Here is a 44408-nt window from a genome sequence, read left to right as displayed (position 1 = left end):
GGGCTGCTGCTTTATGACAAGTACATCTACCTGGTCCAGGCCGCCGGCCTGCCCCATGTGATCGCCGCCCGCGCCGCCGAAGGCATGGCCGAAAGCCTGAAGGCCGGCGTCGCCGCCCTGCCCTTGGACAAGGCGATCATGTTGCTGCTGGCCGACCTGCCCGAGATCACCGCCGAAGACCTGCGCCAGATGGCGCGCGCCCATGCGGGGGACCGCCGGGCCATCCTGCGCGGCACGGCGCAGGATAGTCGGCCGGGCCATCCGGTGCTGTTCCCGGCCGATCTGCGGGCCGAATTGCTGGCGCTGAACGGCGATGAAGGCGCGCGCAGCCTGCTTGCGCGCCATCGCGACCGGCTGCGCCCGGTGCCCCTGCCCGGCGCCCATGCGACAACCGATCTGGACACGCCCGAGGATTGGGCGGACTGGCGCGCCAGCCGCCCCTAGGCGGCCAGCAGCACCCGCGCCTCATGCGCCTTCAGCGTCAGCCGGGCCGCGGGAAAGGCCATATCGCGCGCGGCCAGATCGGGGAACAGGGTCAGGATCTCGTCCCGCGGGCCCTGATCCATCGCGCCCAGCATCCGCTGCGCGGGCTGGAAGCTTTCCGACCAGGTGCCGTCGGAACAGACGATCTCATGCCGGTCGAACATCACATGCACATAGCTGACCGCGCAGGGCCCGTCCTGGGTGATGCCCGGCTGGCCGATCAGATGCAGCGCGGCCACCAGAACCTCGGCCTCGCCGAACAGAAGTTCGGCCCGCGGCCCCTCGATCAGCATGCGATGCTGCGGCGAGACCAGCATGTCGCGCACAGGCAAGCCCGCGCCCAGCGCGCCTGCGGCGATCCGCACCGGGCGCAGCGCCGGATTGACCAGCAGATCCACCACCGACAGGTCGCGCCGCCCGACCCAGCTCAGCGGCCGCAAGCCGCCATCGCGGGTCACCACCAGATCGCCCGCGCGCAGCGTTTCAACCGCCACCTCGCCGCGGGCGGTCTGGATCAGCGTGCCCGGAGTGAAACAGGGGATGATCGATTCGATATCGGTGAAGTTCAGCGTGCCAATGACATTGCCGTACTGGTCCAGGAACTCGACCGTGCCATTCTCGGGATTGCTGGGATCCTTGTAGATATTGGTCAGCGCCTTGCCCCAGGCCGACAGGTCCAGCACGTCGAAATCGTCGCCGCCGCTGCCGCCGAACACCTGGTCGCCGATGCCGCCGATGATCGTATCGCGATCGTCGCCGCCATACAGGTAATCCGCGACCGTATCGGCGCCGCCGTCGATCAGGTCATTGCCCGCGCCGCCCGTGATCGTGTCGGTTCCGGCCCCGCCATACAGAAGGTCATTGCCATCGCCGCCCGACAGACTGTCATTGCCATCGCCGCCATAAAGCCGGTCATGGCCGGCGCCGCCGTCCAGGCTGTCATTCCCCGCGCCGCCGGACAGCGTGTCATTGCCATCGCCACCCTCCAGCCGGTCCTGGCCATCGCCGCCGTCCAGATTGTCATCGCCCGCCCCGCCATACAGCGTGTCGGCGCCGTCGCCCCCGTCCAGCGTGTCATGGCCGACGCCGCCATCCAGACGGTCATCCCCCAGGCCGCCCAGCAGCGAATCCGCGCCATCGCCGCCGTAAAGCGAGTCATTCCCGGCATCGCCCTGCAGCGTGTCATTGCCCTCGTCGCCCTGCAGCAGGTCATTGCCCGCCCCGCCCGACAGGCTGTCATCGCCCGTGCCGCCATAAAGCGAGTCATTGCCGGCATCGGCCGTGACCGTGTCATTGCCCGCCCCGGCATAGACCAGGTCGTCATCGACCGGCGTCGCCTGGAACTGGATGTCCGAGACATAGATCAGCTGGCCGCTGGAATAGGCGTTGTTATAGTCGATCACGAAATAGGCGACCGGCCCGGGAATGGTGACCAGGACCGAGCCCGCCGCCGAAGTCGCGGAATCCGATGTTGGACCCGCGCTGATGACATTGCCGTTGACGCTGTCATTGCCCGAGGGGGTGATCGTCACCGTCACTGCATTGCCGTTGGCATCGAAGGCGGTGATGGTGATGATGTCCTGCCAGCTGTTCGACTGCATGTCGACATCGTTCAGCCGGAAGGCGACGTTGGTCACCTCGCCGGCAAAGCCGCTGCCGGGGGCGGCCGAAAAGTCGATCCGCGTCGTCGAGGTATCGCCCGCGCCGGTGCCACCCAGATACAGGTTCGAATTCGGATTGAAGGTCTCGCCCGGGGCGACATAGACCGGGCTGTTGCTTTCGATCGAAGCCTCGGTCCCGGCGCCGTCGTCGGAATAGCTCATCCGGACGATGATGCCGCCGGTATCCTGGCTGACCCCGCCCGAGACATCGGCCTCGTCGGCGCCGGCCTGGTTCCAGTTCATGTCCAGCGAGACGGGGCCGGTCGAGGTGGTGCCGGCGCTGATCGAATCCGCGCCGTCGCCGCCATAGATCGTGTCATTGCCGGCGCCCGCGGTGATCGTATCCGCGCCGCCGCCACCGTCGATCAGGTTGCTGTCGGCGCTGCCGGTGATGTTGTCGGCATAGGCGGTGCCGGTGACGTTCTCGATCCCGGACAGCGTGTCGACATCGGTGCCGCCGATGCTGGCCGTTCCGGTGGTGAGATTGGCGGTCAGCCCGGCGCCGCCATAGCTGTAATCGGCCGTATCCACCCCGGCGCCGCCGATCAGCGTGTCATTCCCGGCGCCGCCGGTCAGCAGATCGTTGCCGGTCCCGCCATCCAGACTGTCATTGCCATCGCCGCCATCCAGCGTGTCATTGCCGTCGCCGCCGAACAGCCGGTCATTCCCGGCCTCGCCCAACAGGGAATCGTCGCCGGCCTGGCCCGACAGGCTGTCATTGCCCGTCCCGCCATAGACCGTGTCATTGCCCGCCCCGGCATTGACGGTGTCCTGCCCGCCATTGGCGTTGATCAGGTCATCGCCCGAGGTGCCGTTCAGCGTGTTGCTGTTGTTGTTGCCAGAGATCGTGGCCATGACCGGGGACCATTCAAGTTAAACTCAAGCTTGAATTAACCGTGACCGGACGGCAGCAAGACGGCAGCTTTGGGGTTTGTTTCGGCAAAGGAAACGGCCCGCCGCCTCAATCCAGGCGACGGGCCGCACAAATCCGGCGGGATTGTGGCAGGATCAGGTCCGCAGCAGCGCCGCAACCTCGTGTTTCTTCAGGCTCAGCCGCGCGGCGGGGAACAGAAGATTCAGTTTCAACTCGGGAAACAGTGCCAGAAGCTCGTCGCGCTGGTCGTCTTCCATGCCCTTCAGCGTCAGTTCGCCCGGCTGGTAGCTTTCGCTCCAGCAGCCATTCGCCCGCAGGATCTCGTGCCGGTCGAACAGCAGGTGAATATAGGTCACCTCGGTCGCCGTATCGCGGGTGATGCCGCCCTGCCCGACCATATGGGTGGCCGCGACCAGAACCTCATGCTCGCCGAACAGCAGTTCCGCCCGGCTGCCCAGCATCAGCATCCGGTGCTGGGGCGAGACCACAAGGTCGCGGTCGGGCAGATCCAGACCCAGGCTGCCGCGCGCGATCCGGACCGGCTGGAAGCGCGGCTCGGCCGCAAGTTCGGCGGAAGACAGGCTGCGGCTGCCGATCCAGCGGATCGGCTGATAGCCGTGGTCGCGGGTCAGCACCAGGTCGCCTTCGCGCAGCGCCTCGACCCGCATCTCGCCCCGCGCCGTCGCGATGCGCGCGCCGGGGGTGAAACAGGGCAGGACGACATTCTCGATGTTCTCGAAGGTCAGCGTGCCGACGACCGCACCCTCGCCATCCAGGAATTCGACCGTGCCATTTTCCGGGTTGGCCGCATCGTAAAGGACATGCACCCCGCCGCCGGTATAGCCGCGCAGATCCAGCGTGTCGTGATCGTCGCCGCCCTCGCCACCATCGATGCTGTCGCCGATGCCGCCCAGGAAGGTGTCGCGATCGTCGCCGCCGGTCAGCGTGTCATTGCCGGCGCCGCCGTCAAGCAGATCGTCGCCCGTGCCGCCATCGGCCTGGTCGTCGCCATCGCCGCCATAAAGCGCGTCATTGTCTTCGCCGCCCCAGAGAACATCGTTGCCCTCTTCGCCCAGCAGCGTGTCGGCGCCGGTCTGGCCCTTCAGCGTGTCATTGCCGGTGCCGCCATAGGCCAGATCGTCGCCCGCCCCGGCAAGCACCCAGTCATTGCCGGCGCCGGCCTGGATCACATCGTCATCGGCGCCCGCCCCCGGCGCGGTCGCATCGCCGCCATCGACCAGATCGCCGCCCGGATCGCCGGTATAGGAACCGTCGATCAGGTCATCGCCCGCCGTCCCCGAGACCACGCCATCCGACTCTCCGATCAGGGCGCCGTCCACATAGACATGCTCGATGTTGTAGAAGTTCAGCGTGCCGCCATCGTTGAAATGCACGATGCCGTTTTCGCGGTTCAGATCGTCGAAGTCGATCCAGTCGACATCGGTCAGATACAGGCGGTCGTCATCCGTGCCGGTGGTGACGGATTCGTAGCCGTCGACATAATCGCCCGAGCCGGCATAGATCGAATCCGCGTCTTCCTCGCCCAGGATCGTGTCGGCGCCCGGCCCGCCATAAAGCGTGTCGGCGCCGTCCGAGCCATGGATGAAATCATTGCCGTCGCCGCCATAGACGATGTCATTGCCGCCCGAGCCGGTGATCGTGTCGTCGCCATCGCCGCCATAGACGGTGTCGGTGTCATAGCCGCCATAGATTTCGTCATTGCCGGCGCCGCCGAAGACCATGTCATTGCCGGCCCCGCCATAGACGGAATCATTGCCATCGCCGCCATAGACGAAGTCATTGCCGGCATCGCCGCGCAGGAAATCGTCACCCTCGCCGGCCTCGACCGTGTCATTGCCGGCATCGCCCTGCATGTAATCGTTGCCGGTGCCGCCCTGCAGGCTGTCATCGCCGTCGCCGCCATAAAGGTAATCGGTATCGGCGCCGCCATAGACCGTGTCATTGCCCGCCCCGGCAAAGACCTCATCCACGCCGCCGCCGGTGTCGATCAGATCGTCATTGTCGGTGCCCATGACGAAATCATTCGTGCCGCTGCCGCCCGAGCCGGTATCCGGCCCATCCGGCGGGTCGACCCGCACGCCATCCACATAGACATGCTCGATATTGTAGAACACCAGCGAGCCGCCATCGGTGAAATGGACCGTGCCGTTTTCGGAATTGGCGCTGTCCCAGTCGATGCGGTCGACATCGACCAGATACAGACTGTCATCGTCGGTGCCGGTGGTGACGCTTTCATAGCCGTCGACGTAATCGCCCGAACCGGCATGGAAGGTGTCGGCATCCTCTTCGCCCAGCATCGTATCGGCGCCGGCGCCGCCATAGATCGTGTCGGCGCCGTTCGAGCCATGGATCAGATCGTTGCCGGCATCGCCATAGACAATGTCATTGCCGCCCGATCCGGTGATCGTGTCGTCGCCATCGCCGCCATAGACCGTGTCGGTGTCATAGCCGCCATAGATTTCATCATTTCCGGCGCCACCGAAGACCATATCGTCGCCGGCCCCGCCATAGACGGAATCATTGCCGTCGCCGCCATAGACAAAGTCATTGCCGGCATCGCCACGCAGGAAATCGTCGCCCTCGCCGGCCTCGACCGTGTCATTGCCGGCATCGCCCTGCATATAGTCATTGCCGGTGCCGCCCTGCAGGCTGTCATCGCCGTCGCCGCCATAAAGGTAATCGGTATCGGCGCCGCCATAGACCGTGTCATTGCCCGCCCCGGCATAGACCTCGTCCACACCGGCGCCCGCGTCGATCCGATCGGCCCCGGCGCTGCCGGTGATGAAATCATTGCCGCCCAGGGTCTGAAGGTCGATGCCTTCGCTTGCGGCCGAGGCATTGACGAAATCGCCGTTCTCGGTGGCGACCACTGCCTCGATCCCGGTGAAATTGCCGCTGCCCGAGCCGGCCATGAAGCCGAAACTGCCAGCGCCATCGCCGGTATAGTTCAGGTTCACCCCGCCCGCGCCGACATCGACCAGGGTCAGGACATCGCGGTCGCCGGGATCGGATCCGCCATCGACCTGCAGGAAACCGGCATCGCTGTAGACGCTGATCGTGTCATTGCCGCTGCCGCCGAACAGGCTGTCATTGGCCGGGCCGCCCGGGCCGCCCGCGACCAGACTGTCATCGCCCGCACCGCCATAGACCAGATCGTCGCCCGCGCCGCCGTACAGCGTATCGGCCCCATCCTCGCCCGACAGCGTATCATTGCCGCCGGCGCCGCTGATCAGATCGGCTTCGGCGCCGCCGGTCAGGCTGTCATTGTCATCGCCACCTGTCGAGATCATGCCGCAGCCCCCCGCCGCATCGGGCCAGGATCGGAATGCAGCCCCGCCCCCGGCCCTTGCCGGACCGTACCGCCCTTGGCGCGTTCGCAGGCACCCATCATGCCAAGCCCCCTACCCGGCCGCAGCCGATCCAATCCTCAAACCAAGACCTCCGGTCCGCGTCGAAATGCGACGGCGAGCCGAGCGAATGATGCCGGTCTAGCCCGCCAATGCGGCGGAACGGCGGGGGATTTGTGGCGCGGGAAAGGTAAATGGGGGTCATGACCTGCTGTGCCAGCCGATGAACGGTCTTGCAATTCCGGCCGCACACCCCCGCTGCGTCCGGTGAAAAGATCCGGGAAAGAGGCCGCTTGCAGCCTCTTTCCCGGGGGTGCGGCCCGCCCACCCGAAGGGGCCGGCCGCGCTGCTAAGGCTTACTTCGCCAGGATCTTGGCCTCGTGCCGCTTCAGCGTGCGCCGGGCGGCCTGATAGCCGTCCAGACCCGCTTCCGTCTTCAGCTCGGGGAACAGTTCCATGATCTCGTTGCGCTGCGCATTGCCCAAGCCCTTCAGCGAGTAATCGCCGGGCTGGAAGCTTTCGGTCCAGGCGCCATTCGACAGAACCACCTCATGCCGGTCGCAGAGGAAGTGGATATAGGTCACCCCGATCGAGGCCACGGCATGCACGCCCGGCAGGCCGACCAGATGCTTGGCGGCGACCAGAACCTCATGTTCGTCGAAATACAGCTGGGTGCGGTCATTGGCGACCAGCACGCGGTGGTTCGGCGACAGCAGCATGTCCTGTTCCGGCAGGCCATTGCCCAGGCTGTGGGCCTTGACCAGAACCGGGTTCAGATGCGCATGGCGGCGCAGGTCCTGGCCCGAGACGGTCTTGGCGCCGGTCCAGCGGATCTCCTGGATGCCGTTGTCGCGCGTCACCACCTTGTCGCCGGGCCGCAGCGATTCCACCGGAACCTCGCCCCGCGGCGTCGCGATCAGCGTGCCGGGGGTGAAGCAGATCGGCGGAATGACATTCTCGATGTTGATGAAGTTCAGCGTGCCGGTGGGATTGCCATCGGGATCGAAGAACGTGACCACGCCGTTTTCGGGATTGTCCTGATCATAGTCGATGGTCAGCGGGCCGGCTTCCGACAGGTCGAGCGTGTCGTAATCGTCGCCCTCTTCGCCGCCATCGATGAAATCGCCGATCCCGTCGGTGCCATTGGCGATCACGAACACGTCGCGATCGGCCCCGCCATACATGCTGTCGGCGCCATGATCGCCATGCAGCGTGTCATTGCCGGCATCGCCATGGATCTCGTCGTCATCGACCCCGCCATAGAGCAGGTCATTGCCGGCGCCGCCATACAGCGTGTCGTCATCGTCGCGACCATAGATCGTGTCATTGCCCGCCCCGCCATAAAGCAGGTCGGTATTGTTGTTCGGAACCAGGTCGCCGTTGTCATCGGGAATGTCCAGCGCATCGCCGATGACGTCGTTCAGCCCGCCATAGATCAGGTCGTCGCCGTCGCCGCCATAGATCGTGTCCGCGCCCTCGCCGCCGACGATCGTGTCGTCGCCCGCGTCGCCATGCACCAGATCGGCGTCGATGCCCGCGTCGATCAGGTCATTGCCGGTGCCGCCATAGATCGTGTCGGCATCGTCGCCGGTCCGGATCGTGTCATTGCCCGCCCCGCCATAGACCAGATCAAGATCGTTGTTCGGGTCGGAATCCGCCGGGTACAGGCCCGGATAGCCGATATCGGGCAGCGGGATGGTGTCGGGATGGGTGACGATCAGATCATCGCCATCGCCGCCATAGACCGTATCGTTGCCCGCGCCGGAATAGACCGTATCGTTGCCGCCACCCGCGACAACGCGGTCGTCATTCGGGCCGTCGCCCGGGATCAGCGCGTCATTCGCGTCGATCCGGTCGCCGTCATAGGGGTCGACATAAGAGGTGTCGATCAGATCGCCATCCTCGGTTCCGCGCACGATGCCATCGGGCCCGGTATAGGGCGGATTGTCGACCGTGTCCGACAGCGAGAAGAAATCGACCGTGCCCTGGAAATAGCCGTCCAGGTTGTTCAGCATGCCCGGATCGCTGCCGGCCTGGCCGGTGCCGATCATCCAGGGCTGGCTTTGGTCGGCCATGTCCATGGTCAGCGCGTTCGGCACGGCCGCCGCATAGCTGCCGCCGGTCGCGGCATTCTCGATCTGCAGCGCCCCGCCGGTGCCGCCTTCGTCCCAGGAATAGGTGACGTTGATCTCGTCGCCGGGGCTGTAGAAGCCCGGGCCGGTGGTGAAGACGGTGCTTGCGCCTTCGCTTTCATGGGTGATCTGCACCGAGCCGTCGGGATAGACCTGGATCTGGTAGCTGCCCTGGTTCTCACCGGCCGAGTCGCGCGACAGAACCGTCTGCGGTTCGGTCAGATCGGTGCCCGTGGGGGTGAAATTGATCTCCAGCGTGCCCTGCGGCATCTGGAACTGGCTGGCCGGGTAGATCTTGACGAAAGCGCTTTGCCCGTCCAGCAGCAGATTGCCATTCTCGGCCGTCGCACCGTTCAGGTAGATGCCGTTCTGCACCCCATTGATCGGCGCATCGTCGACAACGGTCGAAGCGTCGTTGAAATTGTACAGCGCGAAAACCGGCATGACCTATCCCCGTACATGGCGCCGGCGCAAACCGGCTGCGTTCCATTTCGTCGGTCCGGTAGAGCCGGACCTCCCCTCCACGCAACGGGCATAGACCTGCGCCGTGCGCCGCACGGGCCGGACGGATGAGGTGATGGGATGAGGGATTTGCCCGGTCCAGCACGGACCGGCCGCAGAAAAGCGGCGTTTGTCCCGGATCGGCCGGGAATGGCAGCACCTTCGTCACCGTTCCACGCCAGATTGCTCTGGCGCGTCACCAACATACGACCGCCCCCACGGCCAATACGTCTAAACTGACCTTTTCTGATTACCTTTCGTTTGCCTTGTCGTGAAGCGGAAAACGGCGGGATTGCGGCGATCCCGGTTTTCAGATGCAGGGTTTTGCGGGCGATTTGCCGCTGGCGCTGTGTCGCGTCGCGGGCGGATTGTTTCCGGTCCGCAGCAAAGTCTTCCGGGCGGTTTCGGCCTGATTTATGGGATTAGCGCCGAAACGCTGACCGGCTTGCCAGAGGATTGTTTCCAAATCCAGCCACAGCCGGGCCGCCTGGGACCGGGCCCGGCGCCGGTTTCGGCAGCGCAGAGAATCTGGGCGAAACTTTGGCACCGCACTAAAAGGTCGTTCGCAATTTCGCATCAATTGTGGAAAAACCGGCGCGCTGATCACGGCTGACCACAGGTCACCCATAACGCCACGTCACTTTCCGCGAATCACCCGGCCATCCGCGCCACTCAGCTGAAAAGATAAAGATCACTGCAATTTGCAAGCGCCGGTTGCAATGCCCCTTCCGGTGGCCGCCCCTTCCCCGCCCGCACCGCCCGAGCCCCGTCAGGCACCCCAGCCCGGATTTCGCTTTACGACTTATTGTTTTTGTCAGAAATAGGGATCGACCATGCCAGCCTTACAAGGCGAGCCGGAGTGATCTGAACGTTTTCGGCGGGACTGGCGGCCCGGCCCTGCGGGGTCGGCACCCATGGCCCGCCCCCCTGGCCGAAGAGGATGCCGATGCCCCGCCTGTCCCTGACCCTGCCCCGCTCGCTGACCGCCGCTCTGGCGCTGTCGACCGCGCTGTCCGCCCCCGTGCTGGCGGCCGAACCGGCCGAGGTGGTGACGACCTATGTCGATATCGCCGCCGCCACCTATGGCGATGCGCTGACCACCGCCCAGGTGCTGAAAGCCGCCGTCGACGCTTTCGTCGCCGCCCCCAGCGCCGAAACCCTGGCCGCCGCGCGCGAGGCCTGGAAGGCTGCCCGCGTGCCCTATCAGCAATCCGAAGCCTTCCGCTTCGGCAATCCGATCGTCGATGATTGGGAAGGCAAGGTGAATGCCTGGCCGCTGGACGAAGGCCTGATCGACTATGTCGAGGCCGGCTCGGCCGAGAATGAAGAAAACGCCCTGGCCGGTCTGGACGTGATCGCCACGCCGAAATTCACCCTGTCGGGCACCGAAATCGACGCGACCGAAATCACCCCGGCGTTGATCGGCGAGACGTTGCACGAGGCCGACGGGATCGAGGCCAATGTCGCCTCGGGCTATCATGCGATCGAATTCCTGCTGTGGGGCCAGGATCTGAACGGCACCGGCCCGGGCGCGGGCGACCGGCCCTGGACCGATTACGTTCAGGGCGACGGCTGCACCCATGGCAATTGCGACCGCCGCGCCGCCTATCTGGTCGCCGCGACCGATCTGCTTGTCAGCGATCTGGACGAAATGGCCAAGCAATGGGCCGAGGGCGGCGATGCCCGCGCGGTCGTGCTGGCCAATCCCGAGGCCGGGCTTCTGGCGATGCTGACCGGCATGGGCAGCCTGTCTTACGGCGAATTGGCGGGCGAGCGGATGAAGCTGGGCCTGATGCTGAACGACCCCGAGGAAGAGCATGACTGCTTCTCGGACAACACCCATAACAGCCATTATTATGATGGGCTTGGCATTCGGAACGTCTATCTGGGCAGCTATACCCGCGTCGATGGCAGCGTCGTGTCGGGCCCATCGCTGTCGGATCTGGTGGCGGCCAAGGATGCGGCGCTGGACACCCAGCTGAAGGGCCAGCTCGATGCCTCGGTCGCGGCCCTGGGCGCGATCAAGGCCGCGGCCGAGGGCGGTTTCGCCTATGACCAGATGCTTGCCCCGGGCGATGCACGCGGCGAAGAGCTGATCATGGGCGGCGTCAATGCGCTGGTGACCCAGACCGCCTCGATCGAGCGCGCCGTGGCGGCCCTGGGCCTGTCGAAGATCGACTTCGAAGGCTCGGACAGCCTCGACAACCCGAACGCCGTCTTCCAGTAAGCCGCTTCAAGCCCCTGCCTGCGGCCGAAATGCCGCAGGCTTCTTTTTCCGATTGAAACGGTCAGGAAAAAGAATATCGAAAGCGGCGAAAGGAGCCCACCGATGCTTCGCCGGCTTTCCCTGACCTCGTTTCTTGCCCTCGCGGCCACCCTGCCCAGCCCCGGCCTTCGTGCCGAAACCGCCCTTCCCGACCTGGGCAATCCCCATCTGAACATGATCCCGCGCACCAAGGCCGAAACGGCCCGGATCGCCGGTGTTCTGGCCGCGCCCGCGGATTTCTCGAAGCCCGAACCCTTCGAGGCCAAGCCGGGCGGCGCGGCCACGGTGCGGCGGATCGCGACGGCCGATGCCTTTTCGCAATTCTCGGCCAATACCTCGCCCGAGGGCGAGATGATGTTCAAGTTGGGCAATGCGCTGTTTCGCAAGACCTGGGTCGCGGCGCCGTCTTCCACCAAGGCCTCGGACGGGCTGGGCCCCTATTACAATGCCCGCGCCTGCCAGGATTGCCATGTGAAGGACGGCCGTGGCCATCCGCCCGAAGGCCCCGAGGACGGCCGGGTCTCGATGTTCCTGCGCCTGTCCGTGCCGGGCGGCCCCTCGCCCGAGGGGATCGCCGAGTGGCTGGCGACCCAGCCCGACCCGACCTATGGCGGGCAGTTGCAGGATCTGGCCGTGCCGGGCCAGCCGGCCGAGGGGCGGATGGACATCGCCTATCAGGATCTGCCGGTGACCTTCCCGGATGGCACGGTGGTGACGCTGCGCAAGCCCACCTATGCCTTCACCGACCCCGCCCATGGCGCGCCGGCGCCGGATCTGATGCTGTCGCCGCGGGTGGCGCCGCAGATGATCGGCCTGGGGCTTCTGGAGGCCATTCCCGCCGCCGACATCCTGGCGCTGGCCGATCCCGACGATGCCGATGGCGACGGGATTTCGGGCCGGGCGCAGATCGTGCCCTCGGTTGAATTCGGCGTGCCGATGCTGGGGCGTTTCGGGCTGAAGGCCGGGGCGCCCACCATCAAGGAACAATCGGCCGGGGCGTTTTCCGGCGATATGGGCCTGTCGACTTGGCTGCATCCCGATCCCTATGGCGATTGCACCGCCGCGCAGACCGCCTGCCGGGCGGCCGCCGTGGGCCAGGAACCCGACAAGCGCGACGGGCTGGAGGTGGATGGCGAAAGCCTGGATCTGGTGACCTTCTATTCGCGCAACCTTGCCGTGCCAGAACGGGTGGCGCTGGACGATCCCGCGGTGCTGCGTGGCAAAGAGCTGTTCTACGGGCTGAACTGCCAGGGCTGCCATCAGCCGAAATTCGTCACCGCCCGGCTGCAGGACCGGCCCGAGCAAAGCTTTCAGCTGATCTGGCCCTATAGCGACCTTCTGTTGCATGACATGGGCCCCGGCCTGGCCGATGACCGGCCCGAAGGCCGCGCCTCGGGCAGCGAATGGCGCACGGCGCCGCTTTGGGGCATCGGGCTGACCCGGCAGGTTTCCAATCACAGCCAGTTCCTGCATGATGGCCGCGCCCGCGACCTGACCGAAGCGATCCTCTGGCACGGGGGCGAGGCCCAGACCCAGCGCGATGCTTTCATGGCGCTGCCGGCCGGGGACCGCGCCGATCTGATCGCCTTTCTGGAGAGCCTATGACGATCCGCATCCGCCTTGCCGTTCTTGCCTGTTTCCTGGCCGCCGGCGGCGCCCTTGCGCTGGGGGCCGGCCCGGCCCGGGCCGATTATCCCGAAGCGGTAAGGCAGACGCTGCTGCCCGGCTATGCCGATTTCCGTGCCGCCACCGCCGATCTGGCGGCCAAAGCGGCCGAGACCTGCGATCCCGCCGCGCTTGCCGCACCCTTCAACGCCGCCTGGGATGCCTGGCTTGAGGTGCAATGGCTGCGCCTGGGCCCGGCCGAGGATCAGGGCCGCGCGCTGGCGATCGCCTTCTGGCCCGACCCCAAGGGCATGGGCGCCAAGGCGCAGAAGGCGCTGATCGGGGCCGACCCGGCCCTGCTTGCACCCGAGGCCTTCGCCCAGCAATCGGTCGCGGCGCGGGGCTTTTTCAGCCTGGAGCGGCTTCTCTATCCCGCCACGCCCCTTGCCGCCGACACCTGCCCGCTGATCCGCGCCACGGCCGATGATCTCGCGCGCATGGCGGCGGCGATCGAGACCGACTGGACCGGGTCTTATGCCGATGTGATGCTGACCGCCGGCGCGCCCGGCAATGCGACCTTCCTGACCGAATCCGAAGTGCGCCAGGCGCTGTTCACCCAGATCGCGACCGGGCTGGAATTCATCAAGGACCAGCGGATCGGCCGCCCGCTGGGCACATTCGACAAGCCGCGCCCCGAATTGGCCGAGGCCCGCGCCTCGGGGCGCAGCCTGCGCAATGTTCTGGTCTCGCTGCAGGCGCTGCGGGCGATGACCGAAACGCTCAGCCCCAACGCGCCGCAGACGCTGGCGGCCTTCGATCATGCGATCCAGTTGGCCCAGGCGCTGGACGACCCGGATTTCTCGGGCATCGCCGATCCGTCGGGCTGGCTGAAGCTGCAGATCCTGCAGCAGGCGGTGGATGCGACGCGGCAGAAGGCGCTGTCGGAGCTGGCCCGCGATCTGGGCGTGGATCTGGGCTTCAACGCGGCGGATGGGGATTGAGATGGCAACGCGACGTGGGTTTCTGGCCGGTCTGGCCGCGCTGAGCCTGCCGGTGCCCAGCTGGGCCGATGCGGGCAGCCCGGAATATCTTGCCGCCGGAAAGATCGGCGATGATTTCGTCCTGCACGGGCTGGACGGCAGCGGGGCCACGCTGTTCACCCTGCCCCTGCCCGCGCGCGGCCATGCCGCGGCGGCGCATCCGACCCGGCCGCTGGCCGTGGCCTTCGCCCGCCGCCCGGGCGTCTTCGCGCTGGTGCTGGACTGCCGCACCGGCGAGATCGCGCATCGGCTGACCCCGCCCGAGGGCCGGCAATTCAACGGCCATGGCGCCTTTTCCGAAGATGGCAGCCTGCTGATGACCTCGGAAGTGGTGGCCGAAGGATCGGCGGGCCGGGTCGGCCTGTGGGAAACGGCGGGCTTTACCCGGATCGGCGAATGGGACAGCCATGGTCTGGGCCCGCATGAGCTGCGCCGCCTGCCCGGCGGGCGCATCGTGGTGGCCAATGGCGGGATCGAGACCGATCCGACCGACCGCACCCTGCTGAACCTCGATACGATGCGGCCCAATCTGGCGCTGTTCTCGGCCGAGGGCGCGCTGCTGGACCTGGCCGAACTGCCCGAAGAGCTGCGGCAGAACTCGATCCGGCATCTGGCCCTGACCGCAACCGGCGTGGCCTTCGCGATGCAATGGCAGGGCGACCCGGCCGAACCTGTGCCGCTGCTGGGGCTGTGGACCCCGGGCGCGGCGCCGGTGCTGTGCCCCGCGGCCGAGGCCGAGATGTTCACCCTGCAGGGCTATGCCGGCTCGATCGCCTGCGCGGGCGGCCGGGTCGCGCTGACCTCGCCCCGGGGCGGCGCGGTGATGATCTTCTCGGAAACCGGCGCGCCGCTTGCCACCCATCGCCGCGCCGATCTGTGCGGCGTGGCGCCGCTGGGCACCGCGTTCATCGCCACCGATGGCGCGGGCGGCCTGTGGCGGGCGACGCCCGAGGCGCTGGAGCCGCTGAGCCGGGCCGACGTGGCCTGGGACAACCACCTTGTGCCGGTGGGGCTGACAGCCTGAGCGGCGCGCCTTCGGGCCGGTCGCCGGGGGTTTTGCACCCCCGGACCCCCGCAGGATATTTGCGCAGAGAGGAAGGCCAAAGCGCGGGCGGATGCCCGGTGCCTAGACCTCGACCGCGATCCGGCCCAGCGGGCGCGAACAACAGGCCAGGATATAGCCCGCGGCGATGTCGTCGTCGCTGATCCCGCCATTATGGACCATATGCACCTCGCCCTCGGTCTTCTTGACCTTGCAGGTGCCGCACAGGCCGAAGGTGCAGCCCGAGGGGATGTTCAGCCCCGAGGCCTTGGCCACCGCCAGCACGGTGTCGGTTTCATCGCAGCGCGCGGTGACGCCCGAGGCGGTGAAGGCGATCTCGGCCCGTGCCCCCTCGACCGGGGCGACATCGTCGATCACCGGGGCTTCGGCTTCGGTCGCGACCGGGGCGCCGAAGCTTTCCTGGTGGTAACGCTCCATGTCATAGCCGATCGACACCAGCATCTCGCGCACGGATTGCATGAAGGGCTCGGGGCCGCAGCAGAAGACTTCGCGGTCGAGGTAATCGGGCGCCATCAGCCCCAGCATGATCTGGTTCAGCCGACCCAGATAGCCGGGCCAGGCGCGGAACGGATCGGGTTCCTCGACCGTGAAGCGCAGTTTCAGCCCCGGCACGCGATTGGCAAATTGCTCCAGCCTTTCGCGGAAGATGATCTCGGAGGGGCGGCGGGCGGCATGCACGAAGGTGATGTCGGGCATTTCGCCCGAATCCCAGGCCCAGGTCGTCATCGACATCATCGGCGTGATGCCCGAGCCGGCCGAGATGAACAGGTATTTCTGCGCCGGATGGCGGTGGAACGAGAAGATGCCCGAGGGCCCGAAGGCGCGGATCTGCATGCCGGGCTTCAGATGGTCCAGCATCCAGCGCGTGCCCTGGCTGGTCGACTGCGCCTTGACGGTGATCGAGATCGACAGGGGCCGCGAGGGCGAGGAGGAGATCGTATAGGTGCGCTGGATATTGCCCTTGGCGCCTTTCTTCGGATCGACCGGCAGATCCAGGGTGATGAACTGGCCGGGCTGATAGTCGAACCAGGCGCCCGAGGGCGACCGGAAGGTGAAGGTTGCGGTGTCGCCGGTTTCCGGCACGACCATGGCGCATTCCAGCGGCTCGGCGTCGCTCCAGGGTTCGGCCGACCAGTTCATCCTTTGCCTGGCCATCGGATCACTCCGCCGCCAGCGCAGGACGCGGCGCCAGGCGGCCCGCCATCAGCGCGCAATACCAGTCGACGAACTGGATCACGCCCTCTTCTTGCAGCGGCGAATAGGGGCCGGGTTCGTAGGCGGGCGACAGGATGCCCTTCTGGTTTTCCTCGACCACCTGGCGGTCTTCGTCATTGGTGGCGATCCAGACCTCGGTCAGGGTCTTCAGATCGTAATCCACGCCCTCGACCGCATCCTTGTGCACCAGCCAGCTGGTGGTGACTTCGGTTTCCGTCGGGCTGATCGGCAGCACGCGGAAGGTGATGGCGTGATCGCCGAGGAAATGGTTCCAGCTGTTCGGGTAGTGGAAGAACAAGAGGCTGCCGGCATCGTTGAAGGGCATGGTACCCATGCGTTTCGCCACGGCGGCCTTGGTCGACATCGTATAGCTTTCGGCGTGGTTCAGCAGCGGAATCCGCGCCAGCCGCCATTGATGGCTGGGATGCATCAGGAAGCGCGACGGCAGGCCCGCGGCTTCGCAGCGCTGCCAATGCGCCAGGATCTCGGCGCTGGCGCTGTCGGGCCCGTCCATCGCCGTCATCCGCGGATTGTCGGAATAGGTCCGGCACAGCGAGGGGTGCGAGCCGCCGCAATGATAGCATTCGCGGTTGTTTTCCAGCACCAGCTTCCAGTTGCCGTTCTCGACGATGGTCGAGGAGAAGGCGACCTTGGCATCCTTCAGGCCCGAAGGCGCGGTATAGGCCATCAGGTTCTTGGCCAGATCGGCCACCGGCGGCGGCACCTCGGCCAGGCAGAGGAAGACCATCCCGCCCAGATCGGCGCAATGCACCTTCTTCAGACCGAAGGCGGCGGGGTCGAAATCCTCGCCCATGTCGCGGGCATATTGCAGTTTGCCGTCAAGGTCATAGGTCCATTGGTGATAGGGGCAGACCAGTTTCGGCGTCGTGCCCGTGGTCTTGGAACACAGGCGCTGGCCGCGATGGCGGCAGACATTGTGAAAGGCGCGGATCATGTTGTCGGTGCCGCGCACCACCACCACCGGATAGGCGCCGATCTGCAGCGTCGCATAAGCGCCCGGCTTGTCCAGCTGGCAGGCCGGCAGCGCAAACAGCCATTCGCGATACCAGATCTGCTCAAGATCGGCGGCGAATGTGCCCTCGTCGCAGTAAAGCGGGCGGGAAAGCGAGAAGCCGGCCTTGCGGGCGGCAAGTTCGGCCGCGATGTCGGTCGGGCTGAGCATGTGGCACCTGTCTGAGATCCGTGCCGTGGCACGGGGAGGGATCGGGTCATGCGGACGGCACTGGGGCGCGGGCGGGCCGCGCCGAGGGGAGGCAGCCCGAATCCTCGCCCACACCACCACCCGCGGCTTGGCGTTCGATGCGAAGGCTGGTTTCCGGGCTGGGGGATGGGCCTTTCGGCCCCGATCATGGCGCCTTCCCGGGGCTCCCTCTCCCCAGTGGCCGTGCCATGCTCTGATCCCGTCACCGTTGCGGGGGCAGCGCCGGTCCTGCACCGGCTTCCCAATTCTCCGCTGTCGCCAGCGGCACCTTGCAAGGCTGAAGATAAGCCCGGGGCGCAAATTTCGCCGATCAGCGGCGACGCTCAGAGGTCGCTTTCCGACAGGGCGGAACCGGAGGGGCCTAGGGGGCGGAGATCTGCATCGACGCCTGCATCGGCGCCCGCATCGAAGCACCCGGCCAGGCCCACCCGGGGGGCAGGCCCGGCGGGCGGTGAAAACGTCTGGACAGCAGGCTTAGCGCAGGAAGACCAGCGCCAGCGCGCCGAACCAGATCAGAACGAAAACGGCCAGCCCCGCGTAATCGGAGGGGCCAGGACGGCGGTTGCGGAACAGGCGGTTCATCATCGGCCTCGGGTTGCGGGCGCGGCAGAAGCGCCCCGACAAAAGGCCCGCCCGGCAGCAGGCGGACCCCCTTCTCGCAGTGGCGGTCGCATCGACTCGCCTGACATTCATCTACCAAGTCTATAGATATTTTGCACGGAAAATCGCCCTGCCGCCGCCGCGTCGCGTCGCCGCGGCACCTCAGGCAGCGCCTCAGGTAGCACCTGGACCGGCCCCGGGCGCGCCAGGGCGACCGGGGCCGGCGGGCCTAGATCGCGCGCCAGGCCGCCTGGGGCACGGCCAGGAACGGCGCACGGGCACTGCGCAGGATCAGCGCATCGCGCAGCACCTTGCCCTCGGGCCAGGGACCGAAGCCCGAGGCCCGGTTGATATGCCCCGCCTCGCCCAGATCGACCAGCCGCGCGCCCCAGGCCGAGGCCAGCTGGCTGGCGCGGCCAAGGCTCATCCAGGGGTCGTTGCGGCTGGCGACCACGGTGGACGGCACCGGCAGCAGCCGCTCGGGGATCGGGCCGAACTGGCCGATCCGGTCGCTGCCCCGCGTCTCGGCGGGCGCGACCAGCAGCGCCGCGCGCACCGGAAGATCGGGATAGCGCGTCAAGAGCCGCGCGATCAGCACCGCGCCCAGCGAATGGCCGACCAGGATGCTGTCGGGCGCAGCCACAATCGCCTGCGCCAATTCATATTCCCACACGGCCGGCACCGGCCGGCTGGGATCGGACAGGTCCACCATCTGGGCATCTGCTTCGGTCACCGACCACCAATGCTGCCAATGCGGCGCAGGCGATCCGTCAAGGCCGGGAACGATCAGCGTCTGGGTCATCGGAAACCTCCTTACGGGCCATCCTTGCATGGGATTAATCTAGCAAAGAAGTCGTGATTTAACATTCCAAAGCTGGTCCGCTGCAGAGAACGGCGCGGTCCCGGTCCGGCGCGGCGCAGCAAGGACTTTCTCCCGCCCCCAGCCCGCCCTGCCCCTGCCCCGCCCGGCGCCTAGCGATTGCGGGTATCGACCGGGAAGGCGGTGGTGAACTTGATCCGCTCCATCGCGAAATGCGAGGTCAGGTTGCGGATCGGCACGGCATCGGTCAGCCGCTTGTACAGCTGGTCATACGAGGCCATGTCGGCGACCGCGACCTGCAGCAGATAGTCCATCTCGCCGGCCATCCGCCACACGGCCATGATTTCGGGAATGGCCGCGATCGCGGTGGCAAAGGCTTCGCGCCATTCGGCGCCGTGATCGGGCGCCTCGATGCCGACAAACACCATCAGCCCGAAGCCCAGCCGCGCCGGATCGGCCAGAGCCACCCGTCCGGTCAGCACGCCCGTCGCCTCCAGCTTCTGGATCCGCTTCCAGCAGGGGGTCTGCGACAGGCCCACCTTATCGGCGATCTGCGCGATCGGCAGCGTGGCGTCGCGCATCAATTCGGCCACGATCTTGCGGTCAATCAGGTCAAGGGCGTCCATCCGCGCCTCCTTCTTCAGGGTCTTGAGTCGCAGGATGACGAAAATATTCTAATTGTCTACCTTTATTATCGTGTATATGCTCCGAAGCCGCCGCCCGACGAAACGGCGGCATTGCGGACTGGCCAGAGGCGGCCGAACGGCCTAAGTCCCGACGTTGATTCCCGAGGTTCGCGCCCCTAGGCTTGGTTCATGATCACGCAGAAGATGAAATACGCGCTGAAGGCGCTTCTGGTCCTGGCTGACGAGGCCGCGAAAGACCAACCCGAGCCGCTGACGATCGAACAGATCGCCAAACGCTCGGGCACGCCCAAGCGCTTTCTGGAGCATATTCTGCTGGAAGTGCGCAATGCCGGGGTGATCGCCTCGATCCGCGGCCGCTCGGGCGGCTACAGCCTGATCAAGAAGCCGGCGCAGATCTCGCTGTCAGAACTGTTGCGCACCATCGACGGGCCGATCGCCCCCCTGCCCTGCCTGTCGCGCCGCGCCTATCAGCGCTGCGAGGATTGCACCGACGAGGCGACCTGCCGGATCCGCAAGGTCTTTGCCGAAGTGTTCTGGTCCTATCTGGTGATCATCGAATCGCTGACGCTGGAAGACATGCTGCGCCAGGGGCCGGAAGCCGCGCAGGTGACGGCGCAGATTCTGGGCGAATAGCGCCTGGGCGGGCGGCCGCACCCACCGCAGCAGGCGCTTTCGGGCGCGGCAGATCGGCTTTTCCGGGGAAAGCTGTGGTGCGGGTGGTCGGACTCGAACCGACACTCCTTGCGGAAACAGAGTTTGAGTCTGTCGCGTCTACCATTCCGCCACACCCGCACAGCGCCCCCCGCCTGGTAGGACCGGCGCAAAGCGCAGCGGCCGCGGGGGCGCCCCCTCTCTACAGGGGGCAGGCCGCGCTGTTCAAGCCCCTCCGTCAGGCCCGATGTCGCCCGGGCGCGCCGGATGCGACCGAAGCCATCACAGATCCGGCGCCGAATACGTGTCGCATTGTGCGATCTGCCCGCTGCGCAGGCCTTGGGTAAACCAATACGCCCGCTGCTGCGATGTGCCATGGGTGAAGGTTTCCGGCTGGACGCGGCGGCCGGCGGCCTCTTGCAGCCGGTCATCGCCGATCTGTTGCGCCGCATGCACCGCCTCGTCGAAATCCCCGGCCTCGATCGTGCCCAGGCTGGCCTTGGCCCAATGCGCCCAGACGCCCGACAGGCAATCGGCCTGCAGCTCGATCATGACCGAGATCCGATTCGACTCGGCTTCGCTGACCTGCCCCCGCACCTGATTGGCCTTGCCCAGGATGCCGATCTCGTCCTGCACATGATGGGCGATCTCATGCGCCACCACATAGGCGGCGGCGAAATCGCCCTCGGCGCCCAGCTGGTCGCGCATCATGCCGAAGAACCCGGTGTCCAGATAGACCTTGCGGTCCTGCGGGCAATAGAAGGGCCCCGTCGCCTGCGAGGCCTGGCCGCAGGGCGACGAGGTTGAATTCTTGAACAGAACCAGCACCGCCGGATCATAGACCGCGTTCAGCTGATCGGCGAAAAGCCGGGTCCAGATCTGTTCGGTATCGGCCAGGGTGACCGAGACGAACTCGGCCGCCGCCTGTTCCGAAGGCGTCAGATCGGCCGGGGTGCCGCCGTGATCCTGCTCCATGCCGGTTGCTTCCAGCAATTGCCGCGGGTCGACGCCCAGAAGCAGCGACACGACCACCACCGCCACCAGCCCAAGGCCGCCGATCGCCCCGGTGCTGCCGCGCATCATCCGCCGATCCTCGACATTGCGGCTTTGCCGCCGGCCCTTCCATTCCATCGCATGCTCCCCGCTCACAATACGGTGTAAAGTCTAACGCCGGCCCCCCGGTTCCCGAAAGGGCGTATCGAACGGGCTTTTCCCCGTTGCGGCACGCGCCTATGGTCGCGCCGAATTCAGCGATGAGGCAGGTGATGGAGATCAGCCGCAAGACGGCAATGCTGGTGGCGGGGCTTGGCTCGGCGGCGATGCTGGCCGGGGCCTTCGGATTTCAGCTGATCGGCGGGCTGGAGCCCTGCCATCTGTGCCTGTTGCAGCGCTGGCCGCATGCGGCGGCGGTGCTGATCCTGGCGCTGGCGCTGGTCACCAACTGGCGGATCTGGCCCTGGCTGGGCGCGCTGGCGGCGGCGACGACCGCGGGGATCGGCCTTTTCCATGCCGGGGTGGAACTGGGCTGGTGGGAATATATCTCGACCTGCACCCAGGGCTCGATCGCCGGGCTTTCCGCCGCCGATCTGCTGGACCCGTCGAAGACCCTGCCCACCGCGCCGCGCTGCGACCAGATCCCCTGGTCTTTCGCCGGGATCTCGATGGCGGGCTGGAATGCGATCGTCTCGGCCGGGCTGGCGCTGGTCTGGCTGTTCGCCGCGACCCGCCGCGCCTGACGGCCGGCCCCAGGGGCGCCCGAATTTTCGACGAAAATTCGGGTTCCCGCCGCGTCAGCCCAGATCGACCCCGCCGCAAAGCCGCTGATGTTCCTGAATGGCGAAACGGTCGGTCATGCCGGCCACGTAATCGGCGATCACCCGCGCCAGCGCCTGCTGATCGGCCGCCGCCGCCACATCATCCTGCCATTCCTCGGGCAGAAGCGCGGGCTCGGCCAAGAACAGCGGGAAAAGATCATCCACCACCCGCGTCACCTTGGCCCGCACCGCCATGACCGAGGGCGCGCGATACATCCGGTGGAACAGGAAGCTGCGCACCGCCTTCAATTCCTGGAACAAGGGCTTGGAAAAGCGGATCACCGTCGTGCCCATATGGCGGATCTCGTCCACCGATTTGGGCTGCGCCGCCGCAAGCCGGTTCTGCGCGACCGCGATCACATCCTCGACCATCCGCCCGAACACCCGCCGCAAGGCCTCGTGCCGGCGCCGCATCCGGTCCAGCCCGGGATAAAGCGCGTCCACTTCGGCGAAAGCCGGGCCGGTGACCGGCAATTCCATCAGATCGGCCTCGTCGAACAGGCCCGAGCGCAACCCGTCATGCAGGTCGTGATGCGAATAGGCCACGTCATCGGCAATCGCCGCCACCTGCGCCTCGGCGCTGGCATGGGTGTCCAGTTCCAGATCCCAGGCGGCATTCACCTCGGCCAGCGCATAGGGCAAGGGGCTGCCGTCTTCGGACGCGGCATGCTTCTTGTCGGCATTCGGACCCGTGACCGGCCCATTGTGCTTGGCGATGCCTTCCAGCGTCTCCCAGGTCAGGTTCAGCCCGTCGAAATCGGCATAATGCCGTTCCAGCCGGGTGACGATCCGCAGGGCCTGGGCATTGTGGTCAAAGCCGCCGTAAGGCGCCATCAGCCGCTCCATCGCATCTTCGCCGGTATGGCCGAAGGGCGTATGGCCCAGATCATGCGCCAGCGCGATCGCCTCGGCCAGATCGGTGTTCAGCCCCAACACGCCCGAAATCGTCCGCGCCACCTGCGCCACTTCGATCGAATGCGTCAGCCGGGTGCGGTAATAATCGCCCTCATGTTCCACGAAGACCTGGGTCTTGTGCTTCAGCCTCCGGAAGGCCGAAGAATGGATGATCCGGTCCCGGTCGCGCTGGAACGGGCTGCGGAAGGAAGACATCCGCTCGGGGTACAGCCGCCCGCGCGAGGCTTCGGGCAGGCAGGCGAAAGGCGCATAGGTGACAGTCAGAGCGGGCCTCGGCGGTTGGGTCGTCTTGTCGGAGTGGTCCGCCCCCCCTATATTCGAGCCTGTCGCTTAAGGATACCGGAACAGCCATGGAACTGACCCTTCCGCCCAAGGTCACCGACCGCGCCTTTGCGCGCCTGGCCGAAATCGCCGATCTGACCGGAGAGACCAAGCCGCTGCGCGTCGGCGTCTCGGGCGGCGGCTGTTCGGGCTTTCAATACGACATCAAGCTGGACGATCCGGCCGCCGACGATCTGATCCTGGAAAAGAACGGCCAGCGGGTGCTGGTCGATCCGGTCTCGCTGCCCTTCCTGCAAAATGCAGTGATCGACTTCACCGATGAATTGATCGGCGCGCGCTTCGTGATCGAAAATCCCAACGCCTCGTCCTCCTGCGGCTGTGGAACCTCCTTCTCGGTGTGATCCCGCCGATGCGGTGGTTTTCGCTGCACTGCAGCAAGATTCGTGCTATGCATTGTCCCGGGACTGCCCCTGCGGCTTGCAACACGGGAGAGCGCCATGATCGTCCTCCTTCTGGGCTCCGGCCTGCCGGCCCTGCGGGCCGCCGCCTGGCCGCGGCACCGCTTTGACCGGATCGTCGCGATCAACAATGCCTGGCGGGTGCGGCCCGACTGGGACCATCTGATCCACCCCTGGGATTTCCCCGCCGATCGCCTGCCCGACTGCCGCCCCGGCCAGCAGCTGGTGACCGAGGCCGATTTCGTGCCGGCGCAGAACGCCTGGGGCGGCTTCGTCTATGCCGGCGCGACCATGGCCTTCACCGCGGCCTATTGGGCGCTGCAGGTGCTGAAGCCGCGGGTCCTGGCGCTGATGGGCTGCGACATGCATTACCCGGCCACCGGCCCCACGCATTTCTACGGCACCGGCACCGCCGATCCGCTGCGGCAGGATATCACCCTGCGCTCGCTTGAGGCGAAAAGCGCGCGGCTGCGGGTGCTGGCGGCGCGGCAGGGCGTGGCGGTGGTGAACCTGTCGACCGGCCCCACCCGGCTGGCCCTGCCCCGGTCCACCCCCGCGGCGCTGGCGCAATGCCGGCCGCTGCCGGTCTGGAACATGATCGCCACCCAGGCCATCGCGCGCGAGGCCGAGCTGGGCTATGTCACCGCCTCGGGGCGCTACTGGGAAGAGCTGCACCGCTTCGATCCGGCCGAGATCGACCGGCTGGACGGGCTTTGGCTGGCCGCGGGGCAGATCCCGGCCGCACGCCGCCAGCGCTAGGCCGGTTGCCGCCCCGGCCGGTCCCGGATAGACTGCGGCCAAAGCAAGCCGCAGGATCCGCAGATGAAAATCGCCACGTTCAACATCAACGGCATCAAGGCCCGGATCGAGGCGCTGCCGCGCTGGCTGACCGAGGCGCAGCCCGACCTGGTCTGCCTGCAAGAGATCAAAAGCCAGGACGAAAGCTTCCCGCGCGAGATCTTTGAAGACATGGGCTATCGGGTCGAAACCCATGGCCAGAAAAGCTTCAACGGCGTGGCGATCCTGTCGAAACTGCCGCTCGAGGATGTGACCCGCGGCCTGCCCGGCGACGAGGCCGACGAACAGGCGCGCTGGATCGAGGCAACCGTGATCGGGCCTGCGCGCGCGGTGCGGGTCTGTGGCCTGTACCTGCCGAACGGCAACCCGGCGCCGGGGCCGAAATACGACTACAAGCTCGGCTGGATGGCGCGGATGGAGGCGCGGGTGCGCGCGCTGCTGGCCGAGGAAATGCCGACGGTGTTTCTGGGCGATTACAATGTGATCCCCCAGCCCGAGGACGCCGCCAAGCCCGAGGCCTGGCTTGAGGACGCGCTGTTCCTGCCCCAAAGCCGCGCCGCCTTGCGCCGGCTGCACTGGCTGGGCCTGACCGATGCGATCCGCATCCGCGATCCGCGGCCGGGGCTTTACACCTTCTGGGACTATCAGGCCAATGCCTGGGAACGCGGCAATGGCATCCGCATCGACCATCTGCTCTTGTCGCCGCAGGCGGCCGATCTGATGCAGGGCGCGGGCATCGACAAGCAGGTGCGGGCCGGCGACAAGCCCTCCGACCATGTGCCGGCCTGGGTGCAGCTGGCCGCCTGAGCGGCCCGAATTTCTGCGAAATTTCGCCCGAGTTTTCGTCGAAAACCCGGGCCTCAGCCCACCGGCAGCAGCGCCACCGCGATGCGCCGGCCTTCGGACAGAAGCACGTTATAGGTGCGGCAGGCCGCGGGCGAATTCATCACCTCGACCCCGATCCCCGCCTCTTCCAGCGCGGTGCGGAAGGCGGCCGGCGGATGGGCGATCTCGGTGCCCATGCCCAGAAGCAGCACGTCGATCCGCCCGGCCAGCGCCAGGGGCGTGGCGCTGTCTTCCAGCCCGCCCCAGGGCCCGGCATCCCAGGGCGTGATCAGGCAGGCGCCGCGCAGCACATGCTCGCCCAGCCGGAAAAAGCCCGGCCCATAGCCCGCAATCGGTTGGGCCGTGCCATAGCTGATCTCGGTCAGGCGCATCTGCTTGCCCCCCGCGCGCTCAGGCGTCGACTTTCGAGAACTCGTCCGGCGTCGCCGATTTCTTAGGCTTGTCGCCGCGATCCACGCCCAGGAACAGCACGATGTTCTTGGCGACATACAGCGTCGAATAGGTGCCGATCACCACGCCGAACAGCATCGCGAACACGAAACCGCGGATCACGTCGCCGCCGAAGATGAACAGCACCAACAGCGACAGGAAGGTCGTCGTCGCGGTCATGATCGTGCGGCTCAGCGTTTCGTTGGTGGTCAGGTTCATCATGTCGCGCAGCGGCATGGTCTTGTACTTGGCGAGGTTCTCGCGCAGCCGGTCGAAGATCACCACCGTGTCATTGACCGAATAGCCCAGGATCGTCAGCAGGGCCGCCACGATCGACAGATCGAATTTCAGTTGCAACAGCGAGAAAAGCCCGACCGTCACCACCACGTCATGCACCAGCGCCGCCACGCACCCCACGGCGAACTGCCATTCGAAGCGCATCCAGACATAGATCAGGATCCCGACCGAGGCCGCGACCACCGACAGGACCGCCTTCCACATCAGCTCGTTCGAGACTTTCGGCCCGACCGATTCCACCGCCGGAAAGGTGATCGCCGGATCGACGCCCTTCAGCGCCGCTTCCAGCACCGCGATGGATTCGGGCGTCACCGCCTCTTCGCCATCGCGCGGCCCGATGCGGATCTGCGCCACATGCTGATCGGCCCGGAAGCTGGGATCGGTCACTTCAGTGATCGTCACATCGTTCAGATCCTGCCCCGCCAACGCCTCGCGCATCGCGCCGACATCGACCGGGGTGGTGCTTTCGGTGCGGATCGTGGTGCCGCCCTTGAAGTCGATGCCCAGGTTCAGACCCATGGTCATGACCAGGACCAGCGACAGGATCACCGCCGCGACCGAGGCGCCGAAGGTGCCGACCTGCCAGCGGAAGAAGTCGATCTTGGTATGGGTGGGGACAAGTTTCAGACGCCAGGCCATAGGTGTTCCCTCCTCAAACCACGATCGTTTTGGGACGGCGCCAGCCGAACCACAGTTCGATGATCAGCCGCGTCACATAGACGGCGGTGAACATCGAGGTGATGATGCCGATGCTGGTGGTGACGGCAAAGCCGCGCACCGTGCCCGAACCGATGAAGAACATGATCACCGCCACCAGAAGCCCGGTGATCTGAGAATCGAAGATTGCCGAGAAGGCGCGCTCGAAGCCCGCATCCAGCGACCGTCCCGGCGACAGGCCCGCCCGCAATTCCTCGCGCACGCGCTCGAAGATCAGCACGTTGGCGTCGACGGCCATCCCCATGGTCAGCACGATCCCCGCGATCCCGGGCAGCGTCAGCGTGGCGCCGATGGCCGACAGGATGGCGATGATCAGCAGCAGGTTCACCGCAAGCGCCATCACCGCAAAGGTGCCGAACATGCCGTAGGAGGCGATCATATAGGCGGCGACCGCCACAAGCCCGATCACCGCGGCGGTCTTGCCGGCCGAGATCGAATCCGCGCCCAGTTCCGGGCCGATGGTGCGTTCTTCCAGGAAATCCATCTTCGCCGGCAGGGCGCCGGCGCGCAGCAGGACCGCAAGCTCGGTGGAATCCTCGACCGTGAAGCTGCCGGTGATGATCCCCGACCCGCCGGCAATATGCGACTGGATCACCGGGGCCGAGATCACCTCGCCATCCAGGACGATGGCGAAGGGCGCGCCGATATTCGCGGCGGTGTAATCGCCGAACTTGCGCGCGCCGGTGCCGTCAAAGCGGAAGGACACGGCGGGGCGGTTGTTCTGATCGAAGGACGGCTGGGCATCGACCAGCTCGTCGCCCGAAACGACGGGCGTTTCCTCGACGATGTAATACAGTCCCTTCTGCTCGCGCGAGGGCAGCAGCAGGTTGCGCGCGCCCGCATTGGCGCCGGCATCGGTGGTGGTGCGCACCACCGGGTGGAAGGTCAGCTTCGCCGTGGTGCCGATCAGCCCCTTCAGCTCCGAGGCCGAGCCGATGCCGGGCACCTGGATCAGGATCCGGTCCTCGCCCTGGCGCTGGATGGTCGGCTCGCGCGTTCCGGCCTCGTCCACCCGGTTGCGGATGATCTCAAGGCTTTGCTGCATCGTGCGGTCGTCGGTCGCGCGCTGCTCGGCTTCGGACAGGGTGATCACCATGTCATTGCCATCGGCGGTGATGTTCAGCGTCGACTGGCCGACGCCGGTCAGGGTGATCACCGGCTGCGACAGCGCCTGCACCGCGGCAATCGCGGCCGACATGCCCGCGGGCTCGGTCAGGGTCACCCGCAGCACCCCGTCGGGCGAGGGCGCGCGGCGGACGGCGCCGACCTGGTCACGGATGTCGCGCAGCGCGTCGCGCACTTCGGGCCAGAGCGAATCCATCCGCGCCTTGTAGACATCGGTCAGTTCCACCCGCGCCAGAAGATGCGCCCCGCCCCGCAGGTCCAGACCCAGGCTCATCAGCGACGAGGGCAGCCAGGACGGCCAAAGCCCCGCCGCGGCCTCTTGTTCGGGGGTTCCGACACCGCCGGCCTGTGAGATCGCCGCGACCGCATCATTATGGGTCTCGACCTGGGTATAGAACAGGTTCGGCAAGGACCCCAGAAGGCCCCACAGACAGACAAGGCCGATCAGGATGCGTTTCCACAGGGGCGCAGAGGTCATGACAGGGTCCGAAGCGAAGGGTTTCGGGTAACGCGCGGTGCGGGCGCCGGCACGGGGCGGCAGGGGCCCGACCGCAGGAAAGACCGGATCGGGGCCCGGGCCGGCCAGCGGGCCGGCGCGGCCGATCCGGTTGCAGGATCAGGCGGCGGGCGTCGGTTCGGTCTTGTTCAGCACCGAAACGATCGTGCTGCGCAGCACCTTGACCTTGACGCCATCGGCGATCTCGACCTCGACCATGCCGTCTTCCTGCACCTTCGAGACCTTGCCCAGGATGCCGCCTTGCGTCACCACCTGGTCGCCCCGGCGCAGCGCTTCGATCATCGCCTTGTGCTGCTTCATCTTCTTCTGCTGCGGGCGGATCATCAGGAAATACATGATCCCGAAGACCAGGACCATCGGGATCAGGAAGGAATTCAGGATCGACGGGGCGCCGGCGGCGGTGCCGGCAGCCTGGGCGAAGGCGGGGGTTGCGAACATGCGGGATCCTCTCTCGGTGTCGCGGTCCATGTAAGGGGTTTTGCGCCGCTATGCCAGAGGGCGCGACATCGACGGCCCGCGGCGATCCTTCGCCGAAGGATCGCGCCCCGCCCCGCCCCGGCCAGTCTCGCCCCGGCCAGTCCTTCGGCCCCTGCGGGGTCAGACCATGCCCTTCAGCACCGGCAGCCGCTTGAAGACCCAGGTTCCCGCCCAGGCCCCGAAGAACGAGATCAGGAAGATCACGGTCTTCGATGCATCGGCACCGAACAGCTTGTAGCCCAAAAGCGCGAAGGCCGGGTGCATCAGATAGATGCCGAAGGCATAGCCCGCCAGCTGCGTGGCCCAGATCCCCAGCTGCGGCGCGCGCCAGACCGCCTCGAAGATCACCGCACACAGGATCAGCTGATAGCTGGCCAGCCCGGGCTCGATCAGCGTCAGGATGACCGAGCCGATCGCGGCCCAGAGAAGCGGGATCCAGCTGGCCTTCAGCCGATGCCCGACCGAGGCCAGCGCCCCCCAGATGTAGAAGGGCAGCGAATAGGCCCATTGCGGCACCGGCTGCGGGATGGTGCCGCCATTGGGGATCAGCCAGCCCTCCAGCCCCGCCCGCGCATGGATCAGCCCCAGCGTCACCGCCATGAAGGCCAGCACGACCGAAGCCGCGCGCAGCTGCGTCACCGTCGCCACATCGCGGGCGATGGTCGGAATGAAGACCAGCGCCAGCATGGCAAAGGGCAGGAACCACAGATGGATCGAGGGACCGATCAGCAGGGTGAAGGGATTGGACAGAAGCTGGAACGGCGCGTCCGAGATCACCTCCCAGATCAACCGGTACACCGCGCACCAGAACAGCCAGGGCACCGCGATGCGCCGCGCGCGGCTGGACCAGAACCGCTCGCCGCCCGACCGCAGATAGCTGCCCACCCCGAAATACGAGGTCAGGATCAGGAACAGCCCAAGCGCGGTATAGCCGACCACCGCCCAGGCCAGCGTGTGATCCAGAACGATCCCCGCCGCCGCCACGAAGCGCAGCAGGTCGATCGCGCGGCGATAATCCTTGGGCTTCTGCGCCGGCGGGGCCGCGGGGGTGCCAGTCTCGGGCAGGCCGCCGTTCGTGCCCAGGCCCGGGCCCGGGCCCGTCGCCTCGTCCGGCGCATCCCCCCTGCCCGGCCGTCCCTGCTGTGCCAGATCCTTCATGCCACGATCCGCCCCAGCCGCAGCCGGTGCAGCGCTGCCGTCGCCGCGAAGGCGCCGAGGAAGGAGAAGATCGCCAGATCCGCCCGGGCCAGATCGGGGCCGAACAGCTTGTAGGCGACCAGGGTGAAGATCGGATGCATCAGATAGATGCCGAAGGCCTGCTGGCCCAGCCAAAGGCAGGCCCGCCCCGCAGCACCCTGCGGCGACAGGCGGCGCAGGATCTCGAAGGCCAGGGCCGACAGCGCCATCTGAACCGAGCCCAGATCCGGCGCCAGCGCCCAGGTCACGCCCGAGGCCAGCACCGCGCCGCACAGGGTGATCCAGCCCGCGCCCCGGCGCAGCGCCAGCGCATGCAGCACGCCCCACAGGTAGATCGGCAGCGCGAAGGCCCATTGCGGGAAGGGCGCGGGCAGCGCGATGCCCTGCAGGGGTCCGGTCGACAGATGCACCATGCCCAGACCCGCCGAGACGACGACCAGCGCCGCCATGGCCCGGATCAACCCGGCGCGGCTTTGGATCTGCTGGGCCAGGGCCGGCACGAAGACCAGCGCCAGCATCGCCGCCGGCAGGAACCACAGATGGATGGCGGGGCCGATCAGCAGGCTGAAGGGTTCGGTCAACAGCCGGAACGGATGGCCGCCCACCCCTTCGTACAGAAGCCGGAAGATCGCGCACCAGATCAGCCAGGGCACCAGAATGCGCCGCGCCCTTGTGGCCCAGAAACCCGGCCCCGGCGCCCGCAGGTAAGATCCGACGGCCAGATAGCCCGACAGGACCAGAAACAGCCCCAATGCGGTATAGCCGGCCTGCGCCCCGGGCGCGCCGGCATGGGCCCAGACGATGCCGAAGGCCGCGATGAACCGGCCCAGGTCCAGACCGGCGACACGCCGGCCTTCGGTCTCGGTTTCCGTCTCGGTCAAATCGGCTTTTGCGCCCAGCACCAGCATACCGCCTAGAATTCCCTCCGCCCCATCGGCGGCCGCGCCAAAAATTGCCGCGCGAGGGATGGGTCCGGGCTCCTCTCCCGGGCACATGTCACGCGGTATGACGCGCCGTCACATCTCCGGTAGCGCGCGGACCGGGTTCGCGCAACGGGCGATCTGCAAACGCAGCGTTTCCGGCTGCGCAACCTTTGCGGGCAAGATCCGCAAGATCCCAGCCGCAAGGCGCGAAGAGCCAAGACTTTCAAGGCCCTTGCCCCGGCCTGCCGCCGGCCGAGAACCACTCTTTCCCCGCCGCCCCCCATCTGGCATAAGGCGGCCGTTCCCAGCCGAAGGCCGCGCCAATGCACGATATCAAAGCAATTCGCGAAAATCCCGCCGCTTTCGACGCGGCGCTGGCCCGCCGGGGCCTGGCCGCCGCCTCGCCCGAGTTGCTGGCGCTGGATGCCGATCGCCGCGCCAAGATCCTGGCCGCCGAAACCGCCACGGCCGAACAGAACCGCGCCTCGAAAGAGGTGGGCGCCGCCAAGGCGCGCGGCGACGAGGCCGAATTCGAACGGCTGCGGGCGCTGGTGGCCGAGAAGAAGGCGCAGATCGCCGGGCTGACCGCCGAGGCCGCCGAAGAAGATGCGCGGCTGCGCGATCTGCTGATGCAGATCCCCAACCTGCCGCTGGACGAGGTGCCGGACGGCGCGGATGAAGACGACAATGTGGAAATCCGCCGCTGGGGCACGCCGCGCAGCTTCGATTTCTCTCCGGTTGAACATTTCGACATCAAGGGCGTGAAGCCCGGGATGGATTTCGAAACCGCCGCCAAACTGTCGGGCAGCCGCTTCGTGGTGCTGAAGGGCGCGGTGATCCGCGTGCATCGGGCGCTGGCGCAGTTCATGCTGGACACCCATGTCGAACAGCACGGCCTGACCGAGACCTGGACCCCGGTCCTGGTCAAGGAAGAGGCGATGTATGGCACCAACCAGTTGCCGAAATTCGCCGAGGACAGCTATCAGACCACCAATGGCTGGTGGCTGATCCCGACCTCGGAAGTCACGCTGACCAATTCCGTGGCGGGCGAGATGCTGGACGCCGCCGCCCTGCCGATCCGCATGACCGCCCATACCCAATGCTTCCGCTCGGAAGCGGGCAGCGCGGGCAAGGACACGACCGGCATGCTGCGCCAGCACCAGTTCGAAAAGGTCGAGATGGTCACGATCTGCACGCCCGAGACGGCGCTTGCGGAACATGACCGGATGACCGGCTGCGCCCAGGCGATCCTGGAGAAGCTGGGCCTGCCCTATCGCACCGTCGTGCTGTGTACCGGCGACATCGGCTTCGGCGCGCAGAAGACCCATGACCTTGAGGTCTGGCTGCCGGGCCAGAACCGCTATCGCGAAATCTCCAGCGTCTCGACCTGCGGCCAGTTCCAGGCGCGGCGGATGAATGCGCGTTTCCGCGCGGCCGGTGGAAAGCCGGATTTCGTGGCCACGCTGAACGGCTCGGGCCTGGCGGTGGGGCGCGCGCTGATCGCGGTTCTGGAAAACGGCCAGCAGGCGGATGGATCTGTCGATCTGCCGGCGGCGCTGCATCCCTATCTGGGCGGCAAGACCCGGATTTCTGCCGAAGGCGCGCTGGTCTAGGCGCAGCCGCGCTTGACCGGGTGGCGCGGCCACGCGCATAGTTTCGGGCAATGATACAACCGGCCGGCAAGGCCGGAGAACAGTGATATGCCGGCGTCGGGCCCCGTCCTTCGGGGCCAGGGCCGCAGGATCGGGGCGCAGGGCGGGTCATGCTGGCTTATGACGAAGTGATCGTTACTTCGGGGATCAAGGTCCCCTTCGTTCCGGCGATCATCACCCCGAAGATCGAACGCCCGATGCGGAAGAACCGCTACGAGGGTGGCGAATGCGCGGCCTTGCGGCGGATCCTGCGCGCCGGCGACCGGGTTCTGGAACTGGGCGCCGGGGTCGGGCTTCTGTCGACCGTCGCGGGGCTGGTGCCGGGGATCGGCAGCATCACCACGGTCGAGGCCAATCCCGACCTGATCCCGCTGATCCGCGAAACCCACCGGCTGAACGGCGTCGCAACGGTTGATCTGCGCAATGGCGTGGCCACGGCCGAACCGGGCGCCGAAATCGACTTCTACCTGCGCGCGGATTTCTGGGCCTCGTCGATGGAGCCTGACAGCCGCGCCTATGTCCGCAAGGTCCGGCTGCGCCGCTATGACCTGCCGGCGCTGATCGCCGAGCTGAACCCGACCGTCATCGTCTCGGATATCGAGGGGGGAGAGCTGGGCCTGTTCGACGGCGCGGATCTGTCGGGCGTGCGCGCGATGGTGGTCGAGTTCCACCCCAAGGTCTATGGCCAGCCGGCACTGGACCGGATCATCGCCATTCTGGCCGCCAAGGGCCTGCCGCTGTCGCCCGACAACAAGGAAGGCTCGTCGGTCCAGTTCTTCGACCGCGCCGCCGGGACGCGGACGGGAACGGGCACCCTGCCCTTCCCCAAGCGCGACTTCCGGCCCTGGCCGCTGCACGAGCCGCGGGTCTTTGCCGCGACCTGCATGAAGGACGAAGGCCCGTTCATTCTGGAGTGGCTGGCCTGGCACAAGGCCATGGGCCTGGGCGAGGTCACGGTCTTCACCAATGACTGTTCCGACGGCACCGACCTGATCCTCGACCGGCTGGCCGAGATGGGCCATGTCCAGCACCTGCCGAACCCGGCCTTCCTGGCCGGATCGACCGCCTTCCAGCCCATGGCGCTGGCCTATGCCCATCAGCTGCCGGCGATGCGGCGGGCCGATGTCTTCGTTTCCATGGATGTGGACGAATTCCTGAACGTCATCCCCGGCGATCACAGCTTTCAGGCGCTGTTCCAGGCGACCGGGCCCTTCGACGTGATCTCGGTTTCCGAAGTCAATCACGGCTCGAACGGGCACGAGCATTTCGAACCGGGCTGGCTGACCGAACAATTCCCGGGCCACCAATCCACCACGCCCGGCCGGTTCAAGGCGCGGCGCGGGGTGAAATCCATCGTGCGCCTGTCGGAGAAGGTCGAGAAGCTGCGCAATCACCGCCCCGATCTGCATGCCGATCGCGGGCCGGTGCGCTGGCTGGACGGATCGGGCCGGGCGACCGGGCATTTCATGGCGGACCGTTCGGAAAACGGCCATGACTGCCGCGGCAGCTTCGATCTGGTGCGGCTGGAACATTTCCCGCTGCGCTCGCTCGACAGCTATCTGGCCAAGATGTATCGCGGCGATGTGGTGGTGACCGGCAAGCAGGTCAGCCGGCTGTACTGGCGCCAGCGCAACAAGATGGAAGAGTTCACAACGGGTTACGCGCCGCAGGTGAAGCGCGCGAAAGCCTGGTATGATCAGCATCTTTCCAGCGACAAGACCCTGATGCAGCTGCAGGATCAGGCCTGCAAGGCCCATGCGGCGCGGATCGCGGCGCTGGTGCAGGATCCGGTCTTCCGCGAACGCCGCGACTGGGCCCTGCGCGAGGCCTGGGGCGACATGTCCGAAACCGACGCGCAGGCGGCCGAGTAGCGCGCGATCCTTCGACGAAGGATCGCCCCCGGCCCGACCCGCCCGCTTAATCCTTGCCGGGCTTCTTCTTGTCGGTGTGCTTGCGCAGCCGCGACGGCGTGTGGAACTTGCGTTCCTTCCACGGATTCTCGTCGCCCTGGCTGCGGAAATACAGCCGGATCGGCGTGCCCGGCAGATCGAAATGGTCGCGCAACCCGTTGACCAGATAACGCTTGTAGCTTTCCGGCAATTCGTCGGGACGCGAGCATTTCACCACGAAACCCGGCGGCCGGGTCTTGGCCTGAGTGATGTAGCGCAGCTTGATCCGGTGCCCGCCCGGCGCCGGCGGCGGATGCGCCTCGGTCATCGCGCCCAGCCAGCTGTTCAGCCGCGCCGTGGTGACGCGGGCATTCCAGGTGGCATGGGCCCGCACGATCGCATCATGCAGCCGGTCCATGCCGCGGCCGGTCTTGGCCGAGATGGTGATCAAGGGCGCCCCGCGCAGCTGCGGCAGCAGACGCTCGAACATCTCTTTCAGATCAGCCAGCTTTTCCTGCTTCTCGTCTTCCAGATCCCATTTGTTCACCGCCACGACCACCGCCCGCCCCTCGGTCTCGGCGAAATCGGCGATGCGCAGGTCCTGGGTCTCGAAGGGGATTTCCACATCCAGCAGCACGACCACCACTTCGGCGAAGCGCACGGCGCGCAATCCATCGGCGACCGACAGCTTTTCCAGCTTCTCGACCACCCGCGCCTTCTTGCGCATGCCGGCCGTGTCCCAGATCCGCACCGGCGTGCCCATCCAGTCGGCCTTGACCGAGATCGCGTCGCGGGTGATGCCCGCTTCCGGGCCGGTCAGCATGCGGTCCTGGCCGAGGATGCGGTTCACCAGCGTCGATTTTCCGGCATTGGGCCGGCCGATCACCGCGATCTGCAGCGGTTTCGCGGCCGAGGGGCGCCAGCTGTCATCGCCTTCGCCTTCGGCCTCGTCCTCGGACAGGTCCACTTCGGTGGCGGGCAGGATCTCGGCCTCGCGCGCCTCGAATTCGGCGCGATAGGGCTGCAGGGCGTGGTAAAGATCGTCCATCCCCTCGCCATGCTCGGCCGACAGCCGCACCGGCTCGCCCAGGCCCAGGGCATAGGCTTCCAGCGCGCCGGAATCGCCCGCCTTGCCCTCGGCCTTGTTCACGCCCAGGATCACCCGCGCGCCCTTCTTGCGCAGGATCTCGGCAAAGGTTTCGTCCGAGGGCGTCACGCCGACGCGACCGTCGATCAGGAACAGGCTGACATCGGCCATCTCGACCGCCCGCTCGGTCAGGCGGCGCATGCGGCCCTGCAGGCTGTCATCGGTGACTTCTTCAAGCCCGGCGGTGTCGATCACGGTGAAGCGCAAGTCGAACAGCCTTGCGTCCCCCTCGCGCAGGTCGCGCGTCACGCCGGGCTGGTCATCGACCAGCGCCAGCTTCCGGCCGACCAGCCGGTTGAACAGGGTCGACTTGCCCACATTGGGCCGCCCGACGATGGCAAGAGTAAAGGACATGGCTGCGCCTGTGGAAAAGGAACCGCCCCCTTACACTGCCCTGCGCCTAGCGGAAAGCCAGAAGTTGGCCGTTCTCGGACACGACATAAAGCGTGCCCCCCGCCACGGCCGGTTGCGCCGAGGCGCCGCCGGGCAGTTCGACCGAGACGGCAAGGCTGCCATCGACCGGCGAGAAGCCCCGCAGCAGCCCGTCGGACGAGGCCACCCACAGCTTGCCGCCGGCCAGCACCGGCCCGTAATGGGCATAGATCGCCTTGCGCCGCACGACCTTCTTCGTCGGCTCGTAATAGGGCATGTCGACGGCCCAGACCGGCTTGCCGCTGGCCTGATCCAGCCGCACCAGCTGCGCCTCGTCGGTCACCACGAAGACCGAGCCGCCCGCCACCGCGACCGGGCCAAGCGCGCCCTCATCGGCCGACCAGATCGTCGTGCCATTGGCGGCGTCAATCGCCACGGTGCGGCCCGCCGCCGTGCCGGCATAAAGAACGCCGCCCACCAGCGCCGCATCGCCCGTCACATCGAAGACCGAGGCATAGGCCCGGCCCAGCCGCTTGCCGGCCAGCGAGGCGCTCCAGATCTTGGTGCCGCCGCCGATGCGCAGCACCGCCATCAGATCGCCGGCATTCGAGGGAAAGATCACCGAACGGTCGGCCACGGTCGGCGCCGCGCTGCCCAGATAGCCCGCCTTGGCGGGGGCGCCGAAGACCTGCCACTGCACCTTGCCATTGGCCGCCTCGATCGCCCAGGCGCTGCCATCGCGACCCGAGACATAGACCACGCCGTCGGCCACGGCCGGGGCGCCGATGGCGGGGGAATCGACCCGCTGGCGCCAGATCACCGCGCCCGAGCCCGCATCCAGCGCCACGACCTCGCCATAGCTGGTGGTGACGTAAAGCCGCCCGCCCTCGGCGGCAAGCCCGCCGCCCGAACTTCCGCCGCCCCGGTCGAAACCGGCGGCCAGATCGGCCTGCCACAGCAACGCGCCGCCGGTCGAGACCGCCGAGACGGTGCTGCCGGCATCCATGGTGAAGACCCGCCCGCCCGCCACGACAGGCGCGGCGGCGATGCGGTTCTTGCGGCTGTCGCCCTGGCCGATTGCCGTGGCCCAGATCAGCTGCGGCTTCGCAGACAGCGCCGCATGCGGCGCGGCATGGCGGGCATTGCCGCCGCGCTGCGCCCAGTCGGCATTGGATTGCATCGCGGGCAGCGCGATCTTCGCGCCCTGCGGCGCCGAGGGCTCTGCCGGCGCGGCGCCCACCGCTTCGCGCAGGGCGACCCGCTCGCCCGGAAGGATCACTTCCTTCGGCGCACACCCGATCAACAGACCCGCCGCCGCGAGCCCTGCCAGCCAAAACCTTGCCGTCTGGACCGTCACCTGTCCGCCCTTCCCTGGGTTCAGCCGCCCGAGGGCGCGGCTTCCGCCGGCGCCTCGGAGGCAGGTGCCGCTTGCGGGGCCGGTGTGCCGCCCAGGGCGGTGATCACCTGCGCCGCGCGGCTTTTCAGCGCCGCGGTCGTGTCGCTGGCCTGCGTCAGCGCCTGCAGCGCCGCAATCGCCTGATCGGGCTTGCCTTCTTCCAGCAGAAGATAGGCCAGCTGCTCGGCCGCAAGTCCGCGATAGGGCCGGCCGGCAACGGCGATGGGCTCCAGCGCGGCGCGGCGATCGGCTAGGGGCTGATCCGTCCCCGCCACCAGCACGCGCCGCAGCACGGCCAGATCGCGATAGACCGGCGCCAGCCCGGCATCGGCCAGGATCCGGTCCAGCGCGGCCAGGCTTTCGGCCTTGTCCTGCGCCGGGTCCGAGGCCTCGATCAGCGCCAGAATCACCTTCTGGTCGCCATCGGCCGGCACCGCGGCCAGCGCCGCGCGCCGTTCCTCGGGCGAGCCCATGTCGAAGGCGTCGATTACCGCATCGCCAAAGGCCTGCGCGCGCGACTCGGCCCGGGTCTTCAGGAATTCGTTGGCGGCGGTGCCGCCGACAATGCCCAGAATAAGCACGCCGCCGATCCAGCCATACCGGCGGAACAGCCCATACAGCCGGTCCCGCCGAACCTCTTCGGTTACTTCGTCGATGAAACTGTCGGGATTGCTCACGCCCAGGCCTCTGATGTCCGTTCATCCCGTCTTACAGGGATTCCGCCGCGATTGCCAAGCCCCGCGCCCCGCCCCGCCCGCCGACCGGCGGCGTGGCCCCAGAGGCGGGCGCCGACCCTTACTTCTGGCCCAAATAGCTGCGATAATTCGTCATCCAGTCCAGATAGCTGTCGTTCGGCAGCCGGCCTTCGGCCTTCAGCTGTTCCAACAGCCCCAGCGCCTCGCTGAAATAACTGGACTTGTCCTCGTAATAGCTGGCCGTGCGATCCAGCGCCGAGACAAGGTCGATCACATTCCAGGGATCGGACGGGTCCTTCTCGGCCACCCAGCGCAGGATGCCAAGCGCCTGTTCCTCGATCGGGCGGCCCTGGTCGAGATTGTTCTCGTAATACCAGCTGTCGGCCAGCTTCTGCATCGAGAAGGCCAGGTTGCGCTGCGCGATCAGCGATTGCGGATCCTGCCCCGCCAGCCATTGCCGCAGCGCGACCGCATTGCTGAATTCGCCGCGCGCCGCCGGATAGCTTTGCAAGGCGATATAGCTGTCGCCCAGCCGCTCCAGCGCCAGGGCGTAATCGGCGGCGACCGACTGGTTGTAGGGATCCTTCGTCATGATCGCATAGCCGCTTTCGGCCATGGCCTGGAAGGCCGCGATCGCGCCCTGCAGATCGCCCGCCCCCTTCATCGCATCGCCCAGCCGATTGGCGGCGACCAGCCGGTCATGGCGGTATTCGGCATTCTCGGGATCGCTGGCCAGCAGCCGCTCGGTCACCGCAAGCGAGGCCTGGCCCACCGGCACCGCCACCGCGTAATCGCCCGCCTGCAACAGAACCGCGACGTAATCGTTCTGCATCAGCGTCAGCTCGCGCATCACCGTCACATCCTGCGGCGTCTCGGCCAGCAGCGCCTCGCGCAGCGCCACGCCCTCGGCCAGAAGCGCGGCCGCCCCGGCCAGATCGCCCTTGCGGCGCAGCGCATCGGCCACATTGCCCAGCGAGAAGCTGGTATCGCGGCGATACATCGCCACGCTGGGATCGGCCGCCGCCATCTGCCGGCGCAGATCCAGCGCCTGCTGATGAGTGGCAAGCGCCTCATCCTCGCGCCCCAGCGCCATCAGCGTCACGCCGATCTTCTCATAGGCCACGCCCAGATCGCGCTGGCGCGGCAGGTTCGACGGGTCAAGCGTCACGATCGCAAGCCGCGTATCCCGCGACCGCTCGTAATAACCGAGCGCGCCTTCATATTCGCCCTCGCCGGAATAAAGATCGCCGATCCGCTCCAGGCTGACCGAAAGATCGCGCGCCCATTGGCTGTTGTTGGGGTCAAGCGTGACCAGCTTTTCGCGCAGATCCAGCGCTTCCTGATGGCTCATCAGCGCCGAGCCGACATCGCCCATCGAGGCATAGATGTCGCCGATCCGTTCATAGGTGACCGAGCTGTCGCGCTGCCGCATCCGGTTGGCCGGATCCAGCGCCATCAGGTCGTCGCGGATCTTCAGCGCCTCCAGATAGGCGGCCAGGGCGGAATCCAGATCCTGCTCGGCGATCATCATGTCGCCAAGCCGTTCATAAGCCACGGAAAGATCGCGGCGGAATCCCTGGTCGGTCGGAAATTCATTGACCAATTGCTGGCTGATGCGCATCGCCACGTCGAAGGCGGCCCTGGCATTTTCCCGGTCGCCCATCGCGACATAGACGTCGCCGATGCGTTCCTGGGTATAGCTGACATCGCGCAGATAGGTGATCCGCGTCGGATCGCTGTCCAGCAGCTTCTGCGCGATCGCCAGCGATTCCTGATAGGCGGTCAGCGCGCCGGGGTAATCGGCCAGCGCGAAGCGCACCTCGCCAAGCTTGTTGCGGATCACCTCGCGGTCGCGCTGCAGATCGGGATCGTCGGGGTTCTGGTCGCTTTGCCACTGGCTGAATTCGAAGGCGTTCATGAACGCCTGTTCGGCTTCCTGCAGATAGCCCTGGGCCTGCAGCACCGTGCCGACCGAATTCAGCGCCCAGATCAGCTCGCGCGTCCAGCCCAGATCCATCGGCTCGGCCTGGGCCTGGACCTGCAGGAATTCGGCCTGGGTCATCGCCGCCCCAAGCGCGCCATAGGTATTGCCGGCGACAAGATACAGATCGCCCAGATCCTGCAGCGCCACCACGTAATCCATCTTGGCTTCGCGCGTGGGCAGCTGGTCCTCGACCTCGGCGAACAGTTCCACCGCCTTGGTCAGGTCGCCGATCGCCAGTTCATAGCGCAGATCGGTGCGCGCGGCCGATGCGTTCAGCAGATGGCTGGAGGCCTGCGACAGGGTCCGCGTGACATAGGAGGCCTTGCGTTCGGCCAGATCCGCCTCGGTCTGCTCGATGCCAAGCTTCATCTCGGCCCGCGCCGCGGCGTCGATCTCGGTTGCCTGGTCGAGCAGCGCCCGCGCGGCGTCGATCGAGCCCAGAACCAGCTGCTCTTCGGCTTGGGCGCGCAACTCGGCCACCCGCGGATCCTCGCTGTCGAACGAGGTCAGCTGCGACTGGAAGCGCGCATAGGCCCGCGCCGCCTCTTCCAGCTGCCGCCGCCGCTCTTCCGGCGACTGCCCGGTCAGGTCGCCCGAGATCAGCGCGGCATAAAGCGGCGCCAGCGGCATGTTGTTGGCCTCGGCCACCGTCTCGACCTCGACCCGCATGTCGTGGGTCACCCCGGCCATCGCCAGCAAAAGCTGGTCGCGTTCCGGCAGATCGCCCTCGCCCGAGATGAACACCAGTTCCGGCAGGCCACTTTCGATATAGGGCAGCTGTTCGCCGCGCGAGCGGTCATAGACATCCTGCTGCACCAGGGTCAGCGCCGATTTCAGCTCGACCCCCTTGGTGCCGAAATGGCGCAGCAGCGCGCTGGTGAAGGGCGAATTCTTGTCGTCGCCATCGCTGGCGGTTTCGTTCGGCGCCGCGGCAAAGGCGAACAGCACCCCGTCCGAGCGCCCGATCCGCCCCAGGCCCGGCGTGGGCTTGGCCGCTTCCGGCGGGTCATCGGCCAGCGCCTTGGCGCCCCGCCCATCGTCCGAGCCGCCGCCAGCCTGCGCGAAAGGATCGTCGCGACAGGCATCCAGCAGCATGATCCCCACCGGCGCCACCTCGTCCAGCACCTTCTGCACCTCTTCCAAGGGCAGGCTGGTCTCGGCCAGACGCGCCGAGGATGTGGCCTCGGCATCGGTCGGCAACAGGTAATTCACCCCGTTCAGCGCGACGCCATGGCCGGCAAAGAACACCAGCGCCACATCGGCGCCCATCGCATCCTCGCGGAAATCCTCCAACGCGCGGCGCATCCGCTTCAGGTCGCGGTCGGTCTCGATCGTGACCTCGAAGCCCAGCCCCTGCAGCAGCGTCTCGACCGAGCGGGCATCGTTGACGGGATTGTCCAGCGGGCGGATGTGTTCATAGTCATTGACGCCGATCACCAGCGCCACCCGCCGCTCGGCCGCGGCGGCGCTGGCCAATCCGAAGACCAGAAATATCGCAATGAAAACGCGGCGCAGCATCGCGTCGACCCCGAAAATCGCCCCCGAAAATCATTGGCCCGATCTTGGCCAAGCCCTCCCGCAGGGTCAAAGGAAAAAACCTGTCACCGGGCGCCGGACCCGGCCCAGGTCAGGAATTCCGCAGGCCCATCGGCGCAAAGCCCATCGGCCTGGCCCACCTCTCGGCACAAATATCCTAGGGGCGCGCGCGCGCGGGCCCGGGGGGCGAAGCGCCCCCAGAGCCTATTGCGCCCTATTGCGCCGCGGCCAGATCCGGCGCCGGGCCGCCACGCTCTTCATCCGATTGGCGCGCCCACATCGCGGCGTAGGTGCCGCCGCGCGCCAGCAGCTCTTCATGCCGGCCGCGTTCGATCACCACGCCCTCTTCCATCACCAGGATCTGGTCGGCATCGGCAATGGTCGACAGCCGGTGCGCGATGACGATCTGGCTGCGGCCCTGCCCCATCTCGGCCAGGCTTTCCTGGATCGAGCCCTCGGTCTGGCTGTCCAGCGCGCTGGTCGCCTCGTCCAGGATCAGGATCGGCGGGTTCTTCAGCAGGGTGCGCGCAATGCCCACCCGCTGCTTTTCGCCGCCCGACAGTTTCAGCCCGCGCTCGCCCACGCGGGTCTCATAGCCCTCGGGCAGGCGCGAGATGAAATCGTGGATCCGCGCCGCCTTGGCGGCTGCCACGATCTCGTCCTCGGTCGCGCCGTCGCGGCCATAGGCGATGTTGTAGTGGATCGTGTCGTTGAACAGCACCGTATCCTGCGGCACGACCCCGATCTGCGCATGCAGGCTGCCCAGCGTGACATCGCGCAGATCCTGCCCGTCGATGCGGATCGCCCCGCCCGTCACATCATAGAAGCGGAACATCAGCCGCGCGATCGTCGACTTGCCCGAGCCGGAATGCCCGACCAGCGCCAATTTCTGGCCCGGCGCCACAGTGAAGCTGACGCCTTTCAGGATCTGCCGTGCCGGCTCGTAGCCGAATTGCACATTGTCGAAACAGATCTCGCCCGCCGAAACCTGCAGCGGCTTGGCATCGGGCGCATCGGTCACCTCGGCCGGCTGGCCCAGAAGCCCGAACATCTCGCCCATATCGACCAGCGCCTGACGGATTTCGCGATAGACCGTGCCCAGGAAACCCAAAGGCATGGTGATCTGGATCATGTAGGCGTTGACCATGACGAAATCGCCCACGGTCAGCACCCCCGATTGCACGCCGCGCGCCGCCATCACCATGACGATCACCAGCCCTGTGGTGATCAGCAGGCTCTGCCCCGCATTCAGCAGCGCCAGCGACTGGCCGGTCTTCACCGCCGCCACCTCATAGCGCTGCATCGCCACGTCATAGCGCGCCGCCTCGCGCGCTTCGGCGTTGAAATACTTGACGGTTTCATAGTTCAGCAGGCTGTCGATCGCCTTCTGGTTGGCATCGGTGTCCTGGTCGTTCATCTCGCGCCGGATCTTCACCCGCCATTCCGTCACCTTGAAGGTGAAGGCGATGTAGACCGTGATCGTCACCACCACGACCGCGGCATATTGCCAGCCGAAGACCAGCGCGAAGATCACCGAGACCAGCGTCAGCTCGATGATCAAGGGCCCGATCGAGAACAGCATGAAGCGCAACAGGAAATCGACGCCCTTCACCCCGCGTTCGATGATCCGGCTCAGGCCGCCGGTCTTGCGGGTGATGTGATAGCGCAGCGACAATTCGTGAATATGGGTAAAGGTCTCCAGCGCGAGCCGGCGCAGCGCACGCTGGCCCACCCGCACGAACACCGCATCGCGCATCTCGCCGAAGGCCACCGCCCCCAGCCGCGCCAGACCGTAAGCCACCGTCAGCCCCACCGCACCCAGCGACAGCATCCAGACCGGATCCTTCGCCGTCTCGCCCGCCAGCGCGTCGACCGCGTATTTGTAGAACCACGGCGTGATGATCGAGACGGTCTTGGCCAGCAGCAGCAGCACCATGGCCAGCGCGACGCGGCGCTTCACCCAAAGCTGCCCCTTGGGCCACAGATAGGGCAGCACGCGCAGGATCGTCTGCCCCCCGCTTGCTGATTGTTCGGGAAGATCGGCGGAAGTGGCGGTCGAGCGACGCATAATCGGTCCTGGAAGGCACGGCACGGTTGCCTTGCGGGACCGGGCGGGCTAATGATATTTCAACGTTTCATGAGTAGTTGAAAGATGGACCGGAGTAAAGCCCTTGCCGCGCTGGCGGCGCTGTCGCATGGCGACCGGCTCGATCTGGTGCGGCTGCTGGTCCGCGCCGGCGAGGACGGCCTGGCCGCGGGCGAGATCGCGCGTCAGCTGGGCCTGTCGGCCTCGCGCCTGTCCTTCCACCTTTCGGCGCTGGAACAGGGCGGGCTGATCGCCTCGCGCCGGGCGGCGCGCAATGTGATCTACACGATCGACACCGGCGGGCTGGGGCGCACCATCGCCTATCTTCTGAACGACTGCTGCATGGACCATCCCGAAGTCGTGGCCTGCTGCCAGCATGGCCGCGTGATCGAGACCCCCTCGCTGCGGCCGGCCTCAGGCGGGCAGGCGGGCGGGAAGGCGGGCGCCGCGCCGGACCTTACGGCGCCGGCGCGGGAATCGTGAAGACCTGACCCGGATAGATCAGATCCGGGTCGCGGATCCGGTCGCGATTGGCCTCATAGACCTCGACATACAGCACCCCTTCGCCCAGGGCGCCGCGGGCGATGGCCCAAAGCGTGTTGCCGGGCTGGACCGTCACCGAGACCGGCCCCGCGGTCTGCGCGGATTCGGGCGCAGGTTCGGGCGCGGCATCGGCGCGCGCGGGTACGGTCGGCGCCGCGTCGGCCA

34 protein-coding genes, 1 tRNA gene and 1 riboswitch are annotated in these 44408 nt (G+C 66.9%); of the genes, 13 read left to right on the top strand and 22 right to left on the bottom strand.

Annotation, left to right across the window (positions count from 1 at the left end; translation table 11 throughout):
- On the top strand, positions 1–444 hold a 444-nt coding region (locus K1Y73_RS10255; protein ID WP_225028198.1), incomplete at its 5' end, for a nucleotidyltransferase family protein.
- On the opposite strand, the gene K1Y73_RS10250 is transcribed toward K1Y73_RS10255, so the two are convergent.
- From K1Y73_RS10250 to K1Y73_RS10235, 3 genes are all read right to left on the bottom strand, one after another.
- A complete protein-coding gene (locus K1Y73_RS10250) occupies positions 441–2999 on the bottom strand; it encodes a Hint domain-containing protein (RefSeq protein ID WP_225028197.1) in 2559 nt (852 codons plus the stop codon). The two genes, K1Y73_RS10255 and K1Y73_RS10250, sit on opposite strands and share 4 nt — an antisense overlap.
- Positions 3000–3152: 153 nt before the next feature.
- Positions 3153–6329, bottom strand: a complete 3177-nt coding sequence (locus K1Y73_RS10245; protein ID WP_318248232.1) for a Hint domain-containing protein — start codon at positions 6327–6329, stop codon at positions 3153–3155.
- 413 nt (positions 6330–6742) lie between these two features.
- Positions 6743–8962, bottom strand: coding sequence for a Hint domain-containing protein (locus K1Y73_RS10235; RefSeq protein WP_225028196.1), 2220 nt, complete (start codon positions 8960–8962; stop codon positions 6743–6745).
- 1003 nt (positions 8963–9965) lie between these two features.
- Between K1Y73_RS10235 and K1Y73_RS10230 the strand changes: the two genes are divergently transcribed.
- The 4 genes from K1Y73_RS10230 (at position 9966) to K1Y73_RS10215 (ending at position 14954) form a co-directional block, all read left to right on the top strand.
- Positions 9966–11246, top strand: a complete 1281-nt coding sequence (locus tag K1Y73_RS10230) for an imelysin family protein (RefSeq protein ID WP_225028195.1) — start codon at positions 9966–9968, stop codon at positions 11244–11246.
- A 213-nt stretch (positions 11247–11459) separates the two neighbouring features.
- Entirely contained in the window at positions 11460–12890 is a 1431-nt protein-coding gene (locus tag K1Y73_RS10225; protein ID WP_225028201.1) for a di-heme oxidoreductase family protein, read from the top strand.
- Positions 12887–13891 carry an imelysin family protein gene (locus K1Y73_RS10220; RefSeq protein ID WP_225028194.1) on the top strand — a complete coding sequence of 335 codons (1005 nt, stop codon included), beginning with the start codon at positions 12887–12889 and terminating at the stop codon, positions 13889–13891. Before K1Y73_RS10225 ends, K1Y73_RS10220 begins: the two co-directional genes overlap by 4 nt.
- 1 nt (position 13892) lies before the next feature.
- Positions 13893–14954, top strand: coding sequence for a DUF1513 domain-containing protein (locus tag K1Y73_RS10215; RefSeq protein WP_225028193.1), 1062 nt, complete (start codon positions 13893–13895; stop codon positions 14952–14954).
- A gap of 102 nt (positions 14955–15056) precedes the next feature.
- On the opposite strand, the gene K1Y73_RS10210 is transcribed toward K1Y73_RS10215, so the two are convergent.
- From K1Y73_RS10210 to K1Y73_RS10195, 4 genes are all read right to left on the bottom strand, one after another.
- Positions 15057–16148, bottom strand: a complete 1092-nt coding sequence (locus tag K1Y73_RS10210; RefSeq protein ID WP_225028192.1) for a hybrid-cluster NAD(P)-dependent oxidoreductase — start codon at positions 16146–16148, stop codon at positions 15057–15059.
- A gap of 4 nt (positions 16149–16152) precedes the next feature.
- Entirely contained in the window at positions 16153–17391 is a 1239-nt protein-coding gene (locus K1Y73_RS10205; protein WP_225028191.1) for an aromatic ring-hydroxylating oxygenase subunit alpha, read from the bottom strand.
- 126 nt (positions 17392–17517) lie between these two features.
- Positions 17518–17717, bottom strand: a riboswitch (cobalamin riboswitch).
- A 542-nt stretch (positions 17718–18259) separates the two neighbouring features.
- Positions 18260–18832, bottom strand: a complete 573-nt coding sequence (locus tag K1Y73_RS10200; RefSeq protein ID WP_225028190.1) for an RBBP9/YdeN family alpha/beta hydrolase — start codon at positions 18830–18832, stop codon at positions 18260–18262.
- Between the two features lie 170 nt (positions 18833–19002).
- Positions 19003–19476 carry an Lrp/AsnC family transcriptional regulator gene (locus tag K1Y73_RS10195; protein WP_225028189.1) on the bottom strand — a complete coding sequence of 158 codons (474 nt, stop codon included), beginning with the start codon at positions 19474–19476 and terminating at the stop codon, positions 19003–19005.
- A gap of 189 nt (positions 19477–19665) precedes the next feature.
- Between K1Y73_RS10195 and K1Y73_RS10190 the strand changes: the two genes are divergently transcribed.
- Positions 19666–20130 carry an RrF2 family transcriptional regulator gene (locus K1Y73_RS10190; protein ID WP_225028188.1) on the top strand — a complete coding sequence of 155 codons (465 nt, stop codon included), beginning with the start codon at positions 19666–19668 and terminating at the stop codon, positions 20128–20130.
- A gap of 75 nt (positions 20131–20205) precedes the next feature.
- On the opposite strand, the gene K1Y73_RS10185 is transcribed toward K1Y73_RS10190, so the two are convergent.
- A tRNA-Leu gene (locus K1Y73_RS10185) sits at positions 20206–20289 on the bottom strand.
- Between the two features lie 141 nt (positions 20290–20430).
- The gene (gene ypfJ, locus K1Y73_RS10180) at positions 20431–21279 is read right to left on the bottom strand and encodes a KPN_02809 family neutral zinc metallopeptidase (protein WP_225028187.1); all 849 of its coding nucleotides are present in this window, start codon (positions 21277–21279) and stop codon (positions 20431–20433) included.
- Positions 21280–21401: 122 nt separating this feature from the next.
- Between ypfJ and K1Y73_RS10175 the strand changes: the two genes are divergently transcribed.
- Positions 21402–21884 carry a disulfide bond formation protein B gene (locus K1Y73_RS10175; protein WP_225028186.1) on the top strand — a complete coding sequence of 161 codons (483 nt, stop codon included), beginning with the start codon at positions 21402–21404 and terminating at the stop codon, positions 21882–21884.
- A 54-nt stretch (positions 21885–21938) separates the two neighbouring features.
- On the opposite strand, the gene K1Y73_RS10170 is transcribed toward K1Y73_RS10175, so the two are convergent.
- The gene (locus K1Y73_RS10170; protein WP_225028200.1) at positions 21939–23141 is read right to left on the bottom strand and encodes a deoxyguanosinetriphosphate triphosphohydrolase; all 1203 of its coding nucleotides are present in this window, start codon (positions 23139–23141) and stop codon (positions 21939–21941) included.
- Between the two features lie 92 nt (positions 23142–23233).
- On the opposite strand from K1Y73_RS10170, the gene K1Y73_RS10165 reads away from it, so the two are divergent.
- The 3 genes from K1Y73_RS10165 (at position 23234) to xth (ending at position 25222) form a co-directional block, all read left to right on the top strand.
- Positions 23234–23560 carry a HesB/IscA family protein gene (locus tag K1Y73_RS10165; RefSeq protein ID WP_225028199.1) on the top strand — a complete coding sequence of 109 codons (327 nt, stop codon included), beginning with the start codon at positions 23234–23236 and terminating at the stop codon, positions 23558–23560.
- A 96-nt stretch (positions 23561–23656) separates the two neighbouring features.
- On the top strand, positions 23657–24376 hold the full coding sequence (locus tag K1Y73_RS10160) for a hypothetical protein (protein WP_225028185.1): 720 nt from the start codon (positions 23657–23659) through the stop codon (positions 24374–24376).
- Between the two features lie 63 nt (positions 24377–24439).
- Positions 24440–25222 carry an exodeoxyribonuclease III gene (gene xth, locus K1Y73_RS10155; protein WP_225028184.1) on the top strand — a complete coding sequence of 261 codons (783 nt, stop codon included), beginning with the start codon at positions 24440–24442 and terminating at the stop codon, positions 25220–25222.
- Positions 25223–25275: 53 nt separating this feature from the next.
- Here xth and K1Y73_RS10150 read toward each other — a convergent pair whose 3' ends face one another.
- The 6 genes from K1Y73_RS10150 to K1Y73_RS10125 form a co-directional block, all read right to left on the bottom strand.
- Complete coding sequence (locus K1Y73_RS10150) at positions 25276–25632, bottom strand: Mth938-like domain-containing protein (protein ID WP_225028183.1); 357 nt, start codon at positions 25630–25632, stop codon at positions 25276–25278.
- A gap of 19 nt (positions 25633–25651) precedes the next feature.
- The gene (gene secF, locus K1Y73_RS10145) at positions 25652–26626 is read right to left on the bottom strand and encodes a protein translocase subunit SecF (protein WP_225028182.1); all 975 of its coding nucleotides are present in this window, start codon (positions 26624–26626) and stop codon (positions 25652–25654) included.
- A 13-nt stretch (positions 26627–26639) separates the two neighbouring features.
- Positions 26640–28307, bottom strand: coding sequence for a protein translocase subunit SecD (gene secD / locus K1Y73_RS10140; RefSeq protein ID WP_225028181.1), 1668 nt, complete (start codon positions 28305–28307; stop codon positions 26640–26642).
- 138 nt (positions 28308–28445) lie between these two features.
- A complete protein-coding gene (yajC, locus tag K1Y73_RS10135; protein ID WP_225028180.1) occupies positions 28446–28784 on the bottom strand; it encodes a preprotein translocase subunit YajC in 339 nt (112 codons plus the stop codon).
- A gap of 159 nt (positions 28785–28943) precedes the next feature.
- Positions 28944–29981 carry an acyltransferase family protein gene (locus tag K1Y73_RS10130; RefSeq protein ID WP_225028179.1) on the bottom strand — a complete coding sequence of 346 codons (1038 nt, stop codon included), beginning with the start codon at positions 29979–29981 and terminating at the stop codon, positions 28944–28946.
- Positions 29978–30922, bottom strand: coding sequence for an acyltransferase (locus K1Y73_RS10125; protein WP_225028178.1), 945 nt, complete (start codon positions 30920–30922; stop codon positions 29978–29980). The genes K1Y73_RS10130 and K1Y73_RS10125 overlap by 4 nt, the downstream gene beginning before the upstream one ends.
- Positions 30923–31266: 344 nt before the next feature.
- On the opposite strand from K1Y73_RS10125, the gene serS reads away from it, so the two are divergent.
- Together serS and K1Y73_RS10115 are read left to right on the top strand one after the other, a co-directional pair.
- A complete protein-coding gene (gene serS / locus K1Y73_RS10120; protein ID WP_225028177.1) occupies positions 31267–32556 on the top strand; it encodes a serine--tRNA ligase in 1290 nt (429 codons plus the stop codon).
- Between the two features lie 149 nt (positions 32557–32705).
- Positions 32706–34466 (top strand): glycosyltransferase family 2 protein, encoded by a 1761-nt coding sequence (locus tag K1Y73_RS10115; RefSeq protein WP_225028176.1) that lies wholly within the window; start codon positions 32706–32708, stop codon positions 34464–34466.
- Positions 34467–34512: 46 nt separating this feature from the next.
- On the opposite strand, the gene der is transcribed toward K1Y73_RS10115, so the two are convergent.
- From der to K1Y73_RS10090, 5 genes are all read right to left on the bottom strand, one after another.
- Complete coding sequence (gene der, locus K1Y73_RS10110; protein WP_225028175.1) at positions 34513–35985, bottom strand: ribosome biogenesis GTPase Der; 1473 nt, start codon at positions 35983–35985, stop codon at positions 34513–34515.
- Between the two features lie 46 nt (positions 35986–36031).
- Entirely contained in the window at positions 36032–37306 is a 1275-nt protein-coding gene (locus tag K1Y73_RS10105) for an outer membrane protein assembly factor BamB family protein (protein ID WP_225028174.1), read from the bottom strand.
- A 74-nt stretch (positions 37307–37380) separates the two neighbouring features.
- Positions 37381–38076, bottom strand: coding sequence for a hypothetical protein (locus tag K1Y73_RS10100; RefSeq protein ID WP_225028173.1), 696 nt, complete (start codon positions 38074–38076; stop codon positions 37381–37383).
- 118 nt (positions 38077–38194) lie between these two features.
- Positions 38195–41596 (bottom strand): caspase family protein, encoded by a 3402-nt coding sequence (locus tag K1Y73_RS10095; protein ID WP_225028172.1) that lies wholly within the window; start codon positions 41594–41596, stop codon positions 38195–38197.
- A gap of 232 nt (positions 41597–41828) precedes the next feature.
- Complete coding sequence (locus tag K1Y73_RS10090) at positions 41829–43682, bottom strand: ABCB family ABC transporter ATP-binding protein/permease (protein ID WP_225028171.1); 1854 nt, start codon at positions 43680–43682, stop codon at positions 41829–41831.
- An 84-nt stretch (positions 43683–43766) separates the two neighbouring features.
- On the opposite strand from K1Y73_RS10090, the gene K1Y73_RS10085 reads away from it, so the two are divergent.
- On the top strand, positions 43767–44183 hold the full coding sequence (locus K1Y73_RS10085; protein WP_225028170.1) for an ArsR/SmtB family transcription factor: 417 nt from the start codon (positions 43767–43769) through the stop codon (positions 44181–44183).
- Here K1Y73_RS10085 and K1Y73_RS10080 read toward each other — a convergent pair.
- The coding region (locus tag K1Y73_RS10080; protein WP_225028169.1) for a LysM peptidoglycan-binding domain-containing protein at positions 44158–44408 on the bottom strand (251 nt) is incomplete at its 5' end. The genes K1Y73_RS10085 and K1Y73_RS10080 overlap by 26 nt on opposite strands.

The sequence above is a fragment of the Xinfangfangia pollutisoli genome (assembly GCF_020179405.1).
In the GTDB taxonomy this organism is placed as follows: domain Bacteria; phylum Pseudomonadota; class Alphaproteobacteria; order Rhodobacterales; family Rhodobacteraceae; genus Pseudogemmobacter; species Pseudogemmobacter pollutisoli.
The sequence above is the reverse complement of the archived record's forward strand: the minus strand, read 5'-3'. Positions and strand labels throughout refer to the sequence as shown.

Excerpts from the sequence above, each read along its gene's own strand:
- K1Y73_RS10210 (WP_225028192.1), bottom strand. The coding sequence starts at position 16,148 with ATGGCCAGGCAAAGGATGAACTGGTCGGCCGAACCCTGGAGCGACGCC.
- K1Y73_RS10160 (WP_225028185.1), top strand. The coding sequence starts at position 23,657 with ATGATCGTCCTCCTTCTGGGCTCCGGCCTGCCGGCCCTGCGGGCCGCC.
- K1Y73_RS10200 (WP_225028190.1), bottom strand. The coding sequence starts at position 18,832 with ATGACCCAGACGCTGATCGTTCCCGGCCTTGACGGATCGCCTGCGCCG.
- K1Y73_RS10215 (WP_225028193.1), top strand. The coding sequence starts at position 13,893 with ATGGCAACGCGACGTGGGTTTCTGGCCGGTCTGGCCGCGCTGAGCCTG.
- K1Y73_RS10205 (WP_225028191.1), bottom strand. The coding sequence starts at position 17,391 with ATGCTCAGCCCGACCGACATCGCGGCCGAACTTGCCGCCCGCAAGGCC.
- K1Y73_RS10225 (WP_225028201.1), top strand. The coding sequence starts at position 11,460 with ATGATCCCGCGCACCAAGGCCGAAACGGCCCGGATCGCCGGTGTTCTG.
- K1Y73_RS10220 (WP_225028194.1), top strand. The coding sequence starts at position 12,887 with ATGACGATCCGCATCCGCCTTGCCGTTCTTGCCTGTTTCCTGGCCGCC.
- serS (WP_225028177.1), top strand. The coding sequence starts at position 31,267 with ATGCACGATATCAAAGCAATTCGCGAAAATCCCGCCGCTTTCGACGCG.
- ypfJ (WP_225028187.1), bottom strand. The coding sequence starts at position 21,279 with ATGGAATGGAAGGGCCGGCGGCAAAGCCGCAATGTCGAGGATCGGCGG.
- K1Y73_RS10150 (WP_225028183.1), bottom strand. The coding sequence starts at position 25,632 with ATGCGCCTGACCGAGATCAGCTATGGCACGGCCCAACCGATTGCGGGC.
- K1Y73_RS10175 (WP_225028186.1), top strand. The coding sequence starts at position 21,402 with ATGAGGCAGGTGATGGAGATCAGCCGCAAGACGGCAATGCTGGTGGCG.
- yajC (WP_225028180.1), bottom strand. The coding sequence starts at position 28,784 with ATGTTCGCAACCCCCGCCTTCGCCCAGGCTGCCGGCACCGCCGCCGGC.
- K1Y73_RS10085 (WP_225028170.1), top strand. The coding sequence starts at position 43,767 with ATGGACCGGAGTAAAGCCCTTGCCGCGCTGGCGGCGCTGTCGCATGGC.
- K1Y73_RS10095 (WP_225028172.1), bottom strand. The coding sequence starts at position 41,596 with ATGCTGCGCCGCGTTTTCATTGCGATATTTCTGGTCTTCGGATTGGCC.
- xth (WP_225028184.1), top strand. The coding sequence starts at position 24,440 with ATGAAAATCGCCACGTTCAACATCAACGGCATCAAGGCCCGGATCGAG.
- K1Y73_RS10090 (WP_225028171.1), bottom strand. The coding sequence starts at position 43,682 with ATGCGTCGCTCGACCGCCACTTCCGCCGATCTTCCCGAACAATCAGCA.
- K1Y73_RS10230 (WP_225028195.1), top strand. The coding sequence starts at position 9,966 with ATGCCCCGCCTGTCCCTGACCCTGCCCCGCTCGCTGACCGCCGCTCTG.
- K1Y73_RS10195 (WP_225028189.1), bottom strand. The coding sequence starts at position 19,476 with ATGGACGCCCTTGACCTGATTGACCGCAAGATCGTGGCCGAATTGATG.
- K1Y73_RS10245 (WP_318248232.1), bottom strand. The coding sequence starts at position 6,329 with ATGATCTCGACAGGTGGCGATGACAATGACAGCCTGACCGGCGGCGCC.
- K1Y73_RS10250 (WP_225028197.1), bottom strand. The coding sequence starts at position 2,999 with ATGGCCACGATCTCTGGCAACAACAACAGCAACACGCTGAACGGCACC.
- der (WP_225028175.1), bottom strand. The coding sequence starts at position 35,985 with ATGTCCTTTACTCTTGCCATCGTCGGGCGGCCCAATGTGGGCAAGTCG.
- K1Y73_RS10190 (WP_225028188.1), top strand. The coding sequence starts at position 19,666 with ATGATCACGCAGAAGATGAAATACGCGCTGAAGGCGCTTCTGGTCCTG.
- K1Y73_RS10130 (WP_225028179.1), bottom strand. The coding sequence starts at position 29,981 with ATGAAGGATCTGGCACAGCAGGGACGGCCGGGCAGGGGGGATGCGCCG.
- secF (WP_225028182.1), bottom strand. The coding sequence starts at position 26,626 with ATGGCCTGGCGTCTGAAACTTGTCCCCACCCATACCAAGATCGACTTC.
- secD (WP_225028181.1), bottom strand. The coding sequence starts at position 28,307 with ATGACCTCTGCGCCCCTGTGGAAACGCATCCTGATCGGCCTTGTCTGT.
- K1Y73_RS10235 (WP_225028196.1), bottom strand. The coding sequence starts at position 8,962 with ATGCCGGTTTTCGCGCTGTACAATTTCAACGACGCTTCGACCGTTGTC.
- K1Y73_RS10115 (WP_225028176.1), top strand. The coding sequence starts at position 32,706 with ATGCTGGCTTATGACGAAGTGATCGTTACTTCGGGGATCAAGGTCCCC.